Origin of the sequence: Streptomyces sp. NPDC059875, assembly GCF_042731085.1 — a bacterium.
In the GTDB taxonomy this organism is placed as follows: domain Bacteria; phylum Actinomycetota; class Actinomycetes; order Streptomycetales; family Streptomycetaceae; genus Streptomyces.
The window spans coordinates 219440-275226 of the sequence record NZ_JBHWJZ010000008.1; the positions used below are offsets into that span (position 1 = coordinate 219440).

A 55787-nucleotide genomic window follows, 5' to 3' on the forward strand; every position below is an offset into this window, starting at 1 on the left:
GGCGGAACCGGCGGAACCGGCACGGCGCCGCTTCCGCCTGGGCAGCCCCTTCCTGCTGCTGGCGGCGCTGCTCCTGATCGGCGGGGTCGTCTTCGGCTCCCTCATCCCCCTGGCCCTGGGCTGGTTGCTCGCCTACGCGTCCCGTCGCCTCTCCCGCACGGAGTCGCAGTGGGCGGTCATCATCCTCCCGGTCCTGGCGGCCACGGGAGGCGCGGTCTGGCTCTGGGGCCGCATCGAGGGCCGCTGGGGCGCCCCCGTCGCGGCGGGCGGCGAGGCGATGGGCGCGGCGATCTCGGAGACCTGGCCGTGGACCCTGAAGGCCGCGGCGTCGGCGTCGGCCCTCTTCCTCCTCTGGCGAGCCCGCCGCCACTAGGCCCCTCGCGGCCCCAGCCCGGGCCGATGGGCCTCCGCCCCGCCGATGGGCCTCCGCCCCCTCCACCCCCACCCCTCCCGTTGTGGGCATACGTTCCGCTGGGGCTGGGGGTCCCCCCGGACGAAGTCTGGGGGAGGGTGGGCACAACGGACGGCGCCCTTGCAGGCGCCTCTGCCCCCTGGGCCCGGCTCCCCCAGGACCCCGCACAGGTGAACGCCCCCGGGGTGCGGGGGCCCATGAGCGGAACGCGCCCGCAAGGGCGCCGTCCCGTGTGCCCACCCGTCCCGCCCAGCGGGACGATTGCCCACACGGGGGTGGGTGGGGCAGCGGGACGGCTGGCCACACGGGGGTGGGTGGGGCAGCTGGACGGCTGGCCACGCGGGGGTGGGTGGGGTAGCGGGGCGGCTGGCCACGCGGGGGTGGGGTAGCCGGGCGGCTGGCCACGCGGGTGGGGGCACACGGGGGTGGGGTAGCGGGACGATTGCCCACAACGGGGCGGGAGGGGCCCGGGGCTTACGGCCTCGCTTCGGTTACCGCCGCCGCGTGCCACGGCGCGCCCGGGATCACCAGCGGGGAGCCCGTCACCGGGTCCGGGACCACCACCGAGTCCAGGCCGAAGACGTCGCGGACCAGGTCCGCCGTCACGACCTCCGACGGGTGGCCCTCCGCCACGACAACGCCCGCCTTCATCGCGACCAGATGGTCCGCGTACCGCGCCGCCTGGTTCAGGTCGTGGAGGACCACGACGACCGTCCGGCCCCGCGCCACATTCAGGCGGCGCACCAGGTCGAGGACCTCCACCTGGTGGGCGATGTCCAGATATGTCGTCGGTTCGTCGAGCAGCAGCAGATCCGTCTCCTGCGCGAGCGCCATCGCGATCCAGACCCGCTGCCGCTGACCGCCCGACAGCTCGTCCACCGACCGGTCGGCCAGCGCGGCGACGTCCGTGCGCTCCATGGCCTCCACGACCGCCCGCTCGTCCGCCTCGGACCACTGCTTCCACCACGCCTGGTGCGGCTGCCGCCCCCGCGACACCAGATCCGCGACGGTGATCGCCTCGGGGGCGACGGGCGTCTGCGGCAGCAGGCCGATCGACTGCGCTATCCGCTTCGTCGGCAGCTTCGCCAGCGACTCCCCGTCGAGCAGCACCGCCCCGCCCGCCGGCTTGAGCAGCCGCCCGAGCGCCCGCAGCGTCGTCGACTTCCCGCACGCGTTCGGGCCGACGATCACGGTCACCTTGCCGTCCGGAACGGCAAGGTCCAGGTCCTGCACGACCGTACGGTCCTCGTACGCGAGCGTCAGCTCGCGCGCGGTCAGCCGACTCACGACTTTCCTCCCACGCTTCGGCTCCGGACGATGAGCCAGATCAGATACGGGGCGCCGACCGCCGCCGTCAGGACACCCACCGGCAGCTCGGTCGGCGAGAACAGCCGCCTGCCCAGCAGGTCGGCGAGGACCACGATGAACGCCCCCATCAGGGCCGAGCACAGCAGCGGGATCTGTGCCGTACGTGTCATCCGCCGGGCGATCTGCGGCGCCAGCAGCGCCACGAAGTCCACCGGACCGGCCACCCCCGTCGCCACCGACGCGAGGACGACGCCCACGAAGACGAGCCCCAGCCGGACCCGCCCGAGCGAGACGCCCAGCGCCGTCGCCGTGTCGTCGTCCAACGACACGGTCCGCTGCGCGCGCGCCGCCCACAGGATCGCCGGCAGCAGCACGAGCAGCGTCCAGCGGATCGGCGCGGCCTCGTCCCAGCCGCGCCCGTTGAGCGAGCCGGTCATCCAGATCTGGGCCTGCTGGGCGACCAGGTAGTCGCCCTTGGTCATGAACAGGGTGATCAGCGAGCGCAGCGCGATCGCGAAGCCGATGCCGATGAGCACGAACCGCGTCGCGTGCAGCCCGCCGCGCCAGGCGAAGACGTACACGAGCGCGGCGGCCGCGATGCCGCCGACGATCGAGAGGTAGGGCAGGACGGTGTACGAGGTGAGGCCGAAGGTCATCGCGCCGACCGTCAGCGCCCCCGCGCCCTGGCTGATGCCGATGATGTCGGGGCTGGCGAGCGGGTTGCGGGCGACGGTCTGGATGAGGGCGCCCGCGATCCCGAACGCCGCGCCGACCATCAGCCCGACCGCGAGCCGCGGCATCCGCAGCTCCTCGACCACGAACGCGGACCGCGAGTCCTGCCCGAAGACCACCTTCAGCACCTCGGACGGTTCGACGAACTTCTCGCCGACGCAGAGGTACGCGATCGAAACAGCCGCCAGCAGCAGCACCAGGCCCACGGCCACCAGAGCCGAGCGCCGGTGCAGCAGGAACGATCCGCTCCCGGCGCGTACGACCCCGTACCCAGCGGGCCGTACAGCAGTCGCCGCAGACGTCGTCGTCATGCCGGCACCGCCTTCCGGCGCACCAGCGTCACGAGGAACGGCACCCCGATGAGCGCCGTCATCACCCCCGCCGGGACCTCGCCCGGCGGGAAGAGGATCCGGCCGATCACATCCGAGACGAGCAGCATCACGGGGCCCACGAGCGCCGCCATCGGCAGCACCCAGCGGTGGTCGCTGCCCACGATCGCGCGGGCGATGTGCGGGACCGCGAGGCCGACGAACGCGATCGGACCGGCCGCCGCCACCCCCGCGCCCGTCAGCACGGTGGCCCCGACGCCGCCCACGATCCGTACCGTCGCGACCCGCTGGCCGAGCCCCTTCGCCACGTCCTCGCCCAGCGCCAGCGCGTCCAGGCCACGGGCCACGGACACCACGAGGACCGCGCCGATCAGCAGGAAGGGCCAGATCTGGCCCACGACCTCCGCGTCCCGGCCGTCCAGCGAGCCGATCTGCCAGAACCGGAACTCGTCGAGCGCCGACGCCCTGGTCGTGAGGATCCCGGTCGTCACCGAGAGCAGCAGCGCGTTGATCGCGGCGCCGCCGAGCGCGAGCTTCACCGGCGTCGCCCCGCCGCGCCCGCTGGAGGCGATCGCGTACACCGCGACGGAGGCGAGGGCCGCGCCCGCGAAGGCGAACCACACGTACCCCGTCAGCGTGTGCACCCCGGCGAAGGCGATCGCGAAGACCACGCCCACCGAGGCGCCCTGGCTGATGCCGAGGATGCCGGGGTCGGCGATCGGGTTCCGGGTGATGCCCTGCAGGGCCGTACCGGCAAGCGCCAGCGCGGCGCCGACCATCAGCCCGATCAGGGTCCTGGGCAGCCGCATCTCCCGTACGACCTGGGCGTCGTCGCTCGTCCCGCCGTGCAGCAGCGCGTCGAGGACCGTGGACGGGGCGATGGCCCGTGCGCCCACGGCGAGGCTCAGCAGGATCGCGAGGAGAAGGGCGATGACGGCGACGACGGTGGCGAGGACGCGTCTGGAACGGAAAGCGGCTGTCATCGAGGCCCATCGGAAGGTACGGCGGCTGGTTCGGTAAGGCTTGGCTCAGTCTAAGCAGCGGCCTGATTCGAACACCCGGGCACAATGTCACCCATGACTCTCCCGCGACTCCCGCTGACCGTCGGCTTCGACCTCGACATGACGCTGATCGACTCCCGCCCCGGCATCAAGGCCACGTACGAGGCCTTCTCCGCCCGGGTCGGCGTCCCGATCGACGCGGATCTGGCCGTCTCCCGGCTCGGGCCGCCGCTGGAGCACGAGCTCGCGCACTGGTTCCCGGAGGCGGAGATCGAGGAGCGGGTCGCCCAGTACCGCGCGCTCTACCCGACGTACGCGATCGAGCCCTCGCTCGCGCTGCCCGGCGCCAGGGATGCGATTCAAGCCGTTCGCGAGGCGGGCGGCCGGGCGATCGTCGTCACCGCGAAGAACGAGCCGCATGCCAAGCTGCACCTCTCCCACCTCGGCATCGACCCCGACGCCGTGATCGGCGGACTGTGGGCCGAGGGCAAGGCGGAGGCCCTGCGCGAGTACGGCGCGGGGGTGTACGTCGGCGACCACACCGGCGATGTGCGCGGCGCCGCGACCGCGGGCGCCCTGTCGGTGGCCGTGGCGACCGGACCGTGCGACGAGGCGGAGCTGCGGGCGGCCGGCGCGGACGTCGTCCTGCCCGACCTGACGGAGTTCCGTGCCTGGTGGGAGGCGTACCGGGGCTAGTTGCCCCCGGCCGTCGCCGCCCTCGCCTGGCGGCGCTGCGCCGCGATGGAGCGCAGTACGCCGGCGCCCGCGACCAGGAACCCGACGCCCATCAGCATGCACACCGCGTACGCGATCGGCGGGAAGGGATCGGTGCCCAGGAACAGCGGGGCGACCGTGACCAGCGTGGCCACCGCGCCGATGATGAAGACAATCGCACCGGCCCGGACGAGACCGTCACCCGGAGCGGAGTCGTCCGACCGGGCCGAAGGGGTTTCACTACGCATTCGGCCAGGGTAGTTCCCAGGCCGGAGGAACAAACCGGCGACGTCTTGTCACCAGCCCGAAGCCCATTAGCCTTGGCGCCTGGGGGTCCCCCTGCTCGAGCGGGTCGAGAGCTTGGGGGAGGGTCGGGCGCCCGCTGTATTGCCATCCAGAGCCGGAATCCCGGCGCATTCCATCGAGTACGAGGACGAGGACAGACGTGCCTACCGGCAAGGTCAAATGGTTCAACAGTGAGAAGGGCTTCGGCTTTCTCTCCCGGGACGACGGCGGTGACGTGTTCGTCCACTCGTCGGTGCTCCCTGCCGGAGTCGACGCCCTCAAGCCGGGGCAGCGTGTGGAGTTCGGGGTGGTCGCGGGCCAGCGCGGGGACCAGGCGCTGTCCGTGACGGTCCTCGACCCGACGCCGTCCGTCGCCGCGGCGCAGCGCCGTAAGCCCGACGAACTGGCGTCCATCGTGCAGGACCTGACGACGCTCCTGGAGAACATCACGCCGATGCTGGAGCGCGGCCGCTACCCCGACAAGGTGCAGGGCGCGAAGATCGCGGGCCTGCTGCGGGCGGTCGCGGACCAGCTCGACGTGTGAGCCCGCGCTAGGGGAACGCCAGCGCGTCCGGGCCGAGGGGCGGTACGAGCCCCTCGGCCGCGGCGCGCGTGAGCAGCCCGCGGACCGCCGCGTAGCCGGCCTCGCCGAGGTCGGCCGTGAACTCGTTGACGTAGAGACCGATGTGCTGATCGGCCACCTTCGGGTCCATCTCCTGCGCGTGCTCGAGTACGTACGGGCGCGAGACGGCCGGGTCGTCCCAGGCCATCCGTACGGACGTACGGGCCGCGTCGGCGAGCCGCCGCAGCACGTCCGGGCCGAGCGAGCGCCGGGCGATGATCGCGCCCAGCGGGATCGGCAGGCCGGTGGTGTCCTCCCAGTGGGCGCCCATGTCGGCCAGCGCGTGCAGGCCGTAGTTCTGATAGGTGAACCGGGCCTCGTGGATGACGAGCCCCGCGTCGACCTTCCCGTCGCGCACGGCGGGCATGATCTCGTGGAACGGCATCACGACGACGTTCCCGACGCCTCCGGGGACGACGTCCGCCGCCCACAGCCGGAAGAGCAGGTATGCGGTCGAGCGCTCGCTCGGCACCGCGACCGTCTTCCCCGCGAGGTCCACACCCGGCTCCCGGGTCAGCACCAGGGGGCCGCAGCCGCGGCCCAGCGCGCCGCCGCAGGGCAGCAGGGCGTACTCGTCGAGGACCCAGGGCAGCACGGCGTACGAGACCTTGAGGACGTCGTAGTCGGTCGTACCGCTCTGCGCCCAGCCGTTGGTCAGGTCGATGTCGGCGAACGTCACGTCGAGGCGCGGCGCGTCCGGGACGCGGCCGTGGGCCCAGGCGTCGAAGACGAAGGTGTCGTTCGGGCAGGGCGAGTACGCGATCTGCAGTTTTCTCACGTCGGCTCCGCGAAGACGGTGGGGCTGAGCAGCTGGAAGGTGTCCCGCAGCGCGTCCATGGCCTGGCCGATCCGCCAGGCGCCCCGGTCGCGCGGGCCGACCGCGTTGGAGACGGCGCGGATCTCGACCACGGGCACGCCGTACGCGGCGGCCGCCTCGGCCACCCCGAACCCCTCCATCGCCTCGGCGGCGGCGCCCGGGTGACGCCGAGCCAGCTCGGCGGCGCGCTCGGCGGTGCCGGTCACGGTGGAGACGGTCAGCACGGGTGCGACGGTGTGCCGCTGCCCGCCCCCGGCGAGGGCGTCGGAGATCCGCCTGGTCAGTGTGTCGTCCACGGCGTGCGCGGACCGCCCGAAGCCGAGCTCCTCGACGGTCAGATAGCCGTCGGGGGTCTGCGCCCCGAGGTCGGCGGAGACGATGGCGTCGGAGACGACGACGGACCCGAGGGGCGCGAGGGGCTGGAACCCGCCGGCGATCCCGGCGGACACGACGAGGTCGTACGGGCGGTCGTGGCCGGGCATGCGGACGGTCGCGTACGCCAAGGCCGTCGAGGTCGCGGCGGCGGCGGCCGCCGGGCCGACGCCCCCGACGAGGACGTCGGCGATCGCGTACGACGAGGTGTCGCCGGGCGCACCGTGGCGGCGCAGGGCGTACCCGCCCGGGAGCGGGAACGCGTCCGGGCCCGGTCCCGGGCCCGGTTCCGAGACCGGTTCCGAGCCGCCTCCGCCGAACGTGATGCCCCGGGCGACGGAGTCCGCCTCCGCCGCCACGGCCGTCACGATCAGGATCCGGAGGGCCACCGGAGGATCAGGCGTCCTTCTTCAGCTCGAAGTGCCAGATGCCGGTCAGCTTCTTGCCGTCGGTCTCCACGATGGTGACCTGCGTCTTGTCGGTGGTCTCGCCGGTCTGGCTGGCGAAGAAGGCGCTGGCCGGGATGGTCCGGTACGTCTTCTTGTACGGCTCCGGCTCGGCCTGCTGGCCACCGAGGAAGATGGTCCAGCCGTTGTCGGCGATCTCGGGGTCGACGCCGAAGCGGATCTTGTCGTCCGCGGAGACCGTGATGGTCTTCTCGGCCTTCTTGTTGAGGCACTGCTGGATCTGCGACTCCTTGATGGCGTCGCCGTCGTTGTAGCAGGCGGCCTCGGAGTGCACCGAGTCGGTCCCGACCGTCAGGGTCGCGAGCGGAGTCGGCTTGTCGCAGGCGGAGAGTACGAGGAGCCCGGCGGAGACGGCCCCGAGGGCGACGGCGGCCCGGCGGCGCGAGCCGGTGAAGAACGCAACGGTCATGGCCCGAAGGCTATCGGGCGTGTCGAACTCCGCCACGCGGGGGTGCGGCGCGCCGCGTTTTCCCCCCGGTGTGGCGGCGCCACCAGGCCGGGCGGGACGTGTTCAGAGCGGGGCGCGGCCCCGGTGGCTACTCCGGGTGTTGGGACGGGAGTGGCTTGCGGGCTGCCGTCAGGAGGCCGCGGACCGCCAGGAGCGCTCCCAGGCCCAGGATCCCGGCGGCCACGGACATCCCCACCTGGCCGCTCAGCGGGAGCGAGATGCCGATCGCGCCGCCCACCACCCACGACATCTGCAGCAGCGTCTCCGACCGGGCGAACGCCGACGTGCGCACGACTTCCGGCACGTCCCGCTGGATCAGCGCGTCCAGCGACAGCTTCGACAGCGCCTGCGTCAGGCCCGCCACCGCCCCCAGCACCGCCACCATCGCCCCGCTGAAGAACACCGCCGCGAGGATCGCCGCCCCGCACACGGTCGTGATCATCGTGGCGATGATCACTTCCGGCGCGTGGCCGCGATCCTTCAGGAGCGAGCCGACCGCCGTCCCGCACGCGTTCCCGACCCCCGCCGCCACCGCCACCATCGCCAGCGACACTGCCGCGCTCTGCCCCGACAGCGGATGCTCGCGCAGCAGGAACGCCAGGAAGAAGATCAGGAACCCCGACAGCATCCGCTGCGCCGCGTTCGCCTGCAGCCCGTGCAGCACCGCCGGTCCCACCGTCCGCAGGCTCGGCTTCTTCTCGCCGTGCGTCAGCAGGTGCGCGCGCCGCTCACCCTTCGCCGAGTCGACCTTGTGCGGCATCCGGAACGCCCAGTACCCGCCCAGCAGGAACAGCGCACACGCCCCGTACAGCGGGTACTGCGGCCCGATCTGCTGGAGCCCCGCCCCGATCGGCGCGGCGATGCCGGTGGCCAGCAGGCCCGCCAGAGTCACCCGGGAGTTCGCCTTGACCAGCGAGAAGCCGTGCGGCAGCAGCCGTGGCACGACCGCGCTGCGGACCACCCCGTACGCCTTCGACGCCACCAGCACGCCCAGCGCCGCCGGGTACAGCTCCAGGCCGCCCGTGGCCACCGCCCCCGACATGGTGATCGCCAGGACCGCCCGGGTGAGCATCGCCCCGGCCATCGCCGCGCGGCGGCCGTGCGGGATGCGGTCCAGGAGCGGGCCGATCACGGGGGCGAGGAGGGTGAACGGGAGCATCGTGATCGCCAGGTACAGCGCGACCCGGCCGCGCGCCTCGTCCGTCGGTACGGAGAAGAAGACCGTGGACGCGAGCGCGACCGTGATCATGACGTCGCCCGCGCCGTTCACGGCGTGCAGCTCGATCAGCTTCCCCAGGCCCGACTCGCCCGCGCCGTGCGCGTGCGTCGCCTTTCTGATCCCCTTCGCCGTACCGGTGAACGGCAGGTGAAGGGCGCGCCCGACCGCCCGGCCCGCTCGGCTGAGCGGCCCGGCATGATCGTGGGATCGTGCGGACGACCGTGCGGCTGCCACTCCGTCATAGTGCCCCACGCCCGTCCCGTACGAACCGTGGCACGGCGGGCCACCGGTCCACGATCCGGGCCACTTGGGGCGGGCAGGTGGGCGGCGGGCGGCGGAGGGGGTAGCGTGCGTAGCGCGCCACCGGCGGAAGTTCTCGGCCGCGCGCCTCTTCGGCATCCCGCAGAATGGATGACGATAGGTGTGCCCGAGACACGCGAGACATGTCGGGTGCGGACGTCGATGCGGCCCTCTGGTCCGCTCCGCCCGCCGCCCGTAGCTTCGCTCCCGCTCCTCGGCCGGCGCACCCGTGAGACGGCGTAGGAGAGAAGCGAGACCTGTGAGTGCTGCGACGACGCGAAGCCGTACCCCGCGTACCCCGCGTACCCCCGACCGCCTGTGCGCCGAGGCGGTAGACCTGGCGCGGGCGGCCGCCGAGGAGGCGGCCGCGCCCGGGATCGTCGGGGCGCATGTGGAGGCCGTCGCCGAGGGCGACCGGGTGGTCACGCACTTCTTCGAGTGCAAGGAGCTCGGCTACCGCGGCTGGCGCTGGGCCGTGACGGTCACGCGCGCCTCGCGGGCCAAGAACGTCACCCTTGACGAAACCGTCCTGCTGCCGGGCTCCGAGGCGCTCATGGCTCCCGAGTGGGTGCCGTGGAGCGAGCGGCTGCGGCCGGGCGACATGGGGCCGGGGGACCTGCTTCCGACGGAGCAGGACGACCTGCGGCTCGAGCCGGGGTACAGCGGCGAGGACGCGCCGCCGCCGAACTCCGCGGTCTCGGAGGAGATGGCGGACCACCTCGACGCCGAGGACGCCGAGATCGTCTCCCGTACGCCGTCCAGGGGCGCGATCGCCTCGGTCGCCGAGGAGCTCGGCATGCGGCGGGCGCGGGTGCTTTCGCGGTACGGGCTGCATGTGGCGGCGGACCGCTGGGACGAGTCGTTCGGGGCGAAGACGCCGATGGCGCAGGCCGCGCCGGCGTCGTGCGAGTCCTGTGCCTTCCTGGTGCCGCTGGCGGGCTCGCTGAAGCAGGCGTTCGGTGTCTGCGCGAACGAGTTCTCGCCGGCGGACGGGCGGGTCGTCTCGCTCGCGTACGGCTGCGGCGGCCACTCCGAGGCGGCGGTCATGCCGAAGCCTCCGCGTCCGGCGCCGCCGGTGCTCGACTCGATGGGCGCGGACGAGTTCCCGCTGCGGCCGGCGAAGGACTCGGGCTCCACGACGGAACCGGACGGCACATCGGAAGACCTGGGCCACTCATAGCCCCGGGCGCGCGCCGGCCCCCGTGACGCGGGGGGCCGGTTCGTTGGGGCCGTAACGGGTGGAGCGCGGCGCGGGGGAGTCGCAGGTCGCGGTACCTTCGGGCCCCGGAACAATCCCGCCCCGCAGAGTGGAGTCAGACGTGAGCGTCAGCGTCAGGACGTCGACCGACGGAGCCGACCCCTTCGGTACCGCACGGCTGCGGAGAGGCGTGCTCGATGCCTGGGGGGCCGGGCCCGCCCGGTTCCGGGAGGACGCCAACGCCGAGGAGGACCTCGCCCTCGGCGGCTACCGCGACCGCCTCGTCGTCGAGCTCGCCCAGAACGCCGCCGATGCCGCCCGCAGGGCAGGAGTGACCGGACGCCTCCGGCTCACGCTCCACGAGGCCGGCCCCGACGCCCCCGCCGTCCTGGCCGCCGCCAACACCGGCGCGCCGCTGGACGCCACCGGCGTCGAGTCCCTGTCCACCCTCCGCGCCTCCGCCAAGCGCGGCGAGCACGACACCGCCGCCGTCGGCCGCTTCGGCGTCGGCTTCGCCGCCGTCCTCGCCGTCTCCGACGAGCCCGCCGTCCTGGGCCGCCACGGCGGTGTCCGCTGGTCCCTCGCCGAGGCCCGCGAGCTGGCCGCCGACGCCGCCCGGCACAGCCCCGGCCTCGGGGACGAACTGCGCCGCCGCGACGGCCACGTACCGCTGCTGCGCCTCCCGCTGCCCGCCGAGGGCACCGCCCCCGACGGCTACGACACCGTCGTCGTCCTCCCGCTCCGCGACTCCGCCGCCGTCGACCTCGCCGAGCGGCTCCTCGACTCCATCGACGACGCCCTGCTCCTCACCCTCCCCGGCCTCGCCGAGATCGTGGTCGAGACCTCGGACGGCGTACGGACCATGCGCCGCTCCGAGGAGGACGGCTACGTCCACATCGCCGACTCCTCCACCGGCACCCACCGCTGGCGGACCGTCAGCCACGGCGGCCCCCTCGAACCCGCGCTCCTCAAGGACCGGCCGGTCGAGGAGCGGCTGCGCCCGCACTGGTCGGTGACCTGGGCCGTACCGGTCGACGGCGAGGGCGCCCCGCTGTACCCCCGTACCGCGCCCGTCGTCCACGCCCCCACCCCCACCGACGAACCGCTCGGCCTGCCCGCCCTGCTTATCGCCTCCCTCCCGCTGGACACCGCCCGGCGCCACCCCGCGCCCGGACCGCTCACGGACTTCCTGGTCGAGCGGGCGGCCGACGCGTACGCCGAACTCCTCGCGGACTGGCAGCCGGTGACGGTCGCCACGATCGACCTGGTGCCCGGACCGCTCGGCAAGGGCGCCCTGGACGGGGCGCTGCGCGGGGCGATCCTGGAGCGCCTGCCGCGGGTGGCCTTCCTGGCCCCCGAGGCGCCGTCCGAGGACGTGCCGGCGCTGCGGCCCGTGGAGGCGGAGGTCGTGGAGGGCGCGGGCGCCGAGACCGTCGCCGTCCTGGCGGAGGTCTTCCCGACCCTGCTGCCCGCGGGGCTCGAGCGGCGGCCCGAGCTGCGCACGCTGGGGATCGGGCGGGTGCCGCTGACGGAGGCGATCGACCGGCTCGCCGGGGTGGACCGGGCGCCGTCGTGGTGGTGGCGTCTGTATGACTCGCTGGCGGGTGTGGACCCGGACCGGCTGACCGGCCTCCCGGTCCCGCTGGCCGACCCGGGCGCGGGCGCGCGTCCGGACGACACCGGCCCGGACGGAGAGCGCCGCGAGGAGCAGGCCTCCCGGACCCGCACCACCATCGGCCCCCGCCACGTCCTGCTGCCCCAGGACCGCACCCCCGCCGACCTGACCCGGCTCGGCCTCAAGGTCGCCCATCCGGAGGCCGCCCACCCCCTCCTGGAGAAGCTGGGCGCCCTGCCCGCCACGCCCCGTGCCGTGCTGACGACACCCCAGGTCAGGGCGGCGGTCGCCGGCTCCCTCGACGCGGGGGAGATCTGGGACGAGGATGCGGACGCGCTGGACGCCGACGAGCTCGTCGAGACCGTCCTCGCCCTCGTCCGGGACGCGGAGCTGGAGCCCGGCGACGAGCCGTGGCTCGGCGCGCTGGCCCTGCCCGACGAGGACGGGGAGCTCGCACCGGCCGGTGAACTGGTCCTGCCCGGCAGTGCGTTCGCCGCCGTGATGAGCGAGGACGAGCTGGCGCTCTGCGACGCCGACCTCGCCGAGCGGTGGGGCGAGCAGCCGCTCGCCGCCTGCGGGGTGCTCGCCAACTTCGCCCTGGTCCGGGCCACCGACCTCGTACTCGACCCGGACGAACTGGAGCCCCGCGAAGGCGACTTCGCCGAGCCCGACGACGCCGGGCTCCTCGACGCCGTCGACGTGTGGTGCGAGGACGTCCTCGACCGGCTGCCGGAGGCGCCGGTGCCGCCGGTGGCGACCGAGATCGTGGCCGTACGGGACCTGGACCTCGTCGACGACGACGCCTGGCCGCAGGCGCTCGCCCTCCTCGCGCAGCCGCCGCTGCGGGACGCGCTCACCCAGCCCGTACGGGTCCTGATGCCGGACGGCACGACCGAGACCGTACGGTCGTACACCGCCTGGTGGCTCCGGGACCACCCGGTCCTCGACGGCCGCCGCCCGGCCGGTCTGCGGGCCGCCGGCACGGACCCGCTGCTCATCGGCCTGTACGACTCCGCCGACGCGACCGGGTTCGAGGACGAGCAGGTCCTGCGCGCCCTGGGCGTCCGCACCTCGGTCTCCGCGCTCCTCGACGAGCCGGGCGGCGCGGCCGAACTCCTGGCCCGCCTCGCCTCCCCCGAGCGCGAGGTGACCGGCGCCCAGCTGCACGCCCTGTACACCGCGCTCGCCGACCTGGACCCCGAGCAGGTCACGCTCCCCGACGAGCTGCGCGCGGTCGTGGACGGCGAACTCGTCGTGGTCGACGCAGCCGAGGCGCTGGTCGCGGACGCCCCCGACCTCCTCCCGCTGGCCGGCGGACTGCCCCTGCTGCCGGTCGCCCCGTCGCGCGCGGCCGATCTGGCGGAGCTGTTCCAGGTGCGCCGGCTGAGCGAATCCGTCGAGGCCGAGGTCACCACGGTCGGCGAGGAGCACGACGTGCCGCCCTCGGTGCACGCCCTGCTCGGCCCGGCGACCCCGGACTCGTACGTCGAGCACGAGGAGCTCCGCGCCGCCGGCGTCGAACTCGACTGGCGCCGCACCCCCGACGGCACGATCCACGCCGCCACCCTGGAGGGCGTCGCCGCGGGCCTGGCCTGGGCGGCCGGCCAGTGGCCCCGCCGCTTCGAGGTCGCGGCCCTCCTGGAGGACCCGTCCCGGACGGCGGAACTGGCCCGGGACCGGTGGTTCGACTAGGGCGTGTCTTTCGGATCACGCCGCGAGCCCGGCATGATCCGGAAGACAGGCCCTAGGGCGTGTCTTCGAGCGTCAGCCCTCGCCCTGCTCGCGGGGCATGTGCCTGCACAAGGGGGACGAGCGGTGGGGGCAAATGGTTGTCCTCGTGCGGTGCGAGCGGTTCGTTCACGGAGACAGTGGACAAATCGGTCTACATTGCCGATCCATGACGCAGCAGAAGGCCGGCCTTCTGGGCGGCGCTCCTCCCGAGCAGGGCCCTGACCCGGCCACCTCCGACCCGGCCGTCCCCCCTCAGCAGGAAGACCTCGCCGGCGGCCGAGGTGCGGCGGCGCGTGCTCTGGAGAGGGTGGCCCGCCGCGCGGACGCCTGGGCCGCGACCTGGACCACCGGGAGATCGCTCACGGCGATCGGGGCGGTGTGGGGCCTGACCCGGATCGTCATGGTCTACCTGCTGGTCCAGGACGACATCGGCGTCAGCAACGTCTCCTCCGAGGTGGCCTTCCTCTACCCGCGGTGGTCCCAGCAGCTGGCCGACGGCTCCTTCCCGGTTGGCGACGTCACCTGGCAGTACCCTCCGGGCGCCGGGCTGCTGTTCCTCTCCCCGTCGCTGCTGCCCTTCCTCGACTACTTCGCCGCGTTCCTCGTGCTCACGCTCGTCGCCGACGCCGTGGTGACGGCGGCCCTGGCCCGCCCCGGCCGCAGGCTCGCCGGGGCCTGGCTGTGGACCGCCGGGCTGCCCATGCTCCTGAACCTGCCGCACGGGCGGTTCGACATCCAGGTGACGGCCCTCGCCGTCCTCGCGCTGCTCGCCGGCCGTCGCCGCCCGCGCCTCGGCGGGGCGCTCGCCGCGTTCGGCGCCCTGATCAAGGTGTGGCCGCTGCTCACCCTGGTGGGCGTGGAGCGGGGCCGTACCACCAGGGACGCCTGGGTCTCCGCCGCCGCGGCCGCGGCGGCGCTGCTGACCGTCCTCGCCGTCGCCTTCCGGCACAGCTTCGACTTCCTGCAGCAGCAGGGCGCCCGGGGTGTCCAGATCGAGTCGCTGGGCGGCACGGTGCTGTCGCTGATGCGGGCGTCGGGGATGCCGATCTGGGTCGAAACGCGCTACGGAGCCCTGGAGTTCGCCGGTGAGCACGTGGCGACGGTGGCGCAGCTGTCGCTGATGACGACGGCCGCCGCGTTCGGCTGGCTGATGTTCTGGCGGGGCCGGGCCTCGCGGTGGACGGAGGCGACACCGTTCGACGCGGCGCTCACCGCGATCCTGCTGTTCACGGTCACCAGCCGGGTGATCAGCCCGCAGTACATGGTCTGGCTGCTGGGCCTTGCGGCGGTCTGCCTCACCTCCCGGCTCACCACTCAGCGCCCGGTGGCGTGGGTCCTGCTCGCCGCGACCGCCGTGACGGCGTTCGCGTACCCGCTCCACTACCTGGAGGTCATGCACGGCTCGGCCCTGGGCAACACCCTGATGGTCGCCCGCAACGGCCTCCTGCTCACGGCGGCGGTCCTCTCCTGCCGCCGCCTGTGGACGGCGACGGCACGGGACGACTCAGCCCGGGAGGTCTCCGGCTGACGTCGTCACGCCGGGAACCTGTGGTCCACCCACCGCCAGGCGAACTCCAGCAGGGCCGCGCCCGCCGCCGCGATCGCGACCGCCGTCCAGGGCATCGTCACGCCCACCAGCTTCAGCGCGAAGAAGTCCTGGAGCCAGGGGACGACGAGGACGAGGAGGAAGGCGCCGCCCATGGTCGCCACGAGGGCGATGCGCCACCAGGTGTAGGGGCGGGCGACGATCGCCAGGACCCACATGGAGACCAGGAAGAGCGTCAGGGTCGCGGCGCTCGTCTCGGCGTCGAGGGCGCCCGGGCCGCTGTAGTGGGAGCGGGCGACGAGGTACGTGGCGAAGGTGGCCGCCGCCGCGACGATGCCGCCCGGGATCGCGTACCGCATCACCCGTCTCACGAAGTTCGGCTTCGCGCGCTCCTTGTTGGGGGCGAGGGCGAGGAAGAAGGCGGGGACGCCGATCGTGAGGGTGGACAGCAGGGTCAGGTGCCTCGGCAGGAAGGGGTACTCGACCTGGGAGCAGACCACCAGGACGGCGAGCAGCACCGAGTAGACGGTCTTCGTCAGGAAGAGGGTGGCGACCCGGGTGATGTTGCCGATGACCCGGCGGCCCTCGGCGACCACCGACGGCAGGGTGGCGAAGGAGTTGTTCAGGAGGACGATCTGGGCGACGGCCCGGGTCGCCTCGGAGCCCGAGCCCATGGACACGCCGATGTCGGCGTCCTTGAGCGCGAGGACGTCGTTGACGCCGTCGCCGGTCATGGCGACCGTGTGGCCGTGGGACTGGAGCGCGCCGACCATGTCCCGCTTCTGCTGCGGGGTGACGCGGCCGAAGACCGCGTTCCGGTCCAGTTCGTCGGCCATCGCGGCCTGCTCGGTGGGCAGGTGGCGGGCGTCGACGGTGTTCTTGGCGCCGGGCAGACCGAGCTTTCCGGCCACCGCTCCGACGGAGACCGCGTTGTCGCCGGAGATGACCTTGGCGGCCACGTTCTGGTCGGCGAAGTAGGCGAGGGTGTCGGCGGCGTCCGGCCGCAGCCGCTGTTCGAGGACGACGAGGGCGGCGGGGCGGGCCTCGTGCGCGACGTCGGGGGCGTCCAGTTCGCGGGTGGTGCGGGCGAGGAGGAGGACCCGGAGCCCCTGCTCGTTGAGGTGGTCGATCTCGGTGAGCGTCGGGTCCCCGGCCTCCAGGAGGACGTCGGGGGCGCCGAGCAGCCAGGCGGAGTTCTCGCCGTCGCCCTCGCTGAAGGCCGCGCCGCTGTACTTGCGGGCGGAGGAGAAGGGCAGCGACTCGGTGCAGCGCCAGTCCTCCGAGTCGGGGTAGGCGTCGATGATGGCCTGGAGCGAGGCGTTGGGGTGCGGGTCGGACTCGCCGAGGGCGCCCAGGACCCTCCGTACGTACTCCTCCTTCGAGCCGTTCAGGGGCCGCAGCTCCGTGACGTCCATGCCGCCCTCGGTCAGCGTGCCCGTCTTGTCGAGGCAGACCACGTCGACGCGGGCCAGGCCCTCGATGGCCGGCAGCTCCTGCACGAGGCACTGCTTGCGGCCGAGCCGGATCACGCCGATCGCGAAGGCGACGGAGGTGAGGAGGACGAGCCCCTCGGGGATCATCGGGACGATGCCGCCGACGGTCCGGGCGATGGAGTCCTTGAAGTTGGTGTCCTTGACGACGAGCTGGCTGATGATGAGGCCGATCGCGGTCGGCACCATCATCCACGTCACGTACTTGAGGATCGTGGAGATGCCGGAACGCAGCTCGGAGTGGACGAGCGTGAAGCGGGACGCCTCCTCGGCGAGCTGGGCGGCGTACGCCTCGCGCCCGACCTTGGTGGCGGTGAACGCGCCGCCGCCCGCGACCACGAACGAGCCCGACATCATCCTGTCGCCGGGCTTCTTCACCACCGGGTCGGCCTCGCCGGTCAGCAGGGACTCGTCGATCTCCAGGTTGTCGGCCTCCGCGACCTCGCCGTCGACGACGACCTTGTCGCCGGGGCCGAGTTCGATGAGGTCGCCGAGGACGATCTCGGAGGTGGAGACCTCGGCGGAGACCCCGTCGCGCCGGACGGTCGGTTTCGCCTCGCCGATGACGGCCAGACTGTCGAGGGTCTTCTTGGCGCGCAGCTCCTGGATGATGCCGATGCCGGTGTTGGCGACGATCACGAAGCCGAAGAGGCTGTCCTGGATCGGCGCGACGAAGAGCATGATCACCCAGAGCACGCCGATGATCGCGTTGAAGCGGGTGAAGACGTTGCCGCGGACGATGTCGACGGTGGAGCGCGAGCTGCGGACGGGGACGTCGTTGACCTCGCCGCGGGCGACACGTTCGGCGACCTCGGCGGAGGTCAGTCCGGCGATGTGGTGGACGACGGGGGGTTCGTCCGCCGCGGTCCCACTGCCGCCCGTGTCGATCTTCGCCCGCTGAGTCATGTTTTCGACGGTACGGCCGGAAGGGCGCGTTCACCCGCCGAGAAGGCCGAAGATCAGACCGCGGGAGGAGGGAAATGGTCCCGGGGTACTACGGGGTGGGGGAGGCGTCCTTCGCGGCGTCGTCCTCGGCGGCCTCGTGCCGCTTGATCGCGGCGTCCCGCTTCCGTACGTACCAGATGCCGATCAGCCCCAGGCCGGCTCCGGCCAGGCAGGTCCACACCCACCAGGTCAGGTCCCGGTCGTCGAACCAGCCGTAGAAGGGGACCTGGACGAGGAAGAGTACGAACCAGAGGATCGTGCCGCCGGTGATGGTGGCGACGACGGGCCCCTCCAGGGGCTCGGGTGCCTCGTGCTTGGGGGTCCACTTCGCCATGCGGTCAGTCTAGGCGGCGGGAAAAGGGGTCTACGCGCGGAGATGGACTCCCCTTCGTTCATGTGTTCATACTGAAACGGTTTGCCTCTGGCGGGTTTCTCTCGTATGAACCGCCAAATTGGACGCCCCGAAGAGGAACCCCCATGAGCACCACGGCCCCCGCCAAGGCCATATCCCCTGAGCCGAAGTCCCCCCAGGGGCCGGCCGCCTCCGGCCTCGACCGCTTCTTCAAGATCTCCGAGCGCGGTTCCACCGTCGCCCGCGAGGTCCGCGGCGGCTTCGCCACCTTCTTCGCGATGGCCTACATCATCGTGCTGAACCCGATCATCCTCGGCAGCGCCAAGGACATGTACGGGCACCAGCTCGACAGCGGCCAGCTGGTCACCGCGACCGTGCTCACCGCGGCCTTCACGACGCTCCTCATGGGTGTCATCGGCAACGTCCCGATCGCCCTCGCGGCCGGACTCGGCGTCAACACCGTCGTCGCCCTCCAGCTCGCGCCGAGGATGTCCTGGCCGGACGCCATGGGCATGGTCGTCCTCGCCGGCATCGTCGTGATGCTGCTCGTGGCGACGGGTCTGCGCGAGCGCGTGATGAACGCGGTCCCGGTCGGCCTGCGCAAGGGCATCGCGATCGGCATCGGCCTGTTCATCATGCTCATCGGCCTCGTCGACTCGGGCTTCGTCTCCCGCATCCCCGACGCCGCGCACACCACCGTCCCGCTCCAGCTCGGCGGCGACGGTCACCTCACCGGCTGGCCGGTCCTGGTCTTCATCCTGGGCACGCTGCTCACGCTCGCGCTGATCATCCGCAAGGTGCCGGGCGCCATCCTGATCTCCATCGTCGTGATGACGATCGTCGCGATGGTGATCAACGCGGTCGCCACGGTCCCGTCCTGGGGTCTGACCACCCCGACCTGGCCCGGGAACCCGGTGGCCTCGCCCGACTTCGGTCTGGTCGGCGAGGTGAGCCTGTTCGGCGGCTTCGAGAAGGTCGGGATGCTGACCGGCGTCCTCTTCGTCTTCACCGTGCTGCTGTCCTGCTTCTTCGACGCGATGGGCACCATCCTCGGCGTCGGCGACGAGGCGAAGCTGATCGACAAGGACGGCAACTTCCCCGGCATCAACAAGGTGCTGCTCGTGGACGGCCTCGCCGTCGCCTCCGGCGGCGCGACCTCCTCCTCGGCCACCACCTGCTTCGTGGAGTCCACGGCGGGCGTCGGCGAGGGAGCCCGTACGGGTCTCGCGTCGGTGGTGACCGGCGGTCTGTTCTCGGTGGCGCTGTTCCTCACGCCGCTCGCCACGATGGTCCCGTCCCAGGCGGCCACGCCCGCGCTGCTCGCGGTCGGCTTCCTGATCCTGGCCGGTTCGATCAAGGAGATCGACTGGAGCGACTTCACCATCGCGGTGCCGGCGTTCCTGGCGATGGTGATGATGCCGTTCACGTACTCGATCACGAACGGCATCGGCATCGGCTTCATCGCCTTCAGCGTGCTGCGGCTCGCGACGGGCCGGGGCCGCGAGGTCCCGGTGGCCATGTACGTCGTGTCGGCGGTGTTCGTCTTCTACTACGCGATGCCGGCGCTCGGCCTCACGTGATCCTGGGGTCCGGGTGACCCGTAGAACTTCTCCGTCTCGTCGACGGCGGTCTTGAACCGCTCGTCGAAGTCCTCGCGAATGAGCGTCCGGGCCACATAGTCCTGGACGCTCATTCCGCGTTTGGCGGCGTGGCTCCTGAGCCGGTCGAGCAGCTCACCGTCGATGCGCAGGCTGAGCACTGTCGATCCCATGCCCGTCAGGGTCGCGGCAGGAACGGGCCTCGTGCGTCACTTTCCGGATCCATCTCACTCGTTTGGGTGACAGATTCGGTCATGGGCATTCCGGGTGGTACTTAGACTGGGTAATGAGTTATGCTAAAGAACATGCCTGACCTGTCCCACGGCACCGCCGACGACGCCGCCGCCGTGAACGCGCTCCGCTCCGCCGTCATGCGACTGAGTCGACGCCTCAAGCACCAGCGCGTCGACGAATCGCTGAGCCCGACCGAGATGTCGGTGCTCGGCACCCTGGCGCTCTGCGGCTCCGCCACCCCCGGCGAGCTGGCCCGCAAGGAGCACGTCCAGCCGCCGTCGATGACCCGCATCGTCGCGCTGCTCGAAGCCAAGGGACTGGTCCGGCTGGAGCCGCACCCCGACGACCGCCGGCAGAAGGTCGTCAGCCAGACCGAGCGGGCCGAGGCCATGCTCGAGAAGTCCCGCCGCAAGCGGAACGCCTGGCTGGCCACCCTCGCCGAGGGCCTGGACGAGGACGAATGGGCCAAGCTGCGCGCGGCCGCCCCCGTCCTGGAGAAGCTCGCACACCTGTAGGCCCTGGACGCCGAGGAGGCGACGCACTTTGAGTACGGGACCCGGAGCAGACTCCGCACCCGTCCATAAACCCGATACCCACACCCGCGGGCGGGGGGAAACCTTCTCCTCACTCCGCATACGCAACTACCGGCTGTTCTTCACCGGTGCCATCGTCTCCAACACCGGCACCTGGATGGCCCGCATCACGCAGGACTGGCTGGTCCTGAGCCTCACCGGCTCCGCCACCGCCGTCGGCATCACGACGGCGCTCCAGTTCCTCCCGATGCTGCTCTTCGGCCTCTACGGCGGTGTCCTCGCCGACCGCTACCCGAAGCGGCAGATCCTCCTGATCAGCCAGGCCGCCCTCGGCCTCTGCGGACTCGCGCTCGCCGTCCTGACCCTCTCGGGCCACGTCCAGGTCTGGCACGTATACCTGATCGCCTTCCTGCTCGGCATGGTCACCGTCGTCGACAACCCGACCCGCCAGTCCTTCGTCTCCGAGATGGTCGGCCCCGAGCACCTGCGCAACGCCGTCTCGCTGAACTCCGCGAACTTCCAGTCCGCCCGGCTCGTCGGCCCGGCGGTCGCCGGCCTGCTGATCGCCACCATCGGCAGCGGCTGGTCGTTCCTGCTCAACGGCCTGTTCTTCCTCGCCCCGCTGGCCGGGCTGCTGCTGATGCGCCCCGCAGAGTTCCACAAGGTGGAGCGCGCGCCGCGGGGCAAGGGGCAGCTGCGGGAGGGCCTGCGGTACGTGGCGGGGCGGCCGGACCTGATCTGGCCGATCGTCCTCGTGGGCTTCGTCGGCACCTTCGGGTTCAACTTCCCGATCTGGCTCACGGCGTTCTCCGAGGAGATCTTCCACGTGGGCCCGGGGACGTACGGCTTCCTGAACACGCTCATGGCGGCCGGCTCGCTCGCGGGCGCCCTCTTCGCCGCCCGGCGCGGCAGCACGCGGCTGCGGATGCTGGTCGTCGCGGCGGTGGTCTTCGGCCTCCTGGAGATCGCGGCGGCGCTCTCCCCGTCGTTCTGGCTCTTCGCCCTGCTGCTCGTCCCGATCGGCATGTTCGGCCTCACGGTCAACATCACCGCCAACTCGGCCGTCCAGCTGGCGACGGACCCGGTCATGCGGGGCCGCGTCATGAGCCTCTACATGATGGTCTTCGCCGGTGGCACCCCGATCGGGGCGCCGCTGCTCGGCTGGATCACCGACACGTACGGGCCGAGGATCGGCTTCGCGACGGGCGGCCTCGTCTCGCTGGTGGCGGCGGGCGTCGTCGGCCTGGTGCTCGCGCGGGTCGGCGGCCTGCGGATGTCCCTGGGCTGGCACCACGGCCACCCGCGGGTGCGGTTCGTACCGCGGGAGCGGTTGGTGACGGCGGCGTAGCCGGTGAGCGGGCGGCGGGGCTCCACCCCGCCGCCCCCGTCACACCCGGCGTTCCAGGACCTGGCCCGGCCAGTCGCCGACCGTGAACGGTTCCGTCCTCGTGAAGCCCTGGCGTTCGTAGTACGCCACCAGGCGGCCCTCGCTGCCCGCGAAGCAGTCGACCCGCAGGAGCGAGATGCCCTGGCGGCGGGTCTCCTCCACCGCGTGCGCGAGCAGCGCCGCGCCCACGCCCCGCCCGTGGAAGCGCGTGTCCGTCGCCAGGATGTGGACGTACACCTCCGGCTCGTCCGCCGGGGCCACGTACGGCGCCGGATGAGGGGTCAGCGTGACCGTGCCGGCCGGGACGCCGTCGATCTCCGCGATCCACGGGGTGCCCTCGGCCACGATCTCCTCGACCCGACTCACCGACTTCTCGCTGGCGGACCACGGCCTCGTGCCCCACTGATCGGTGATCCCCTTGCCGTTCAGCCAGACGACGGCACTGTCGAGCATCGCCAGTATCGCGGGGACGTCGTCCGCCCCGCCCTTCCTGATCGTGATCTCCATCCGCCACAGGTTAGCCACTGCCAGACTCTCCTCATGAGGCTTTTCGCTGCCGTAGTGCCGCCCCCGGAGCAGCTGACCGAGCTCGCCCACGTCGTCGACCGGCTCGCCCACCTGCCCGGCGCCGAGCGGTTGCGCTGGACCTCCCGGCCCGGCTGGCACTTCACGCTCGCGTTCATGGGCGAGGTCGACGACGAGCTGCTTCCCGAACTCCACGAGCGGCTCGCCCGCGCCGCCCACCGCACGCCGCCGTTCGGGCTGCGGCTGCACGGCGGCGGGCACTTCGGCCGGGCGGTGCTGTGGACGGGGGCCGCCGGGGACCTCGACGAGATGCGCCTGCTCGCCGAGCGCGCCGACGCGGCCGCCCGCCGCGCAGGGGTGCCGATGGACGAGCACCGGCGCTATCAGGCGCACCTGACGGTCGCCCGCTCGCGCGACGGTCTCGACCTGCGGCCGTTCGTCGACGCGATGGCGTCCTTCGAGGGCAGCCGCTGGCAGGTCCCCGAGCTGGCGCTCGTCCGCAGCAACCTCCCGACCGGCGGTCCGCCGGGGGAGCAGCCGCGGTACGAGACGGTCGGCGCATGGCCGCTCGGCGGGGCGGGTTAACCTCGAAGGGTGGACCCGAAAACCCGTAACCGGATCATGGCCGGTGTGCTTGTCCTGATGTTCGCGATGATCGCCGTGGCCTCCGTGGTCGGCCAGTAGCTATGCGTCGAGCAGGTTCGTGAGAACCCGCTCGGCGATGCCGTTGCGGATCGCCCCCGCCGCGGAACTCGTCGGCTTGCGCTCCGCCTGGTCGCGGAAGCAGCCGAGGAACTCCTCCGCGATCCCGAGACGCGGGTGGCGCTCCAGCACCTCCGCCTTGAAGGCGGCGGAGAAGTCGTCCATGTACCGGCCGGAGATGTCCAGGCTGGTCGAGCGCTCCAGCAGGTAGCCCTCGGGGTCCGTGCGCACGTCGACCTCGTCCGCCATGTGCGCGATGATCACGTCCGCCAGCCGCTGCCGTCGGGCGGCCGGCCACCCCGCGCCCGCGGCGAACACCCACGCCACATGGCCGCCGGCGCGCTCGAAGTCCACCGTGTGGCTGTCGAACTCCGGAGTCAGCCCGAGGTCGTGGAGCAGCGCGCCGACGTACAGCAGCTCGGGATCGAAGTCGATGCCCTGCGCCGTGCCGTACGCGGCGGCCCACACATGGGACCGGACCGAGTGGTTCAGCAGCGCCGGCGAGCAGTAGGCGGTGGCCACCTCCAGGGCGGTGGTGCACGCCGGGGTGTCGGGCGTCTTGATCATGTCGAGTGTCATGTCGGCGAGTATCACCCGCGGGCGGGCGTCGGCCGAGGCCGCGTGCCGCTTACGGGCGGGGGCCGCCTCGGGGCGCGTACTCCCCTTCCCGCCCCCGCGGGTGAAGCGCACCCCGGCCGGGTGTCCCGGCCCGGGTGCGCTTCGACCGTTCGTTCACCAGGCGAAGGCCTCCGGGGACGGGCCCGGGCCCGGGAAGATCTCGTCGAGCGAGGTCAACAGCTCCTCGCCCAGCTCCAGTTCCAGCGCGCGCAGGGCGCTGTCCAGCTGCTCGGCCGTGCGCGGGCCGACGATCGGGCCCGTGACGCCGGGGCGGGTGAGCAGCCAGGCCAGGGCCGTCTCGCCGGGTTCCAGGCCGTGCTTGTCGAGGAGGTCCTCGTACGCCTGGACCTGTGCCCGCACCGCGGTGTCGGTCAGTGCCTCGGCGGTCCGGCCCGAGGTGCGCCGCCCGGCCGTGGCCTCCTTCCGGATGACCCCGCCGAGCAGGCCGCCGTGCAGCGGGGACCAGGGGATGACCCCGAGTCCGTACTCCTGGGCCGCCGGGATGACCTCCATCTCGGCGCGGCGCTCGAAGAGGTTGTAGAGGCACTGCTCGCTGACCAGCCCGTACGTGGAGCCGCGCCGGGTGGCGATCTCGTTGGCCTGGGCGATCTTGTAGCCGGGGAAGTTGGAGGAGCCCGCGTAGAGGATCTTCCCCTGCTGGATCAGGACGTCGATCGCCTGCCAGATCTCCTCGAAGGGGGTGAGCCGGTCGATGTGGTGGAACTGGTAGATGTCGATGTAGTCGGTGCCGAGCCGCTTCAGGGAGTCCTCGACGGCGCGGCGGATGTTCAGCGCCGAGAGCTTGTCGTGGTTGGGCCAGACGGCCTCGCCGTCGGCGGTCATGTTGCCGTAGACCTTGGTGGCCAGGACGGTCCTGTCCCGCCGGCCGCCGCCCTGGGCGAACCAGCTGCCGATGATCTCCTCGGTGCGGCCCTTGTTCTCGCCCCACCCGTAGACGTTGGCCGTGTCGAAGTAGTTGATGCCCGCGTCGAGGGCGGAGTCCATGATCGCGTGGCTGTCGGCCTCGTCGGTCTGAGGTCCGAAGTTCATCGTGCCGAGGACGAGTCGGCTGACCTTGAGTCCGGTGCGTCCGAGCTGCGTGTACTTCATGGGGACCAAGCCAACGCCTTGGAGTGCGCTTCAGGCAAGAGGGGTCCGGCGTACGGCTGTTGGAAGCGGGCGATCAGCTGCCGCCGAGCCAGCTGGTGGCGTCGAGGCGGAAGGCGGTCTCGGCCGGTACGACGGTCCGCAGCGCGGTCTCCATGTCCCGTACGCGATCGGCTCCGAGGGTCGCGACCCACTCGGCGTGCAGCTCGTCGAAGATCGCGGCCGATTGGGTCAGGGCGTCGATGCCGCGGGGGGTGAGGCGGACGAGTTTGCGGCGGGCGTCGGCCGGGTCGTCGGCGCGTTCGGCGTAGCCGACGGCGAGGAGGCGGTCGACGGTCTTGCCCGCGGCCTGCTTGGAGACGCCGAGGCGGCGTCCGATGTCGCTTGCGGTGGCGCCCTGGGGGCCGCCGGCGGCGATGGCCTGCATGGCGAAGCCGTGGGCGGGGCGGAGCTCGGGGTGGCCCTGGCGGGCGAGTTCGGCGTGGAGCCGGTCGATGAGGGTGCGGAAGCCGGCGAAGAGGAGCAGGGGCAGCTCGTAACCCGCCACGGATTCCCCCTTGCCAGGATCGACAACCTGGTTTACGTTTCTCGCATCGACATGGTCAACCATGTTGTCGATTCTACCTCTCTTTCCCAGGAGCCGCCTTGTTCACCGACCACACCGTAGACACCGCCCCCGCTGCCTCCCGCCGCTCCATGGAGAGCGTGAGCGCCGCCTGGGGTCACCTCCCGCAGGCCGTCGCCCGCATGGCCGAGTCCCCGCACGCGCTGGACGGCTTCCTGAAGATGAGCGCGCTGTTCGAGTCCACGACGCTCGACCCGCACTCCCGCGAGACCGTCATCCTGACGGTCGCCGAACGGAACCAGTGCCATCTGTGCATCGGCATCCACGAGGCGAAGCTGGCCAAGCTGGGTCCGGCGGAGCAGCCGGAACGGCTGGAGGCCGTACGGCAGTTCACGCACCAGGTCCTCGCCGCTTCGGGGGCCGTGAGCGACGAGGAGCTGAAGCGGTTCCTGGACTTCGGGTACACCCGCCAGAACGCTTTGGAGGTGGTGCTGGGCATCGGCGCGTACACCCTGTCGACGCTGGCGAACCGGCTGACGCGCTCGGCGTGAGTGCCCGCGGCGCTCGGGTGACGGTCACAGCTGGACGGCGAGGAGTGCCAGGGCGGAGCCGCCGAAGACGATGGCGTGGCGGATGTTCTGCTGGATCCGGACCCAGCCCGGGAAGGCGTTCTCGGCGGCCTTGAGGAAGGCGGGGACGTCGACGCGCGCCAGCTCGGGGTCGCCCTTGCGCTGGAAGGCGGCGCGGACGGAGGAGACGGCCGTGAGGTTGCTGTAGAGGATGAGGCCGTTCATGACGATGACGAGCGACTGGAAGATCCAGGTCAGTGTCTGCCCCCAGTCGTTGCCGGCGAAGTTGAGCGCGGCCAGGGCGGTCATGATCACGGCGACGGAGACCGGGGCCCAGGTCTCGTGGCCGCCGGCGTCGAACCTGAGGTTGTTCTCCTCCAGGACGCCCGGCCGTATGCCCTGGCGGGAGAGCTCGTCCTCCGCGGCCGTCGTGGCGGCCGGGCCGAAGCGGTGGCGGACGATCGGGATGCTGACGAAGGCGAGGGCGATGAGCAGCTGCATGAGGGCGGCGAGGTTCGCGTTCACGGTGGGTCCTTCTTCTGATCGGTGTCGTCGTTCCTGACAAGGAAGACGATGCCGACCCGGGCTGACAGCCCGCGGGCCGCGCGCTGACAGCGGTCGTCAACGGCCGTCAGCGGTGGCGAGTTGCTGTCAGCGGGCCCTGTACGGGGAACCGAGTCCCCACGCCTGGTGCATGGCCGCCGCGAAGGCGCCCGCCAGTCTGTGCTCGCCCGACGGGCCCGGGTGGGTGCCGTCGTAGGTGTCCGCGTGGATGTCGTACGACTCCGGAACCGTCGCGAGAAGCAGGGGCGAGGCGGCGGTGTCCAGGTCGGCGACGGCCTTCGCGAGCAGCTCGTTGAAGCGCTCGCACTCGGCGGCGAACGGCGCGTCGTACTCGGCCCGTACGTTGGGGATGACGGGCATGACCACGGCCCTGATGTGCGGGTTCGCCTCGCGGGCCGCGGCGACGAAGGCGCGCGTGTTCTCCACGGTCTGGTCGCTGTTGGTGTAGAAGCCGAGGTCGATCAGGCCGAGGGAGACCAGCAGGACGTCCGCCCCGGTCGCGCGGACCGCCTCGCCGATCAGCGGCGCCATGTGCAGCCAGCCCTCGCCCCAGCCGGCGAGATGGCGCCGGGCGGGTGCGGGGAAGGCGGGGTCGGCGTAGTCGTGCGAGAGGGGAGCGTCGGCGCCGCTGTCGTACAGCTCGGTGCGCGGCCCGACGATCTCGTACCCCCCGGGCAGCACGGTCTCCAGGTGCTGCCACATGCGGTAGCGCCAGGTGAAGTCGCCGGCGCGTCCGATGGTCATGCTGTCGCCGACGAACATAAAACGCATGGTCACATCATCCCGGAGCCCGCCGGGGCCCTGCGACGTGATCCCGGCCACCTCGGCGGCCGTCCACCGGCTCGGTGTCAGTCGTCGATGGCCTGGTGGAGCGTGGCCCAGAAGTCGTGGATGAGCCGCGGCGAATCCGCGGTGGACATCCCGACCTGGGTCAGCAGGATGCCGGTGAGCTGGTTGTCCGGGTCGGCGTAGGCCGTCGTGCCGGTGCCGCCGTCCCCGACGTCCCGCGTCAGTGACGGCCGCCTCACCCCGCCCCGGTCCGACCGGGGGCGTCCCTCCCCCCGACCCCCATGGCACGCTGGAGGGCATGCGATCACTGTGGGGCGTCTTCGGTGCCGCCGTTCTCGTCCTTCTCTCCGGGCCCGTCGCCCTCGCCGCCGAGGGGGACCAGGACTTCACGATCAAGGATCCCCGGATCACCGAGTCCAGCGGGCTCGCCGCCAGTCACGCCCACCCAGGGGTCTACTGGACGCACAACGACCAGGACGCGCCGCTGATCTACGGCATCGACTCCCGTACCGGCGAGACCGTCGCGACGCTCACCATGAAGGGCGTCGGCACGCCCCGTGACATGGAGGCGATCTCCGTCGGGCCGGACGGCGACATCTACGTCGGCGACATCGGCGACAACCGCGACGGCTCCTGGGACCACGTCTGGATCTACCGCTTCCCCGAGCCGAAGCAGCTGAAGGACCAGACGGTCACGGCGAAGCAGTACGACGTGAAGTACGCCGACGGGCCGCGCAACGCCGAGGCCCTGATGGTCCATCCGAAGACCGGGCGGGTCTACATCGCCAGCAAGAACGAGAACACCGGCGGACTGTACGCCGGCCCGGAACGGCTCTCGTCCGGCGGGACGAACGTCTTCCGGCGCATCGACGACGTGCCGTGGGTGACGGACGGGGCCTTCTCGCCGGACGGCGGCCGGCTCGTGCTGCGCGGCTACTTCAGCGCGAAGGAGTACGTGTGGGAGGACGGCCGCCTCGGTGACGCGGGCACCGGCGTCGGGGCGCCCTTCCAGGGGCAGGCGGAGTCGGCGACGTACACGAAGGACGGCGCGGCGCTGATGTTCGGCTCGGAGGGTACGAACAGCAAGGTCGTCCGGGTGGACCGGCTCCCGGCCGATCGGCCCTCGACGGACGCCCCCGGCCCCTCGCCGAAGAACCCGGGCGCGAACCCGGACACGTCCGCCACCGGCGAGGGGGACAAGGGGAACTTCACCCTCGGCGTCGTCGTCCTCGCCACCGCGACCGCCCTCGTCATCGGCGTGAAGCGCCTCCTCCGCCGCGGCTGACGCGGCCGGCCGCCGAGTTCGACGCGGTGGTCGACCACTTGGAGGCGCAGGTGGGGTGAGCGGAGAACGTACGAGGGCCCGGCATCGACCATGTGCGATGCCGGGCCCTCGTACGTGAGAGGCGTGGAAAGGTGTTACAGCTTCTCGATCACGTAGTCGATGCAGGCCGTCAGCGCCCGCACGTCCGCCGGGTCGATCGCCGGGAACATCGCGATCCGCAGCTGGTTGCGGCCCAGCTTGCGGTACGGCTCGGTGTCCACGATGCCGTTGGCGCGCAGCACCTTGGCGACCGCCGCCGCGTCGACGTCCTCGGAGAAGTCGATCGTGCCGATGACCTGCGAACGCTTCGCCGCGTCCGTCACGAACGGCGTCGCGTACTTGGACTCCTCGGCCCAGCCGTACAGCGCCTGGGAGGACTCCTTCGTCCGGGCCACGGCCCAGTCCAGACCACCCTGGCCGTTGATCCACTTCAGCTGCTCGTTGAGCAGGAAGAGGGTCGACAGCGCCGGGGTGTTGTACGTCTGGTTCTTCAGCGAGTTGTCGATCGCCGTCGGGAGGGAGAAGAACTCCGGGATGTGCCGGCCCGACGCGTGGATCTTCTGAGCGCGCTCCAGGGCGGCCGGGGAGAAGGCCGCGAGCCACAGGCCGCCGTCCGCGGCGAAGGACTTCTGCGGGGCGAAGTAGTAGACGTCCGACTCGGTGATGTCGACCGGCAGGCCGCCCGCGCCGGAGGTCGCGTCGACCAGGACCAGCGCGCCCTCGTCGGCGCCCGCGACCCGCTTGACCGGCGCGGCGACACCCGTGGAGGTCTCGTTGTGGGTGAACGCGTAGACGTCGACGCCCGCCTCGGCCTGCGGCTCCGGGTGGGTGCCCGGGTCGGAGGAGATCACGGTCGGCTCGGCCAGCCAGGGGGCCAGCTTCGCGGCCTTCGCGAACTTGGAGGAGAACTCGCCGAAGTTCAGGTGCTGCGACTTCGACTCGATGAGCCCGTGGGTCGCGATGTCCCAGAAGGCGGTGGAGCCGCCGTTGCCCAGGATCACCTCGTAACCCTCGGGCAGCGAGAAGAGGTCACGCACTCCGGCACGTACCTCGCCGACCAGGTTCTTGACCGGGGCCTGGCGGTGGGACGTGCCGAGGAGGGAGGTGCCGGTGGCGGCCAGGGCGTCCAGCGCCTCCGTACGCACCTTGGAGGGGCCCGCGCCGAAACGGCCGTCGGCGGGCTTGATGTCAGCGGGAATCTGGATCTCAGCCACGAGGCGGAGCGTATCCGGTCGCAACGGTCGCGGCGGCCGATGTCCGCCGGATGAGACGACAGGTGAGACATCCTGACCTCGTGCGAAAACACCACGAGCTGTCCGAGCTGGAGGCGGCGCTGCGCGCGGCCGTGGCCGGAGACGTCGACTTCGGCGCCACGGCAAGGGCCCTGATGACGATGGACGCCTCCAACTACCGCCGGGTGCCGCTGGGCGTGGTCGCCCCGCGGGACGCCGCGGACGTGGCGGCGGCCCTGGAGGTGTGCCGCTCGTTCGCGGTGCCGGTCGTCGCGCGCGGCGGGGGCACGTCGATCGCCGGCCAGGCCACCGGTACAGGTGTCGTGCTCGACTTCACCCGCCATATGCGCGCGATCGTGTCCGTCGACCACGAGGCCCGGACGGCCGTCGTCCAGCCGGGGGCGGTGCTCGACCGTCTGCGGGATGCCGTACGCCCGTACGGGCTGACCTTCGGCCCCGATCCGTCCACGCACAGCCGCTGCACCCTCGGCGGCATGATCGGGAACAACGCGTGCGGGGCGCACTCCGTGGCCTGGGGCACGACCGCCGACAACGTGACCTCGCTCGACGTCCTGACGTACGGCGGGTCGTCGCTCCGCCTCGGGCGGGACTGGCAGGGCGCGCCGGCGGGGCTGCGGGAGCCGGTGGACCAGAACCTGGCGCTCCTGCGGACGGGCTACCCGGCCGGGCTGCCCCGCCGGATCTCCGGCTACGCGCTCGACGCGCTGCTGCCGGAGCGGGGCGCGGACGTGGCCCGGTCGTTCTGCGGGAGCGAGGGGACGCTGGGGGTGCTGACGGAGGCGACCGTACGGCTGGTGGAGCTGCCCGCCTCGCCCGTCCTCGCGGTCCTCGGGTACGCGGACGAGAGCGCGGCGGCCGACGCGGCGGCGGGGCTGCTGCCGTACCGGCCGCTGACGGTGGAGGGGATGGCCGCCGATCTGGTGCGGGGGGCGTCCGGGCTGCCGAGGGGCGGGGCGTGGCTGTTCGTGGAGGTGGACGGGCATGCGGCGGCGCAGGAGCTGGTCCGGGCGGCGGACGCGCTGGACTCCGTACTGGTCACGGACCCGGCCGGGCAGCGGGCGCTGTGGCGGATCCGGGAGGACGCGGCGGGCACGGCCACCCGGACGCCCGAGGGGGGCGAGGCCTGGCCGGGGTGGGAGGACTGCGCGGTGCCGCCGGCGCGGCTGGGGGCGTATCTGCGGGAGTTCCGCGCGCTGCTTGCGGAGTACGGGCTGCGGGGGACTCCGTACGGTCATTTCGGCGACGGCTGCATCCATGTCCGTATCGACTTCGATCTGTACACGGGGGCGGGGATCGGTCGCTTCCGGGAGTTCTCGGAGGCGGTGGCGGACCTGGTGGTCGCGCACGGGGGCTCGCTGTCGGGGGAGCACGGGGACGGGCAGGCGCGGGCGGAGCTGCTGCCGAAGATGTACGGGCCGGAGCTGGTCGGACTCTTCGGTCGGGTCAAGGACGTGTGGGATCCGGACGGCGGTCTGAATCCGGGGATGCTGGTGCGGCCGGCCCCACTGGACGAGAACCTGCGGTTCCAGGGGCTCCCCCTGCTCGCGCCGGACGTCGCCCGCTGCGTCGGTGTCGCGAAGTGCCGGGTGGAGGCGCCGAGTTCGGGTGCGGAGGTGATGTGCCCTTCGTACCGTGCGACGGGGGAGGAGCAGCACTCCACGCGTGGCAGGGCGCGGCTGCTGCACGAGATGGCGCTCGGCGAGGTGATCACGGACGGCTGGCGCTCGGAGGAGGTCAAGGAGGCGCTCGACCTGTGCCTGTCGTGCAAGGGGTGCCGGAGCGACTGCCCGGTGGGTGTGGACATGGCCACGTACAAGGCGGAGTTCCTCGACCGTCATTACGCGGGCCGGCGGCGGCCGTGGTCACACACGACGATGGGCCGGCTGCCGGAGTGGCTGCGGCTGTTCGGTCCGGCGCTGAACATCGGCCGGGTGCTGCCCTCCCGGTTCCTGGGCGTCACGCCGGAGCGGGAGCTTCCGCGGGTGGCGTCGCGGACGTTCGTCTCCTGGTTCGGCACGCGGCTCGAGACGGCCTCCGACGTCCTGCTGTGGCCGGACACCCTCACCAACCATCTGGCCCCGCAGGTGGGCCGGTCGGCGGTACGGGTCCTGGAGGCGGCCGGGGTACGGGTGGGGCTGCCGCCGGGCCGGGTGTGCTGCGGGCTGACGTACGTCTCGACGGGGCAGCTGGACCGGGCGCGGCAGGTGATGCGCAGGACGCTGGACGTGCTGGACGCGGTGCCGGGGCATCCGGTGGTCGTCCTGGAGCCCTCGTGCGCGGCGGCGCTGCGCACGGACCTGCCGGAGCTGCTCGCCGACGATCCGAGGGCGGGGCGCCTGGCCGCGTCGGTCCGCACCTTCGCCGAAGCCCTGGAGGAGTTCGCCCCCGGCTGGGACCCGCCGCGCCTGGACCATCCGGTGGCCGGCCAGACCCACTGCCACCAGCACGCGGTCCTGGGCGATGGGGCCGAACGTCGCCTGCGTGAACGGGCCGGTCTGGAAGGCGAGTTGAGTGGTGGCTGCTGCGGTCTTGCGGGCAACTTCGGTTTCGAACCGGGGCACTACGAGGTCTCGGTGGCCTGCGCGGAGGACCAACTCCTGCCGGCGGTCCGGGCGGCGGAGGAGAACGCGGTGCTCCTGGCGGACGGCTTCTCCTGCCGCACCCAGCTCGACCATCTGACGGGCCGCCGGGCCCGCCACCTGGCGGAGGTGCTCGCGGAGGCGCTGGTGGCTAGGGGGACGAGCGACTGAAGGTGCGGCGGTAGGTCCGGGGCGGGACGCCCCGGCGGCGCACGAACTGCTCGCGCAGGACGGCGGCGCTGCCGTAGCCGACGAGGCGGGCGATCTCCTCGACCGGGAGGTCGGTCGTCTCCAGGAGCTCCTCCGCCCGGCCGAGCCGCAGGCCGAGGACCCAGGCGTGCGGAGTGGTGCCGGTCGCGGCGGTGAAACGGCGGGCGAAGGAGCGGCGGCTCATCAGCGCGCGGCGCGCCAGCTCGGCGACGGGCAGCGGCTCGTGGAGGTGCTCGCGGGCCCAGGCGAGGACGCCGGAGAGCCGTTCGTCCTCGCCGTCCTCGGGGACGGGGGCGGTGACGTACTGGGCCTGGCCGCCGTCGCGGTGCGGCGGCAGGACGAGGTCGCGGGCGACCGCGTTCGCGGCGGCCGCCCCGTACTCGCGGCGCAGCAGGTGCAGACAGAGGTCGAATCCGGCGGCGGCGCCCGCGCCCGTGAGGATCCGGCCCTCGTCGACGTACAGGGCGTCCGGCTCGACGGTCACGGACGGGTGGCGGCGCGCGAGCAGGTCGGCGAACCGCCAGTGGGTGGTGGCCCGCAGCCCGTCGAGCAGCCCGGCGGCGGCGAGCGCGAACGCACCGACGCAGTGCGCCCCGACCAGCGCGCCGCGCGCGTGGGCGGTGCGGAGCGCGTCGAGGACGGGGGCGGGCGGCGGGGTGCGGAAGTCGGCCCAGGGGAGGACGAGTACGAGATCGGCGGCGGCGAGCCGGTCGAGTCCGTGGGCGACGGTGAGCGGGACGCCGAGGTCGGTGGGGACCGGCCCGGGCCGGTCGGCGCAGAGCGCGAAGTCGAAGCGGGGGAGGCCCTTGGGGGGAGCGCCGAAGACCTCGGAGACGAGTCCGACGGCGAGCATGCCGACGCGGGGCGGGGCGTAGGCGGCGACGCTCAGGAAGGGCGGCATGCGGGGAGTGTGGCAGGCGACGGGTCTGGCACAAAACCCGCGATGGGTGGCAGTGCGGCCACTCGTCGGCGGGCCTCTCTCCGGCGAGGCTGGGGGACATGACAGACCAGCCGCGCGGCAACACCGCCACGTACACCGTCCTGACCACCGGCTACACGCTCTCCACGGGCCCGGGGGTCGCCGCCACCGTCTCGTACGTCTCCGACGGCGACCGGCATGTGATCGTCGACCCCGGCATGGTGGCGAGCCGCGACCGCATCCTCGGCCCGCTCGCCGAACTGGGCCTGGGCCCGGACGACATCACCGACGTCGTGCTCAGCCACCACCACCCGGACAACACCATGAACGTCGGCCTGTTCGGCAATGCGCGCGTCCACGACCACAAGGCGGAGTACCTCCACGACCAGTGGGAGGACCGGGACGCCGAGGGCCATGAACTCACCCCGTCCCTGCGCCTGATCCGCACGCCGGGCCACAGCCCGGAGGACATCACGCTCCTCGCCGGCACGGCGGACGGCGTGATCGCCTTCGTCGGCGACCTCTGGTGGCGCCCGGACGGCCCGGCCGAGGACCCGGTGGCCCCCGACCGCGACACGCACCGCACCTCCCGCCTCCGCGTCCTGAAGGCGTCCGACGTGATCGTCCCGGGCCACGGGAGGCCGTTCCCGGCGGGGGACGAGGCGCCGCTGTAGGCCGGGGCGCGGGCGCGGTGCCCGGCTGACCTCACTCGCCCCGGGCGATCTCCCTGGCCAGGGCCACCAGCAGCGCCGTCGCCGGGTGGGGGGACGTGTCGCGCCAGGCGAGGAGCACGTGGATCGGTGGGGCGTCCGGGAGGGGGCGGTAGGCGACGCCCGGGTGGGGGTGCATCGCGGCCGTCGAGGCCGAGGAGACGCCGACGCCGCGGCCCGCCGCGATCGCTGTCAGCCAGTCGTCGGTGTTGGCGACCGTCAGCGTGGTCGCCGGGCGGTGCGACAGGGGCCAGAGGTCGAGCGTCGTCGTGCCGGAGACGGTGTTGAGGACGACCGTTCCGTCCGCGAGGTCCGCCAGCGTCAGTGACGTACGGGACGCCAGCTCGCCGTCCGTCGGTACCGCCGCCACCCGGCGCTCCGTCGCCAGTTCCTCCGTCGCCAGGCCCGGCGCCTCCACCGGCCCCCGCAAGAGCGCCGCGTCCACCTCGCCCCGTACGAGCCCGGCCGTGCGGTCGTCGATGCGCAGGAGCTCCAGCGGGGTCTCGGGGTGTTCGCGCTGCCAGCGCCGGAGCAGGGGAGTGGTGTACGGGCCGAACGCCGACCACGCGTGCCCGAGCCGCAGGGGCCGCCGGCGCAGGCGGTCCGGGTCCAGGGCCGCGTCGAAGGCCGCGACGGCCGCCGCCGCCCGGTCGTGGAAGGCGCGGCCCTCGGCGGTCAGCGCCACATGGTGGGTCGAGCGGTCGACGAGCCGGGTGCCGAGGTGTTTCTCGAGGGCGGCGAGCGTGCGGGAGACGGCGGGCTGGGTGAGGTGGAGCCGGGCTGCGGCCCTCGTCACGTTGCCTTCCTCGGCGATGGCGAGGAAGCAGCGGAGATGGCGCAGCTCGATGCTCGTGCGACTCATGCGCCCGGAGCATAACCGCAGCCCAATCGGCATTTCACGCGCCGCGCGGGGGCTCGTAACGTGAGAGTCGGAGCCCGTTTGACTGGTGCAGTATTCTGGACTGAGGGTCCAATCTGATGAACTGAGTAGGGGAGTGAGCCGGTGGACAGCCCGGTCAAGGACATCGCCGCCGGCGCACCGGTGAGCGCCGGGAATCCCGCGAGCGCCGGGACGCCCGTCGCCGCCGTCTCGGCCCCGAGCCGCGCCACCCGTCTCGGCCCCGTCGCGCTCGTCGTCGCCGGCGGGCTGTCCGTGCAGTTCGGGTCCGCGATCGCCGTTCTGCTCATGCCCCGCGCCGGCGCCCTTGGCGTCGTCACCCTGCGCCTCGTCCTCGCCGCCGTCGTCCTGCTGATCGTCTGCCGCCCGAAGGTCCGCGGCTACGGCCGTGCCGACTGGGGCACCGTCCTCGCCTTCGGCACCGCCATGGCGGGCATGAACATCCTCTTCTACCAGGCCGCGGACCGGATCCCGCTCGGCGCCGCCGTGACCCTGGAGGTCCTCGGCCCGCTGATCCTCTCGGTGATCGCCTCGCGCCGGCTGATGAACTTGCTGTGGGCGGGGCTGGCCCTCGGCGGTGTCGTCCTGCTCAGCGGTGGCGGCTTCGACCGGCTGGACCCGGTGGGCGCCGCGTTCGCGCTCGCCGCCGGCGCGATGTGGGCGACGTACATCGTCTTCAGCGCCCGCACCGGCCGACGCTTCCCGCAGGCGGACGGGCTCGCGCTCGCGATGGCGTTCGGCGCCGTGCTCAGCCTGCCGTTCGGCATCGTCGAGGCGGGCGACAAGCTGCTCGTCCCCTCCACGATCGGCCTCGGCCTCGCCGTCGCGCTGATGTCCTCCGTCCTCCCGTACACCCTCGAACTCCTCGCCCTGCGCCGCCTTCCCGCCCCCACCTTCGCGATCCTCATGAGCCTGGAACCGGCCATCGCCGCGACCGCCGGCTTCCTCGTCCTGAGCCAGGCCCTGTCCCTGATGGACGCGGCCGCGATCGCGCTGGTCATCGCGGCGAGCATGGGCGCGGTCCGCACCCAGATGAAGCGCACGCCCGCCCTGCCGCCGCAGGCCTGAGCGGTACGAAGCCCTCCGCCGCGCTGGAGGGCCACGGGTGCCCGCGCCCGTGCCGGCTGTCTACGCGCGATCCGAACGTGGCGCGGCACTGTCGCCCGAGGTCGTTTCGGATCTCGTGACGAGGATTTCGCGGGCCTGCTCCGTGGCGCGGGTGATGCTCTCGCCGACGAAGTCGACGAAGCGGGCGATGCGCTCGAGGCGTTCGGCGGCCGGGGTGTGGGGGCCGAGGACGGAGATGCCCTGCCGTGCGGTCTCGGCGAGTGTGGCGTTGGCCCGGGCGCTGGCGACCATCGCCTGGTACCAGAGCTCGTCGTCGACGATGTAGCGCTCGCGACGGCGGTCGTCGCGTTCCCGACGGATGAGGTCTCGGCTTTCGAGGAACGTGATCGCTTTGGAGACGGACGCCGGGCTGACCTGGAGGCGCTCGGCGAGTTCGGACGCGGTGAGGCTGCCTTCGTCGGTGGTGTAGAGGCAGGTCAGCACCCGCGACATCATCTTGGGCAGGCCTTGCTGCATGAGGAGGGTCGTGAACGTCTCCTCGTACTCGCGTACCGCCTCGGCGTCGCGGCCGTAGGCCTGCTGGGGCGCCTGCGGCCCCCGGGGCGCGGGCTGCCTGCGCCGGTGGGCGCGGCGTTCGGTGGCGCGGTGGGCCAGGTCGGCGCGGTAGGCGGTGGGGCCGCCGTTCCGCATCACCTCGCGCGTGATCGTCGAGGTGGGGCGGTCGAGACGCCTGGCGATCTCCGCGTAGGCGAGGCCGTCGGCCACGCCCAGCGCGATCTGCTGGCGTTCCTGCTGGGTGAGTCTGCCTCCCGGCATCGCGATCTCCTTATGTGTTCCTTGGTGGCTCGAGCATAGCGTTCACTCCCTATCTGTTGCAACGCGTAGGTGGCCGCGTGTTGCATTGAAGCCATCGACATTGCAATGATTTTCCTGCCTTCACCTGCATCAATGCCGATTCTTCGCAACGAACGTGTTGCCGACTTCATGAACGCAACGTAGCTTTTCCCATGTCGGAAACACACGAACGAACCGAAGGACGAAGACAATGCAGAAGTTCGCCACCCCCTCCCCGATCTCCGCCGTCCTCGACATCCCGGCCGGGATCGTCCGGTTCATCGGCGCCGACCGCGCCGACACCACGGTCGAGGTCCTCCCCGCGAACGCCTCGAAGAGCCGCGACGTGAAGGCGGCGGAGCAGACCACGGTCGAGTACGGCGACGGCGTCCTGCGGATCAAGGCCCCGGAGGCGAAGAACCAGATCCTCGGCGCTTCCGGATTCGTCGAGGTGACCGTCCAGCTGCCCGCCGGCTCCCGCGCCGAGGTGAAGTCGGCCGACGTCGAGCTCCGGGGCGTCGGACGGCTCGGCGACGTCGAGTTCGAGGGCCAGCAGGCGACGGTCAAGCTCGACGAGACCGCGAGCGCCCGCCTCTCCCTCCTCGCCGGTGACATCGCGGTCGGCCGCCTGGGCGGCCCCGCGGAGATCACCACCGCGAAGGGCGACATCCGGATCAGCGAGGCCGTGCGCGGCACGGTCGCGCTGCGCACCGAGCACGGCGAGATCGCGGTCGGCGCCGCCCGCGGAGTCTCCGCCTCCCTGGACGCCGGCACCACCTACGGCCGGATCCACAACTCGCTCAAGAACGCCGACGGCGCCACCGCCGGCCTGAACATCCACGCGACCACCGCCTACGGCGACATCACCGCCCGCAGCATCTGAAGGAACCCCTCATGACCGACCCGGCCATCGCGGTGAACGGGCTGCCCACGTCCTGCGGCGACACGTCCCGCGGCGACACGGCCGTGGGCAGCCGCCGGGGCCGCCGTCGCGCTCTCGAGCTGTGCCACACCTGCCACACACGTCCTCTCGCGAGATCAAGGAATGACCATGACCAGGGGTGAATCGCTCCACACCGTCAACGACACCAGGGCCCGGACGCGGCCGTTCTCCCGCCGCGTGGTCGTCACGGCGGTGGCGGCCGCGCTGCTGGCCGGCGTGGCCGGATCCGGGGTGGCGACCGCGGACAGCAGGTCCGTACCGAAGGCCGCGGCCGGACAGCAGCGCCCGGAGCTGCAGAAGGCCACCCAGGCGTGGGTGGACGCCGGGTTCTCCGGGATGCAGATGCACGTGCACGACGAGCGGGGCGAGTGGGTCGGCAGCGCCGGGGTGCGCACGCTGGGCGGGACCGCCAAGCCGCCGACGAACGGGCGGTTCTGGATCGGCAGCAGCACCAAGACCTTCACCGCGACCCTGGTGCTGCAACTGGTGGCCGAGGGCAGGATCGGGCTGGACGTCCCGGTGGCCGACCACCTGCCCGAGCTCGGACTGGACCGACGGATCACCGCGCGGATGCTGCTGCAGCACACCAGCGGGTTGTTCAACTACACCGGCGACTTCGACGACGACGGGAAGGCCGTGCCGGGGATCCCCGCCACGGGCAAGGGATGGGTCGACAACCGCTTCCGCAGCTACCAGCCCGAGGAGCTGGTGCGGCTGGCACTGTCCAAGCCGCCGCGGTTCGAACCGGGGACGAACTGGCGCTACTCCAACACCAACTACACGCTGGCCCAGCTGCTGATCGAGAAGGTCACCGGCCGCTCGTACGCCGAGGAGATGAAGCGGCGGATCCTGCGACCGCTCGGGCTGCGCGACACGGTGGTGCCGGGCGACCGGACGGGGCTCCCCGGGCCGCACGCCCACGGCTACTACCGCTACCAGGACGCCGGCGAGTGGAAGGTGGTCGACGTCACCCGCCAGAACCTCTCCCTCCTGTCCGCCGCCGGAGACATGATCTCGACCACCGAGGATCTCCACACGTTCTTCTCCGCGCTGATGGGCGGCAAGCTCCTGCCGGCCCCGCTGTTGGACGAGATGCGCACGCCGCACCCCAAGAGCGGCGATTTCCGCTACGGCCTCGGGCTGTTCGTGCAGGACCTGGGCCCGGAGTGCGGCGGCGGCACCATCTATCACCACAACGGCAGCCCGCCGGGGGGGTATGGGGCGCTGATGATCGGCTCGTCCGACGGCAGCAAGACCCTGACCGCCTCGGTGACCACCGGGGACGCCGCGATCAACCCGGCGACGGAGTACCCGAAGGCCTTGGGCAAGGCCATCAAGGCGGTGTTCTGCGACGGGAAGGCCGCGGGCTGAAGGCGCCGGGCCGGGTACGTCCCGGCCGTCGCCGAGCCGCACCACGGGCGGCCGACAGGTGTGCCGACTTTCCAAGCAAGCACGCTTGATTGTTTCTCGCTCCACTGCCATGCTCCTCGACACACGCCCGTGTCCCGAGGGGAGCGCACCGTGTCCGACCCTGCCGTCGTCCTCGACGACCTGCGCAGCGAGAGCGAGGAAGTCGACCTCCTCGTACGGGAGTTGAGCGACGACGGGTGGGCCACGCCCACTCCGGCCGCCGGCTGGACGATCGCCCACCAGATCGCCCACCTGGCCTGGACCGACCGGGCGGCCCTGCTCGCCGTCACCGACCCCGAGGCCTTCGCCGCCGAGGCCGAGAAGGCCCTCGCCGCAGCCGAGACCTTCGTCGACGAGGGGGCGGAGGAAGGCGCCGCGCTCCCGCCCGCCGAGTTGCTCGCACGGTGGCGCGTGGGCCGCGAGCGGCTCCAGTCGGCGCTGCGCGCCGCCCCCTCCGGCGCCCGATTCCCCTGGTACGGACCGCCCATGAGCGCCACGTCCATGGGCACCGCCCGGCTCATGGAGACCTGGGCGCACGGGCAGGACGTCGCCGACGCACTCGGGGTCGTCCGCGAGCCGACCGCCCGGCTGCGGCACGTGGCGTGGATCGGAATCCGAGCCCGCGACTACGCCTATCTCGTACGGGGAGTCACCCCGCCCGCGGAGCCCTTCCGTGTCGAACTGACCGCTCCCGACGGCGAGGAGTGGGTGTACGGACCCCAGGACGCCGCCCAGAAGATCACCGGGCCCGCGCTCGACTTCTGTCTCCTCGTGACCCAGCGCGTCCATCGCGACGACACCGCGCTCACGGCGGAGGGTGCGGACGCCGCGCGCTGGCTCACCATCGCCCAGGCCTTCGCCGGACCCGCCGGCGGCGGACGCCCCATCAAGGGGCAGGCGTGATCCTCCGTATCGGCAACGCCTCCGGCTTCTACGGCGACCGCTTCGACGCCGTGCGCGAGATGCTCACCGGAGGTGAACTCGACGTCCTCACCGGCGACTACCTCGCCGAACTGACCATGCTCATCCTCGGCCGGGACCTCCTGAAGGACCCGGACGCCGGCTACGCCAAGACCTTCCTGCGCCAGATGGAGGAAGGCCTCGGCCTCGCCCACGAGCGCGGCGTCCGCATCGTCACCAACGCCGGCGGCCTCAACCCCGCCGGGCTCGCCGACGCCCTTCGGGACCTGGCGCACGGGCTCGGGATCCCCGCGCGGATCGCCCATGTCGAGGGCGATCGACTCCCCGCCGCCGACGGGGTCCTCACCGCCAACGCCTACCTCGGCGGCACCGGGATCGCCGCCTGCCTCGCCGCCGGCGCCGACATCGTCGTCACCGGCCGCGTCACCGATGCCGCGCTCGTCACCGGGCCGGCGCAGTGGCGGTTCGGCTGGGGCGCGGAGGAGTACGACAAGCTGGCGGGCGCGGTCGTCGCCGGGCACGTCCTGGAGTGCGGCACCCAGGCCACCGGCGGCAACTACGCCTTCTTCCACGGCCACGACGTCCGCCGCCCCGGCTTCCCGCTCGCCGAGATCCACCCCGACGGCACCTCCGTCATCACCAAGCACCCCGGCACGGGCGGCGTCGTCGACCTCGGCACGGTCACCGCGCAGCTCCTGTACGAGACGGCCGGCGCGCGGTACGCGGGGCCCGACGTGACCGCCCGGCTCGACACCGTACGGCTCACCCGGGAGGGACCCGACCGGGTACGGATCGACGGCGTACGGGGCGAGGCCCCGCCGCCCACCCTCAAGGCCGGGCTCAACAGGATCGGCGGTTTCCGCAACGAGGTCGTCTTCGTCCTCACCGGCCTCGACATCGAGGCCAAGGCCCAGCTCGTCAAAGAGCAGATCGAGGACTCCTTCGAACGCTCCACGTCCCGCCCGGCCGAAGTCCGTTGGGAACTGGCCCGCACCGACCACCCGGACGCCGCGACCGAGGAGACCGCGAGCGCGCTGCTCCGTCTCGTCGTCCGCGACCCCGCCCCCGAGCCGGTCGGCCGCGCCCTCAGCGGCGCCGCGATCGAGCTCGCCCTGGCGAGCTACCCCGGTTTCCACGTCACCGCCCCGCCCGGAAAGGGCGCGCCGTACGGGGTCTTCGAGACGGCGTACGTCCCCGCCGCCGACGTCCCCCACACGGCCGTGCTGCCCGACGGGAGCCGCGTCGCCCTTCCCGTACCCGCACACACCCGGGAACTGGAGCCGGTCGACACGCCCCCGCTGCCCGAACCCCTGTCCGCCGGGCCGACGAGGCGCGCACCCCTCGGCCTCGTCGCCGGCGCCCGCAGCGGCGACAAGGGCGGCGACGCGAACATCGGCGTCTGGGTCCGCACGGACGAGGCGTGGCGCTGGCTCGTCCACACCCTCACCGTCGACAAGCTCACGCAACTCCTGCCGGAGACCGCCGACGTGAGCGTCGTGCGCCACGTCCTGCCGAACCTGCGGGCGGTGAACTTCGTCGTCACCGGCCTCCTCGGCCAGGGCGTCGCGTCCCAGGCCCGCTTCGACCCCCAGGCCAAGGCCCTCGGCGAGTGGCTCCGCGCCCGCGAACTCGACGTACCGGAGGAACTGCTGTGACCGTCCTCGCCTCCGCCCTCGACACGGGCGGACCCGACTACGCGGCCCACCGCGCCGCCATGCTCGACAAGCTCGCCGCCCTCGACACCGAGCACGCCAAGGCGCTCGCGGGCGGCGGCGAGAAGTACACCGAACGGCACCGCAAGCGCGGCAAGCTGCTCGCCCGCGAGCGCATCGAGCTGCTCGTCGACCCGGACACGCCGTTCCTGGAGCTGTCCCCGCTCGCCGCCTGGGGCAGCGACTACCCGGTGGGCGCGTCGATCGTCACCGGCATCGGCTTCGTCGAGGGCGTCGAGTGCCTGATCACCGCCAACGACCCGACCGTGCGGGGCGGAGCCTCCAACCCCTGGACGCTGAAGAAGGCCCTGCGGGCGAATGAGATCGCGTACGCCAACCGCCTCCCGGTCATCTCGCTCGTCGAGTCCGGCGGCGCCGATCTGCCGTCCCAGAAGGAGATCTTCATCCCCGGCGGGGCGCTCTTCCGCGACCTGACCCGGCTGTCGGCGGCGGGCATCCCGACCGTCGCGGTGGTCTTCGGCAACTCGACGGCCGGCGGGGCGTACGTCCCCGGCATGTCCGACCACACCGTGATGATCAAGGAGCGGTCGAAGGTCTTCCTCGGCGGTCCGCCGCTGGTGAAGATGGCGACGGGCGAGGAGAGCGACGACGAGTCGCTCGGCGGCGCCGAGATGCACGCCCGCGTCTCCGGCCTCGCCGATCACTACGCCGTGGACGAGGCCGACGCGCTGCGCCAGGCGCGTCGCATCGTCGCCCGCCTCAACCACCGCAAGGCGCACGCCGATCCGGCCTTCGCGGAGCCACCGAAGTACGACGAGGACGAGCTGCTCGGGATCGTGCCGGGGGACCTGAAGACCCCCTTCGACCCGCGCGAGGTGATCGCCCGGATCGTCGACGGCTCGGACTTCGACGAGTTCAAGCCGCTGTACGGGCCGAGCCTGGTGACCGGCTGGGCGGAGCTGCACGGCTATCCGGTCGGCATCCTCGCCAACGCCCAGGGCGTGCTGTTCAGCGCGGAGTCGCAGAAGGCGGCGCAGTTCATCCAGTTGGCGAACCAGCGCGACATCCCCCTGGTCTTCCTGCACAACACCACCGGCTACATGGTCGGCAAGGAGTACGAGCAGGGCGGCATCATCAAACACGGCGCGATGATGATCAACGCGGTGTCGAACAGCCGGGTGCCGCATCTGAGCGTGCTGATGGGGGCGTCGTACGGCGCCGGGCACTACGGCATGTGCGGCCGGGCCTACGACCCGCGGTTCCTCTTCGCCTGGCCGAGCGCCAAGTCGGCCGTCATGGGGCCGCAGCAGCTCGCGGGCGTGCTCTCCATCGTGGCGCGGGCGAGCGCGGCGGCGAAGGGGCAGCCGTACGACGACGAGGCGGACGCGGGGCTGCGCGCGATGGTCGAGGCGCAGATCGAGTCGGAGTCGCTGCCGATGTTCCTGTCCGGGCGGCTGTACGACGACGGCGTCATCGACCCCCGCGACACGCGCACGGTCCTCGGGCTGTGCCTGTCCGCGATCCACACGGCACCGGTCGAGGGCGCGCGCGGCGGCTTCGGCGTCTTCCGAATGTGAGGCGAGTGATGATCTCCAGGCTGTTGGTCGCCAACCGGGGCGAGATCGCCTGCCGGGTGTTCCGAACGTGCCGGGAGCTGGGCATCGGGACGGTCGCCGTGTACTCGGACGCGGACGCGACCGCCCTGCACGTACGGGAGGCGGACGCGGCGGTACGGCTGCCGGGGGCGACGCCCGCGGAGACGTATCTGCGCGGCGACCTGGTGGTGAAGGCGGCGCTCGCGGCGGGCGCGGACGCGGTGCACCCGGGGTACGGCTTCCTGTCCGAGAACGCGGAGTTCGCGCGGGCGGTGGAGGCGGCGGGATTGGTGTGGATCGGCCCTCCGCCTTCCGCCATCGAGGCGATGGCCTCGAAGACGCGGGCGAAGGAGCTGCTGGGCATCGCGCCCCTGACCTCGGTGACCGAGGCCGACCTGCCGGTCCTGGTGAAGGCGGCGGCCGGCGGGGGCGGGCGTGGCATGCGGATCGTCCGCGAGCTGGGCGCCCTGGAGGGGGAGCTGGCGGCGGCCTCGGCCGAGGCGGCGAGCGCGTTCGGGGACGGCGAGGTGTTCGTCGAGCCGTACGTGGAGAACGGCCGCCATGTGGAGGTCCAGGTCCTGGCGGACGGGCACGGTACGGTCTGGGCGCTCGGCACCCGCGACTGCTCGCTCCAGCGCCGCCACCAGAAGGTGATCGAGGAGGCTCCGGCGCCGGGGCTGGCGCCCGGGCTCGTCTCCGAGCTGTACGAGAGGTCCGTGGGCGCGGCGAAGGCGGTCGGGTACGTGGGCGCGGGGACGGTCGAGTTCCTGGTCGCGGACGGACGGGCGCACTTCCTGGAGATGAACACGCGGCTTCAGGTGGAGCATCCGGTGACGGAGGAGGTCTGGGGGGTCGACCTGGTGGCCCTCCAGTTGTCGGTGGCCGAGGGCACCCCGCTCCCCCCGGAGCCCCCGACCCCGAGCGGTCACGCGATCGAGGCCCGGCTCTACGCGGAGGACCCGGCCTCGGGCTGGACGCCGCAGGCGGGCGTGCTGCACGCGCTGGAATTCGGTGCGGGGCCCTTGGAGCGGACGCGCCCGCCAGGGCGCCGTCCCGTTGTGCCCACCCTCCCCCAGACTTCGTCCGGGGGGACCCCCACCGCCCCAGCGGGACGAATGCCCACAACGCGCGTGGATGCCGGTTACACCTCCGGGGACGTCATCGGCGTTCACTACGACGCCATGCTCGCCAAAGTCGTCGTCCATGCCCCCACCCGTGCCGAAGCCGTGCGCAAGCTCGTGCATGTCCTGGAGTCCGCCCGGATCCACGGGCCCGTCACCAACCGGGACCTGCTCGTCGCCTCCCTGCGGCACCCCGACTTCCACGACACCGCACGCCTCGACACCGGGTTCTACGAGCGGAACCTCGACGCGCTGACGCAAGCGCCGGCCGGGGAGGTGTACGCCGCTGTCGCCGCTGCGCTTGCGGAGGCCGTCGGCAATCAGGGGCGGTTCGGGGGCGGGTGGCGGAACCTTGCCTCGCAGGACCAGGTCAAGGCGTACGGGGACCACGAGGTCCGATATCGAGTGACCCGGGCCGGGTACACCGTCACCGCACCCGAGGGCGTCCGTGTCGTGAGTGCCGCACCCGACCGCGTGCGGCTCGAAGTCGACGGGGTCGTACGGGACTTCGACGTCGCCCGACACGGGGACACCGTGCATGTCGGCCCGCACCGGCTCACCCCCCGCCCCCGCTTCCCCGACCCCCGCGAGCAGACCGCCCCCGGCTCCCTGCTCGCGCCCATGCCCGGCACCGTCGTCCGCGTCGCGGACGGCCTCGCGGTCGGCGCGCGGGTCACCGCCGGGCAGCCGCTCCTCTGGCTGGAGGCCATGAAGATGGAGCACCGCGTCATCGCCCCCGCCTCCGGCACGCTCACCGCGCTCCACGCCGCCCCCGGCCGCCAGGTCGAGGTCGGTGCCCTGCTCGCCGTCGTACAGACCGAAGCCCAGGAGGATCAATGAGCAGCACCGTCGTCGAATCCGCCGAGCACACCGCCCTCCGCTCCGCCGTCTCCGCCCTGGGCCGCCGCCACGGCGGTACCGGCGCCGTCGACCACGACGCCCTCTGGGCCGAGGCCGGCAAGCTCGGCTACCTCGGTGTGAACCTCCCCGAGTCCCACGGCGGCGGAGGCGGCGGCATGGCCGAACTCTCCATCGTTCTGGAGGAGTTGGGCGCCGCCGGTGCTCCCCTCCTCATGATGGTCGTCTCGCCCGCCATCTGCGGCACCGTCATCGCCCGCTTCGGCACCGACGAGCAGAAGGGGGCCTGGCTGCCCGGCCTCGCCGACGGCTCCCGCACCATGGCCTTCGGCATCACCGAGCCCGACGCCGGATCCAACTCCCACCGCATCACCACCACGGCCACGAGGACCGAGGAAGGCTGGGTCCTCAACGGGCGCAAGGTCTTCGTCTCCGGCGTCGACATCGCCGACGCCACCCTCATCGTCGGCCGCGCGTCGGACGCCCGTACGGGCAACCTGAAGCCCTGCCTCTTCGTCGTACCCCGCGACACCCCCGGCTTCGGCCGTCGCAAGATCGACATGGAACTGGACGCCCACGAGAAGCAGTTCGAGCTCACTCTCGACGACGTGCACCTGCCCGCCGACGCCCTCGTCGGCGACGAGGACGCGGGTCTGCTCCAGCTCTTCGCGGGCCTCAACCCCGAGCGGATCATGACGGCCGCGTTCGCGATCGGCATGGGCCGCTACGCCCTCGACAAGGCGGTCGCCTACGCGAAGGAGCGCCAGGTCTGGAAGTCCCCGATCGGCGCCCACCAGGCCATCGCCCACCCGCTGGCCCAGGCCCACATCGAACTGGAGCTGGCCCGCCTGATGATGCAGAAGGCGGCCCACCTCTACGACGCCGGTGACGACATCGGCGCCGGCGAGGCCGCCAACATGGCGAAGTACGCGGCCGGCGAGGCCTGTGTGAAGGCCGTGGACCAGTCCGTCCACACCCTCGGCGGCAACGGCCTCACCCGCGAATTCGGCCTGGCCCGCCTGATCACCGCCTCCCGCGTGGCCCGCATCGCCCCGGTCAGCCGCGAGATGATCCTCAACTACGTGTCCCACCAGTCCCTGGGCCTCCCCAAGTCGTACTGACGGGGCGTGGGACCATCCCGTCATGGAGATGAGCGAGCCCCTCGTGTGCCGGTACTGCGACTGGGACCGGTTCGAGGTGTCCGGGGGCGAGTGGTGGTGCGAGGGCTGCTGCCTGCCGCTCGGTGTACGGGACGGGGACATGAATCCCGACGACGCGGTGGTGCGCTCTCAGCCGGTGTGAAGGAGCCGGAAGCGGTCGGGTGCCGCCGGGTCCCGGTCCACGACCTGGACCGGCGGCCAGGCCCATTGCCACACGCCGATCCCCGGCGCGCGGGAGAACCGGACCTTGCCGCGCGTGCCTTCGACGGCGACGCGCGGCCAGGACTCGGGCGCGTCGCCCTTGGCACGCAGCACCTCGGCGAGGACGGCGATCGTGTCGTACCCCTCGAAGGCGACGAAGGAGGGCGCGGCGGCCAGCCGTTGACGGAGGGCCGACTCGACGCGGGCGCCGAGGGGGCCGAGGCTCTCGGGCAGGTAGCGCAGGAACGGGATCCCGGTGGCGTCGGCGCCCAGGAGCGTCGCCCATTCGGCGAACTCCGGCTGCCCGGCGGGAGCGCCGATCAGGACGTCGGCGAGGCGCCGGTCGCGGCGGACGGACCGGACGATCGACACGGCGGGGTCCGGGAAGCCGGTCAGCAGGAGGAGGGCTGTCGCGCGGTGGGCGACGAGTTCCTCGCACACGGCCTCGGGGGAGAGGGCGCGGGCGTCGAGTTCGGTGACCGTACCGCCGTGTGGAGCCAGGTGGTCCCGGAGGATGCGGGTCCCCGATGCCCAGTAGACGCTCGGCTCGGCCGCCACGGCGACGCGTCGGTGGCCCGCGCCGAGGAGGAAGTCGGCGTAGATCCGCCAGCTGTGGGACTGCGCGGGGGCGAGCCGCGCGACCCGGTCCGTCGGCCCTTCGGTGAGCGTGTCGAGCACCGCCGAGGAGCAGAGGAACGGCAGACCGAGCGCGTCCGCCCGCGCGGCGGCGGCGCGGGCGACGACGCTGTGGTACTCGCCCACCACGGCGGCCACGCCCAGGCCTGCCAGTTCCTCCACGGCCGCCGCGGCCTTCTCCGGGTCGGCCGCGGTGTCGCGGACCACCAGCTCAAGGGGGCTTCCGTCGATCCCGCCGGCCTCGTTGACCTCACGGACGCCCAGTTCGAGCCCGGCGAGCAGGTGGCGGCCCGCCTCGACCCATCCGGGCCGCGTCAGCGGGACAAGAGCGCCGATCTGGAGGGATGGTGGCGTGTTCATGCGGGGAGTCTCCCATCGGTCCGCTGCCCCGGCCACCAAATCATGCAGGCGTGCTTGATTGTTTCCCGGGGTGCTGACAGGGTCTCCCCAAGTCGTACTGAGCGGGTCCATGCTGACGCCACCGTCCGACACGAAGGGGCACGCATGGTGTTTCACAGTGAGTACGCGGATGTTCCGGCCGTCTCCCTCCCCATCCACGAGGCCGTCCTCGGCCGTGCCGCCGAGTTCGGCGACACCCCGGCCCTGATCGACGGGGCGGGCGAGCTGAGTCTCACGTACGCCCAGGTCGACGCGTTCCACCGGCGGGTCGCCGCCGGTCTCGCCGAGGCGGGTGTCCGCAAGGGCGACGTCCTCGCCCTGCACAGCCCCAACACCGTGCTGTTCCCGATCGCGTTCTTCGCCGCCACCCGCGCCGGCGCGTCCGTCACCACCGTCCATCCGCTGTCCACGCCCGAGGAGTTCGCCAAGCAGCTGCGCGACTCCTCCGCGCGCTGGATCGTCACCGTCTCCCCGCTCCTCGCGGCGGCCCGCCGGGCCGCCGAACTCGCGGGCGGGATCGAGGAGATCTTCGTCTGCGACCAGGCCCCAGAGGGCGAGGGGATCCGCTCCCTGCAGTCGATGCTCGCCACCACCGCCCCCGAGCCCGCCCTCACGATCGACCCGGACGAGGACGTCGCCGCCCTGCCGTACTCCTCCGGCACCACCGGCGTCCCCAAGGGCGTGATGCTCACCCACACCTCGATCGCCACCAACCTCGCCCAGCTCCACCCGCTCGTCCCCATGGGCCCGGGCGACCGCATCCTCGCCGTCCTGCCCTTCTTCCACATCTACGGCCTCACGGCCCTGATGAACGCGCCGCTGCGGCAGGGCGCGACCGTCGTCGTCCTGCCCCGCTTCGACCTCGACCAGTTCCTCGCGGCGATCGAGAAGCACCGCATCAACGGTCTGTACGTGGCTCCGCCGATCGTCCTCGCGCTCGCCAAGCACCCGGCCGTCGCCGACTACGACCTGTCCTCCCTGGAGTACATCGTCAGCGCCGCCGCCCCGCTCGACGCCTCCCTCGCCGAGGCGTGCTCGGCCCGGCTGAAGCTGCCGCCGGTCCGCCAGGCGTACGGGATGACGGAGCTGTCCCCGGGCACCCACGCCGTCCCCCTGGACGCCGTGAGTCCTCCGCCCGGCGCCGTCGGCAAGCTGCTCCCCTCCACCCAGATGCGGATCCTGTCCCTCGACGACCCGTCGAAGGACGCCGAGCCGGGCGCGGAGGGCGAGGTCGCCATCCGGGGCCCGCAGGTCATGAAGGGCTACCTGGGCCGCCCCGACGCCACCGCCGACATGATCGACGCGGACGGCTGGGTGCACACCGGCGACATCGGCCGGGTCGACCAGAACGGCTGGCTGTTCGTCGTCGACCGGGTCAAGGAACTCATCAAGTACAAGGGCTTCCAGGTCGCCCCGGCCGAGCTCGAAGCCCTCCTGCTCACCCACGAGGGGATCGCCGACGCGGCCGTGATCGGTGTGAACGACGAGGAAGGCGCCGAGATACCCAAGGCGTTCGTCGTCCGGCAGCCGAGCGCGGCGGGCCTGAGCGGCGAGGACGTCATGGCGTACGTGGCCGGGCAGGTCGCCCCGTACAAGAAGATCAGGCGCGTGGAGTTCGTCGACGGGGTGCCGCGCGCCGCGTCGGGGAAGATCCTGCGCCGCGAACTGAGGGACCGCGAATGAAGGTGGACCGTTGAAGCTGGACCGTGGCATCGCCACGCTGACCCTGGACTCCCCGGAGAACCGCAACGCCCTCTCGGCGGCCCTGGTCGCCGAGCTGGCGGAGGCGCTGACCGAGTGCGGACAGGACCCGGCCGTACGGGCGGTGGTCCTCACCCACACCGGCTCGACGTTCAGCGCCGGCGCCGACCTGAAGGCCCCGCCGAGCCCGTACGCCTTCGTGGACCTGCTCCGGCGGCTCGTGGAGCTGCCGAAGCCGGTGGTGGGGGTCGTGCGCGGCCATGTGCGGGCGGGCGGACTGGGGTTGCTGGGGGCCTGCGACATCGTGGTGGCCTCGGAAGGGTCGGACTTCGCACTGACGGAGGTACGGATCGGGGTCGCGCCCGCCGTCATCTCGCTGACGCTGCTGCCGAAGCTGGAGCAGCGGGCGGCGGAGCGGTACTACCTCACGGGGGAGCGGTTCGGGACGGCGGAGGCCGTACGGATGGGTCTGGTGACGGCCCCCGAGGACGATCTGGACGCGATCCTGGACGGGCTGCGCAAGGGGTCCCCGCAGGGGCTGGCCGAGTCGAAGCGCCTGGTCACGGCTAAAGTCCTGGAGACCTTCGAGCGCGACGCGGAGGACCTGGTCCAGAGGTCGGCCTCGCTCTTCGCCTCCGCAGAGGCGCGCGAAGGGATGACGGCCTTCCTCGAACGACGGGACCCTGAATGGCGGCTCTGACCGGCCCGAAGCAGGACAGGAGCCGCGCCACCCGGCAGCGGCTCCTGGAGGCGGCGGTGTCCTGCCTGGCCGAACACGGCTGGGCGGGATCCACCGTTGCGGTGGTGGCCGAGCGCGCCGGGGTCTCGCGAGGCGCCGCGCAGCACCACTTCCCGACCCGGGAGGACCTGTTCACGGCGGCGGTCGAGTACGTCGCCGAGGAACGCTCCCAGGCCCTGCGCACCCTCCCGGCCCGCGACCGCCGCGAGGCCGTCGCGGCGCTGGTCGACCTCTTCACGGGCCCTCTCTTCCGCGCCGCCCTCCACCTCTGGGTGGCGGCGGCCCACGAGCCGCAGCTCCACGCCCGGGTCACTGAACTGGAGGCCCGCGTGGGCCGGGAGTCCCACCGCATGGCGGTGACCCTCCTCGGCGCGGACGAGTCGGTCCCCGGGGTACGGGAGACGGTCCAGGGCTTCCTGGACATGGCCCGCGGCCTGGGCCTGGCGACCCTCCTGACCGACGACAAGGCGCGCCGCGAAGGGATCGTCGCCCAGTGGTCGAAGCTCCTGGACGAGGCCCTGGGCTGAGCGCCGCCCGATCCCTGCCCGGCCCGCGGTTCGACCGCGGTGCGCGGTCCCGTCGCCTGACGGGACCGGTCGGTCGCCGGACCCGTCGCCGTGCTCAGGCCGGTACGGACAGCGCGGCGAGGTAGCCGGTCAGCGCCGCCGCGGTGCCGGCGAGGGGGAAGCGGGCGCCGAGCTGCCCGTCCGGGCGGACGAGGAAGCCGGTCGGACCGTCGGGGCGGTAGATCCGGGCGAACTCGCCCGCCGCGTCGAGGTACCCGGGGACGCTCCCGGTGCCGAAGTCGGCGGCGGAGGCCGCCTCGCGGGCGAGCACCGCGACGGTCTGCAGGCTGCTCTCGGGGCCCTGCCCGTCGCTTTCGGAGAGTCCCGGTCCGGGGCGCCCCGCGAAGGCCGGCGGCTCCGTGCCGGGCGCCTTCCGCCCGCCGACCGCGGTGGCGACCACGGCGCCGGCCTCGGCGGCCCTGGCCAGGTCGGCGGGGTCGGTCGCGTACAGCAGCAGCACGTGCCCGGTGCGGCCGCGCAGGACGTCGAGCAGGCGCAGCGGGTACGCGGCGACGGGGACGGTCAGGCCGGCGCAGTCCGGGGCCCGGTCGCCGGGCTGGGGCGCGTCGTCCGGGCCGTACGGGCGGCCGGCGAGCGGACCGTTCCGATAGGCGACCAGCAGTTGGGCCTCCCGGAGCATCAGGGTTCGCGGGTTCTCGGGGTCGGTCTCCATGCCCTGGGTGGCGTGCCGGACGGTCCGTCCCACGACCTCCTCGCCGACCGGGCGGCGTTCGGCGTCGTAGCTGTCGAGCAGGGCGGGTCCGGCCTCTCCGCGCACGACGAGGGCGAGTTTCCAGGCCAGGTTGCAGGCGTCCTGGATGCCGGTGTTCATGCCCTGGGCGCCGGTGGGCGGGTGGATGTGGGCGGCGTCGCCCGCGACGAAGACCCGGCCGTCGCCGTAGCGGTCGACGATCCGGTGGCTGATGCGGAACACGGAGGACCAGCGCAGCGTGGAGACGCGGGTGGGGGTGGGGGCGAGGCGGTCGACCACGGCCTGGATGTGGGACAGCTCCGGCGCACGGCTGCCCTCCAGACCGTGTGCCACGCCGTCGCCCTGAGCGGCACCCTGGGAGGAGAGCTCGGGCGGGACCGTCATCGACATCCGGTAGCGACTCGTCCCGGGCAGCGGGATGCAGACCAGCACGTCGTCCGTCGCGCCGTCGTCGGTGCGGTGCATGGACCGCAGGCCGTAGCCGGGCGGCAGGTCCCAGTCCGCCTCGACGTCGCCCAGCATGTACTCCTCCGGGAACGCCCCGCCCTCGTAGCTGAGGCCGAGGCCCTTGCGGACTGTGCTGTGCGCGCCGTCGCAGCCGACGAGGTATCCGGTGCGGATCTCCTCCTCCGCGCCGGAGGCGGTCCGCAGCCGGGCGGTGACCCCGTCCGCGTCCTGGGCGAACGACAGCAGTTCGGTGCCGCGTTCGACGGTCGTGCCCAGGCCCGTGACGTACTCCTCCAGGAGGCGCTCGGTCTCGTACTGGGGCAGCGCGGCGAATCCGTACGGCACCTCGGGCGGCAGCGTGAGCTCGATGCGCCCCTGCTCCCGGCCGTTGACGTGGATCAGCTGGCCGCGCAGCGGAACAGCGGCCTCCAGGACGGCGGGGGCAAGACCCATCCGGTCCCAGATCTCCAGGGTGCGCGGCTGGATGCCGACCGCCTTGGCGTAGGGGAGGCGGGCCGGCAGCCGGTCGACGAGCCGGCAGCGGACCCCGCGGCGGCGGAGTTCGGCGGCCGCGCTCAGCCCGACGGGGCCGGCGCCCACGATCAGTACGTCGGTTGTACGGGTGTGTGCCACGGGTGCCTCCCTGAACACCAGGCCCCCGGACCGTCCCGTGGACCATGGTCACCCGGTGGCGTGACCCGCGCCACATACGTCCCGCGCGCCTCGCAGTACGCTGGTCCCATGCTTTCGCTCGTACGCCGCCGCCACGTGGACTTCCTCCGCGTCACGAGCATGGGCTGTCGGCGCTCCGCCTGACCTCGAAGCCCCCTCTCCACTTCAGGCACCCGCGCCCCCGCCCCACCCCTGGCGGCGCGCCCGGGCCCCGTACACCCCGCGGACGCACACCATGACGTACAGCTCCCAGCTCCCCATCGTCGACCTCTCCGCCGCCGACCGCGGCCCCCAGGCCCGGCGCCTCCTCCACGCGCAGCTCCACAGCGCGGCCCACGACGTCGGCTTCTTCCAGCTCATCGGGCACGGCATCACCGAGGCCGAGACGACGGCCCTCACCGCCGCCATGAAGGCCTTCTTCGCCCTCCCCGAGGCCGACCGGCTCGCGCTCGACACCACCAACTCGCCGCACTTCCGCGGCTACACCCGCATCGGCGACGAACGCACCGGCGGCTCCCGCGACTGGCGCGACCAGCTCGACATCGGCGCCGAGCGCCCCGCGCACGTCCCCGGCCCCGGCGAGGCCCCGTACTGGTGGCTCCAGGGACCGAACCAGTGGCCCGCGGCCCTTCCCGAGCTGCGCGTGGCCGCCCTGAACTGGGTCGAGCGCCTCAGCGGGGTCGCCGAGCGGCTGCTGCACGAGCTGCTCGCCTCGATCGGCGCGCCCGCCGGCTTCTACGACGACGTCTTCGGCGACCGGGCCCACCCGCACCTCAAGCTGGTGCGCTACCCGGGCAGCGCCGGCGACGGCGCCGACCAGGGCGTCGGCGCCCACAAGGACTACGGATTCCTGACCCTGCTGCTCCAGGACCACGTCGGAGGACTGCAGGTGGAGCGCGAGGACGGTCTCTTCCACGACGTACCGCCGCTGCCGGGCGCCTTCGTCGTCAACCTCGGCGAGCTCCTCGAAGTGGCCACGAACGGCTATCTGCTCGCCACCAACCACCGGGTGGTCTCCCCGCCCGGGGCGACGGAGCGCTACTCCGTCCCGTTCTTCTACAACCCGCGGCTCGACGCCCGGATCGCCCCGCTGCCCTTCCCGTACGCCTCCACGGCGCCCGGGATCACGACCGACCCGGCGAACCCGCTGTTCGCCGAGTACGGCCGCAACGAACTCAAGGGCAAGCTGCGCGCCCACCCGCTGGCCGCGGCCCGCCACCACGCGGATCTGCTGCTCGCGGAGGAGCGCCCGCTCGCGACCGCCTGACCTCACCACCGCCCGCGCCCCGGGCCCGGCCCGGGGCGCCTGACATGGCTCGGCCCGGCCCGCGGTCGCGGTGCCGGGCCCGGCCGGGGCGGGCTGTGCGGGCTCGCCCCGGTACGCCTGTGCGGGCTGAGTCAGCCCGCGAACGCCGCCAGGTCGGCGTAGCCCGCGATCTCCCGCGGGTTGCGCTGCCCCGGACCGGTGTACCGGGCCGAGGGCCGGACGAGGCGGCCGGTGCGCTTCTGCTCCAGGATGTGCGCCGACCATCCCGCCGTACGGGCGCAGCTGAACATCGACGTGAACATGTGCGCCGGCACCTCGGCGAAGTCCAGCACGATCGCCGCCCAGAACTCCACGTTCGTCGCCAGGATCCGGTCCGGGCGGCGGTTGTGCAGCTCCTCCAGGGCGGCCTTCTCCAGCGCCTCCGCGACCTCGAAGCGCGGCGCGGCCAGCTCCTTCGCCGTACGGCGGAGCACGCGGGCGCGCGGGTCCTCGGCGCGGTAGACGCGGTGGCCGAAGCCCATCAGCCGCTCGCCCTTGTCGAGGGCCTGCCTGACGTACGCGGTGGCGTCGCCGGTCCGCTCGATCTCCTCGATCATGCCGAGGACGCGGGACGGGGCGCCGCCGTGCAGCGGGCCGGACATGGCGCCCACGGCGCCGGACAGCGCCGCGGCCACGTCCGCACCGGTGGAGGCGATGACGCGCGCGGTGAACGTGGAGGCGTTCATGCCGTGCTCGGCGGCCGAGGTCCAGTACGCGTCGACGGCCTTGACGTGCTTCGGGTCGGGCTCGCCGCGCCAGCGGATCATGAACCGCTCGACGACCGACTCGGCCTTGTCGATCTCGCTCTGCGGGACCATCGGCAGACCCTGGCCGCGCGCGGACTGGGCGACGTACGACAGGGCCATGACGGCGGCCCGGGCGAGGTCGTCGCGGGCCTGCTCGGCATCGATGTCGAGGAGCGGTTTGAGGCCCCACACCGGGGCGAGCATGGCGAGCGCGGACTGGACGTCGACGCGGATGTCACCGGAGTGCACGGGGATCGGGAAGGGCTCGGCCGGCGGCAGACCGGGGTCGAACGCTCCGTCGACGAGCAGACCCCAGACGTTCCCGAACGAGACGTGACCGACCAGATCCTCGATGTCGACGCCGCGGTACCGAAGAGCGCCGCCCTCCTTGTCCGGTTCGGCGATCTCCGTTTCGAACGCGACGACTCCCTCGAGTCCGGGTACGAAGTCGGACATCAGGCGGCTCCTCTTATCGATGATCAATCATCCGTCGGTTGGCGGGACCTGTTGGGGGACCTGTTGGTCGGGAAGTAACAGTCATCCAGCCGAAGAGTCTGTACGGTTCCGATGATGCGGGGAAGCGTGACATCCGGCACACTCCGCCGATCCGGCAAGGAAGGGTTAGCGGCCTGCTGTACCGGGCAGACTGCGTCTCTGCGGCAGGATGGCCCCTGTGACTGACGCTCTCGATCCCGCCGACATGCGCGAGCAGTACCGCACCACGGAGCTGACTGTGGCCGACCTCGCCCCCGAACCGATCGAACAGTTCACGCGCTGGTTCAAGGAGACCGCCACGAATCCGGCGATCCACGAGCCGAACGCGATGGTCGTCTCGACCGCGACCCCCGACGGCCGGCCGTCCTCCCGCACGGTGCTGCTGAAGCACTACGACGAGGACGGCTTCGTCTTCTACACCAACTACGGCTCCCGCAAGGGCGGCGAGCTGGCGGCCAATCCGTACATCTCGCTGCTCTTCCCCTGGCACCCGCTGGCCCGCCAGGTCATCGTCACGGGCCGGGCGGTCCGCACCGGCCGGGACGAGACGGTCGCCTACTTCCGCACCCGCCCGCACGGCTCCCAGCTGGGCGCCTG

53 protein-coding genes (2 of these 53 running past the window's edge) are annotated in these 55787 nt (G+C 72.5%); 28 read left to right on the plus strand and 25 right to left on the minus strand.

Going from position 1 to position 55787, the window contains the following annotated elements; genetic code table 11:
* Nucleotides 1-373, plus strand: partial view of a hypothetical protein gene (locus ACFV9D_RS13115; RefSeq protein ID WP_385144749.1) — the end only. It extends 599 nt beyond the left edge of the window; the window shows 373 of its 972 coding nt (coding positions 600-972); its start codon lies beyond the left edge, outside the window; its stop codon occupies nucleotides 371-373.
* A 513-nt stretch (nucleotides 374-886) separates the two neighbouring features.
* On the opposite strand, the gene ACFV9D_RS13120 is transcribed toward ACFV9D_RS13115, so the two are convergent.
* From ACFV9D_RS13120 to ACFV9D_RS13130, 3 genes are read right to left on the minus strand one after another with little or no spacing between them, the layout of a single operon-like run.
* Nucleotides 887-1699: an ABC transporter ATP-binding protein gene (locus ACFV9D_RS13120; protein WP_385144751.1), complete on the minus strand. Its 813-nt coding sequence runs from the start codon at nucleotides 1697-1699 to the stop codon at nucleotides 887-889.
* Nucleotides 1696-2763 carry a FecCD family ABC transporter permease gene (locus tag ACFV9D_RS13125; protein WP_385144753.1) on the minus strand — a complete coding sequence of 356 codons (1068 nt, stop codon included), beginning with the start codon at nucleotides 2761-2763 and terminating at the stop codon, nucleotides 1696-1698. Before ACFV9D_RS13125 ends, ACFV9D_RS13120 begins: the two co-directional genes overlap by 4 nt.
* On the minus strand, nucleotides 2760-3764 hold the full coding sequence (locus ACFV9D_RS13130; protein WP_385144755.1) for a FecCD family ABC transporter permease: 1005 nt from the start codon (nucleotides 3762-3764) through the stop codon (nucleotides 2760-2762). The genes ACFV9D_RS13125 and ACFV9D_RS13130 overlap by 4 nt, the downstream gene beginning before the upstream one ends.
* A gap of 84 nt (nucleotides 3765-3848) precedes the next feature.
* On the opposite strand from ACFV9D_RS13130, the gene ACFV9D_RS13135 reads away from it, so the two are divergent.
* Nucleotides 3849-4478: an HAD family hydrolase gene (locus ACFV9D_RS13135; RefSeq protein ID WP_385144757.1), complete on the plus strand. Its 630-nt coding sequence runs from the start codon at nucleotides 3849-3851 to the stop codon at nucleotides 4476-4478.
* Here ACFV9D_RS13135 and ACFV9D_RS13140 read toward each other — a convergent pair.
* The gene (locus ACFV9D_RS13140; RefSeq protein ID WP_385144759.1) at nucleotides 4475-4744 is read right to left on the minus strand and encodes a hypothetical protein; all 270 of its coding nucleotides are present in this window, start codon (nucleotides 4742-4744) and stop codon (nucleotides 4475-4477) included. The genes ACFV9D_RS13135 and ACFV9D_RS13140 overlap by 4 nt on opposite strands.
* Nucleotides 4745-4941: 197 nt before the next feature.
* On the opposite strand from ACFV9D_RS13140, the gene ACFV9D_RS13145 reads away from it, so the two are divergent.
* On the plus strand, nucleotides 4942-5325 hold the full coding sequence (locus ACFV9D_RS13145; RefSeq protein ID WP_385144761.1) for a cold-shock protein: 384 nt from the start codon (nucleotides 4942-4944) through the stop codon (nucleotides 5323-5325).
* 7 nt (nucleotides 5326-5332) lie between these two features.
* Here ACFV9D_RS13145 and ACFV9D_RS13150 read toward each other — a convergent pair whose 3' ends face one another.
* The 4 genes from ACFV9D_RS13150 to ACFV9D_RS13165 form a co-directional block, all read right to left on the minus strand.
* A complete protein-coding gene (locus ACFV9D_RS13150; protein ID WP_385144763.1) occupies nucleotides 5333-6181 on the minus strand; it encodes a 1,4-dihydroxy-6-naphthoate synthase in 849 nt (282 codons plus the stop codon).
* Nucleotides 6178-6981, minus strand: a complete 804-nt coding sequence (locus ACFV9D_RS13155) for a futalosine hydrolase (protein ID WP_385144765.1) — start codon at nucleotides 6979-6981, stop codon at nucleotides 6178-6180. Before ACFV9D_RS13155 ends, ACFV9D_RS13150 begins: the two co-directional genes overlap by 4 nt.
* Nucleotides 6982-6988: 7 nt before the next feature.
* A complete protein-coding gene (locus tag ACFV9D_RS13160; RefSeq protein ID WP_385144767.1) occupies nucleotides 6989-7468 on the minus strand; it encodes a DUF2771 domain-containing protein in 480 nt (159 codons plus the stop codon).
* Nucleotides 7469-7595: 127 nt separating this feature from the next.
* A complete protein-coding gene (locus ACFV9D_RS13165) occupies nucleotides 7596-8960 on the minus strand; it encodes an MFS transporter (RefSeq protein ID WP_385144769.1) in 1365 nt (454 codons plus the stop codon).
* 325 nt (nucleotides 8961-9285) lie between these two features.
* Between ACFV9D_RS13165 and ACFV9D_RS13170 the strand changes: the two genes are divergently transcribed.
* From ACFV9D_RS13170 to ACFV9D_RS13180, 3 genes are all read left to right on the plus strand, one after another.
* Entirely contained in the window at nucleotides 9286-10206 is a 921-nt protein-coding gene (locus ACFV9D_RS13170) for a DUF3027 domain-containing protein (RefSeq protein WP_385144771.1), read from the plus strand.
* Nucleotides 10207-10333: 127 nt separating this feature from the next.
* Nucleotides 10334-13531, plus strand: a complete 3198-nt coding sequence (locus ACFV9D_RS13175; protein ID WP_385144772.1) for a sacsin N-terminal ATP-binding-like domain-containing protein — start codon at nucleotides 10334-10336, stop codon at nucleotides 13529-13531.
* Nucleotides 13532-13736: 205 nt separating this feature from the next.
* Nucleotides 13737-15098, plus strand: coding sequence for a glycosyltransferase 87 family protein (locus ACFV9D_RS13180; protein ID WP_385144774.1), 1362 nt, complete (start codon nucleotides 13737-13739; stop codon nucleotides 15096-15098).
* Between the two features lie 5 nt (nucleotides 15099-15103).
* Here ACFV9D_RS13180 and ACFV9D_RS13185 read toward each other — a convergent pair whose 3' ends face one another.
* Nucleotides 15104-17512: an HAD-IC family P-type ATPase gene (locus ACFV9D_RS13185; protein WP_385144776.1), complete on the minus strand. Its 2409-nt coding sequence runs from the start codon at nucleotides 17510-17512 to the stop codon at nucleotides 15104-15106.
* An 88-nt stretch (nucleotides 17513-17600) separates the two neighbouring features.
* Nucleotides 17601-17885 (minus strand): DUF2530 domain-containing protein, encoded by a 285-nt coding sequence (locus ACFV9D_RS13190; RefSeq protein WP_385144778.1) that lies wholly within the window; start codon nucleotides 17883-17885, stop codon nucleotides 17601-17603.
* A 143-nt stretch (nucleotides 17886-18028) separates the two neighbouring features.
* Between ACFV9D_RS13190 and ACFV9D_RS13195 the strand changes: the two genes are divergently transcribed.
* Nucleotides 18029-19483, plus strand: coding sequence for an NCS2 family permease (locus tag ACFV9D_RS13195; protein WP_385144780.1), 1455 nt, complete (start codon nucleotides 18029-18031; stop codon nucleotides 19481-19483).
* Here ACFV9D_RS13195 and ACFV9D_RS13200 read toward each other — a convergent pair.
* Nucleotides 19453-19674: a hypothetical protein gene (locus tag ACFV9D_RS13200; protein WP_361861230.1), complete on the minus strand. Its 222-nt coding sequence runs from the start codon at nucleotides 19672-19674 to the stop codon at nucleotides 19453-19455. The genes ACFV9D_RS13195 and ACFV9D_RS13200 overlap by 31 nt on opposite strands.
* Before the next feature lie 132 nt (nucleotides 19675-19806).
* On the opposite strand from ACFV9D_RS13200, the gene ACFV9D_RS13205 reads away from it, so the two are divergent.
* Nucleotides 19807-20250, plus strand: coding sequence for a MarR family winged helix-turn-helix transcriptional regulator (locus tag ACFV9D_RS13205; RefSeq protein WP_385144783.1), 444 nt, complete (start codon nucleotides 19807-19809; stop codon nucleotides 20248-20250).
* A gap of 28 nt (nucleotides 20251-20278) precedes the next feature.
* On the plus strand, nucleotides 20279-21616 hold the full coding sequence (locus tag ACFV9D_RS13210; RefSeq protein WP_385144785.1) for an MFS transporter: 1338 nt from the start codon (nucleotides 20279-20281) through the stop codon (nucleotides 21614-21616).
* Between the two features lie 39 nt (nucleotides 21617-21655).
* Here the strand turns inward: ACFV9D_RS13210 and ACFV9D_RS13215 are convergent, their stop codons facing one another.
* Complete coding sequence (locus tag ACFV9D_RS13215) at nucleotides 21656-22162, minus strand: GNAT family N-acetyltransferase (RefSeq protein ID WP_385144787.1); 507 nt, start codon at nucleotides 22160-22162, stop codon at nucleotides 21656-21658.
* Between the two features lie 33 nt (nucleotides 22163-22195).
* Between ACFV9D_RS13215 and thpR the strand changes: the two genes are divergently transcribed.
* Nucleotides 22196-22765, plus strand: coding sequence for an RNA 2',3'-cyclic phosphodiesterase (thpR, locus tag ACFV9D_RS13220; RefSeq protein WP_385144789.1), 570 nt, complete (start codon nucleotides 22196-22198; stop codon nucleotides 22763-22765).
* A gap of 99 nt (nucleotides 22766-22864) precedes the next feature.
* Here thpR and ACFV9D_RS13225 read toward each other — a convergent pair whose 3' ends face one another.
* From ACFV9D_RS13225 to ACFV9D_RS13235, 3 genes are all read right to left on the minus strand, one after another.
* On the minus strand, nucleotides 22865-23461 hold the full coding sequence (locus ACFV9D_RS13225) for an HD domain-containing protein (protein WP_385144791.1): 597 nt from the start codon (nucleotides 23459-23461) through the stop codon (nucleotides 22865-22867).
* Between the two features lie 153 nt (nucleotides 23462-23614).
* On the minus strand, nucleotides 23615-24610 hold the full coding sequence (locus ACFV9D_RS13230) for an aldo/keto reductase (RefSeq protein WP_385144792.1): 996 nt from the start codon (nucleotides 24608-24610) through the stop codon (nucleotides 23615-23617).
* A 73-nt stretch (nucleotides 24611-24683) separates the two neighbouring features.
* Nucleotides 24684-25217 (minus strand): MarR family winged helix-turn-helix transcriptional regulator, encoded by a 534-nt coding sequence (locus tag ACFV9D_RS13235; protein ID WP_385144794.1) that lies wholly within the window; start codon nucleotides 25215-25217, stop codon nucleotides 24684-24686.
* 35 nt (nucleotides 25218-25252) lie between these two features.
* Here ACFV9D_RS13235 and ACFV9D_RS13240 point away from each other — a divergent pair, with 35 nt between their 5' ends.
* On the plus strand, nucleotides 25253-25723 hold the full coding sequence (locus ACFV9D_RS13240) for a carboxymuconolactone decarboxylase family protein (protein WP_385144796.1): 471 nt from the start codon (nucleotides 25253-25255) through the stop codon (nucleotides 25721-25723).
* Nucleotides 25724-25747: 24 nt separating this feature from the next.
* Here ACFV9D_RS13240 and ACFV9D_RS13245 read toward each other — a convergent pair whose 3' ends face one another.
* The 3 genes from ACFV9D_RS13245 to ACFV9D_RS13255 form a co-directional block, all read right to left on the minus strand.
* Nucleotides 25748-26266: a hypothetical protein gene (locus ACFV9D_RS13245; protein WP_385144798.1), complete on the minus strand. Its 519-nt coding sequence runs from the start codon at nucleotides 26264-26266 to the stop codon at nucleotides 25748-25750.
* A gap of 126 nt (nucleotides 26267-26392) precedes the next feature.
* Nucleotides 26393-27076: a GDSL-type esterase/lipase family protein gene (locus ACFV9D_RS13250; protein ID WP_385144800.1), complete on the minus strand. Its 684-nt coding sequence runs from the start codon at nucleotides 27074-27076 to the stop codon at nucleotides 26393-26395.
* Between the two features lie 77 nt (nucleotides 27077-27153).
* Nucleotides 27154-27333 carry a hypothetical protein gene (locus tag ACFV9D_RS13255; protein WP_385144802.1) on the minus strand — a complete coding sequence of 60 codons (180 nt, stop codon included), beginning with the start codon at nucleotides 27331-27333 and terminating at the stop codon, nucleotides 27154-27156.
* Between the two features lie 59 nt (nucleotides 27334-27392).
* Here ACFV9D_RS13255 and ACFV9D_RS13260 point away from each other — a divergent pair, with 59 nt between their 5' ends.
* Entirely contained in the window at nucleotides 27393-28379 is a 987-nt protein-coding gene (locus ACFV9D_RS13260) for a WD40 repeat domain-containing protein (protein WP_385144804.1), read from the plus strand.
* Between the two features lie 134 nt (nucleotides 28380-28513).
* Here the strand turns inward: ACFV9D_RS13260 and serC are convergent, their stop codons facing one another.
* A complete protein-coding gene (serC, locus tag ACFV9D_RS13265) occupies nucleotides 28514-29632 on the minus strand; it encodes a phosphoserine transaminase (protein ID WP_385144806.1) in 1119 nt (372 codons plus the stop codon).
* 50 nt (nucleotides 29633-29682) lie between these two features.
* Between serC and ACFV9D_RS13270 the strand changes: the two genes are divergently transcribed.
* On the plus strand, nucleotides 29683-32421 hold the full coding sequence (locus tag ACFV9D_RS13270) for an FAD-binding and (Fe-S)-binding domain-containing protein (protein WP_385144808.1): 2739 nt from the start codon (nucleotides 29683-29685) through the stop codon (nucleotides 32419-32421).
* Here the strand turns inward: ACFV9D_RS13270 and ACFV9D_RS13275 are convergent.
* Nucleotides 32402-33361, minus strand: a complete 960-nt coding sequence (locus ACFV9D_RS13275; protein WP_385144810.1) for a GlxA family transcriptional regulator — start codon at nucleotides 33359-33361, stop codon at nucleotides 32402-32404. The genes ACFV9D_RS13270 and ACFV9D_RS13275 overlap by 20 nt on opposite strands.
* A gap of 98 nt (nucleotides 33362-33459) precedes the next feature.
* Between ACFV9D_RS13275 and ACFV9D_RS13280 the strand changes: the two genes are divergently transcribed.
* A complete protein-coding gene (locus ACFV9D_RS13280; RefSeq protein ID WP_385144812.1) occupies nucleotides 33460-34053 on the plus strand; it encodes an MBL fold metallo-hydrolase in 594 nt (197 codons plus the stop codon).
* Nucleotides 34054-34084: 31 nt separating this feature from the next.
* On the opposite strand, the gene ACFV9D_RS13285 is transcribed toward ACFV9D_RS13280, so the two are convergent.
* The gene (locus tag ACFV9D_RS13285; protein ID WP_385144814.1) at nucleotides 34085-34984 is read right to left on the minus strand and encodes a LysR family transcriptional regulator; all 900 of its coding nucleotides are present in this window, start codon (nucleotides 34982-34984) and stop codon (nucleotides 34085-34087) included.
* A gap of 147 nt (nucleotides 34985-35131) precedes the next feature.
* Here ACFV9D_RS13285 and ACFV9D_RS13290 point away from each other — a divergent pair, with 147 nt between their 5' ends.
* A complete protein-coding gene (locus ACFV9D_RS13290) occupies nucleotides 35132-36055 on the plus strand; it encodes a DMT family transporter (RefSeq protein WP_385144931.1) in 924 nt (307 codons plus the stop codon).
* Between the two features lie 60 nt (nucleotides 36056-36115).
* Here the strand turns inward: ACFV9D_RS13290 and ACFV9D_RS13295 are convergent, their stop codons facing one another.
* The gene (locus tag ACFV9D_RS13295) at nucleotides 36116-36871 is read right to left on the minus strand and encodes a helix-turn-helix domain-containing protein (protein ID WP_385144816.1); all 756 of its coding nucleotides are present in this window, start codon (nucleotides 36869-36871) and stop codon (nucleotides 36116-36118) included.
* Nucleotides 36872-37100: 229 nt separating this feature from the next.
* Here ACFV9D_RS13295 and ACFV9D_RS13300 point away from each other — a divergent pair, with 229 nt between their 5' ends.
* From ACFV9D_RS13300 to ACFV9D_RS13335, 8 genes are all read left to right on the plus strand, one after another.
* Nucleotides 37101-37772 carry a DUF4097 family beta strand repeat-containing protein gene (locus ACFV9D_RS13300; RefSeq protein WP_385144818.1) on the plus strand — a complete coding sequence of 224 codons (672 nt, stop codon included), beginning with the start codon at nucleotides 37101-37103 and terminating at the stop codon, nucleotides 37770-37772.
* A 168-nt stretch (nucleotides 37773-37940) separates the two neighbouring features.
* Nucleotides 37941-39203, plus strand: coding sequence for a serine hydrolase domain-containing protein (locus tag ACFV9D_RS13305; protein WP_385144820.1), 1263 nt, complete (start codon nucleotides 37941-37943; stop codon nucleotides 39201-39203).
* Nucleotides 39204-39353: 150 nt separating this feature from the next.
* Entirely contained in the window at nucleotides 39354-40145 is a 792-nt protein-coding gene (locus tag ACFV9D_RS13310) for a TIGR03084 family metal-binding protein (RefSeq protein WP_385144822.1), read from the plus strand.
* Nucleotides 40142-41818, plus strand: coding sequence for an acyclic terpene utilization AtuA family protein (locus ACFV9D_RS13315; RefSeq protein WP_385144824.1), 1677 nt, complete (start codon nucleotides 40142-40144; stop codon nucleotides 41816-41818). Before ACFV9D_RS13310 ends, ACFV9D_RS13315 begins: the two co-directional genes overlap by 4 nt.
* Complete coding sequence (locus ACFV9D_RS13320) at nucleotides 41815-43413, plus strand: acyl-CoA carboxylase subunit beta (RefSeq protein ID WP_385144826.1); 1599 nt, start codon at nucleotides 41815-41817, stop codon at nucleotides 43411-43413. Before ACFV9D_RS13315 ends, ACFV9D_RS13320 begins: the two co-directional genes overlap by 4 nt.
* An 8-nt stretch (nucleotides 43414-43421) precedes the next feature.
* Complete coding sequence (locus ACFV9D_RS13325) at nucleotides 43422-45392, plus strand: biotin carboxylase N-terminal domain-containing protein (RefSeq protein WP_385144828.1); 1971 nt, start codon at nucleotides 43422-43424, stop codon at nucleotides 45390-45392.
* Complete coding sequence (locus ACFV9D_RS13330) at nucleotides 45389-46531, plus strand: acyl-CoA dehydrogenase family protein (RefSeq protein WP_385144830.1); 1143 nt, start codon at nucleotides 45389-45391, stop codon at nucleotides 46529-46531. Before ACFV9D_RS13325 ends, ACFV9D_RS13330 begins: the two co-directional genes overlap by 4 nt.
* 28 nt (nucleotides 46532-46559) lie before the next feature.
* Nucleotides 46560-46712, plus strand: coding sequence for a hypothetical protein (locus ACFV9D_RS13335; RefSeq protein ID WP_385144832.1), 153 nt, complete (start codon nucleotides 46560-46562; stop codon nucleotides 46710-46712).
* Here the strand turns inward: ACFV9D_RS13335 and ACFV9D_RS13340 are convergent.
* Nucleotides 46700-47767, minus strand: a complete 1068-nt coding sequence (locus tag ACFV9D_RS13340) for an ABC transporter substrate-binding protein (RefSeq protein ID WP_385144834.1) — start codon at nucleotides 47765-47767, stop codon at nucleotides 46700-46702. The genes ACFV9D_RS13335 and ACFV9D_RS13340 overlap by 13 nt on opposite strands.
* A gap of 144 nt (nucleotides 47768-47911) precedes the next feature.
* Between ACFV9D_RS13340 and ACFV9D_RS13345 the strand changes: the two genes are divergently transcribed.
* The 3 genes from ACFV9D_RS13345 to ACFV9D_RS13355 are packed head-to-tail and all read left to right on the plus strand — an operon-like array spanning nucleotide 47912 to nucleotide 50773.
* On the plus strand, nucleotides 47912-49489 hold the full coding sequence (locus ACFV9D_RS13345) for a 4-coumarate--CoA ligase family protein (RefSeq protein WP_385144836.1): 1578 nt from the start codon (nucleotides 47912-47914) through the stop codon (nucleotides 49487-49489).
* Nucleotides 49490-49499: 10 nt separating this feature from the next.
* The gene (locus ACFV9D_RS13350; RefSeq protein WP_385144838.1) at nucleotides 49500-50207 is read left to right on the plus strand and encodes an enoyl-CoA hydratase family protein; all 708 of its coding nucleotides are present in this window, start codon (nucleotides 49500-49502) and stop codon (nucleotides 50205-50207) included.
* Nucleotides 50195-50773 (plus strand): TetR/AcrR family transcriptional regulator, encoded by a 579-nt coding sequence (locus ACFV9D_RS13355; protein ID WP_385144840.1) that lies wholly within the window; start codon nucleotides 50195-50197, stop codon nucleotides 50771-50773. Before ACFV9D_RS13350 ends, ACFV9D_RS13355 begins: the two co-directional genes overlap by 13 nt.
* A gap of 94 nt (nucleotides 50774-50867) precedes the next feature.
* Here ACFV9D_RS13355 and ACFV9D_RS13360 read toward each other — a convergent pair whose 3' ends face one another.
* Entirely contained in the window at nucleotides 50868-52604 is a 1737-nt protein-coding gene (locus ACFV9D_RS13360) for an FAD-dependent monooxygenase (RefSeq protein ID WP_385144842.1), read from the minus strand.
* A 274-nt stretch (nucleotides 52605-52878) separates the two neighbouring features.
* Between ACFV9D_RS13360 and ACFV9D_RS13365 the strand changes: the two genes are divergently transcribed.
* Nucleotides 52879-53910 (plus strand): isopenicillin N synthase family dioxygenase, encoded by a 1032-nt coding sequence (locus ACFV9D_RS13365; RefSeq protein ID WP_385144844.1) that lies wholly within the window; start codon nucleotides 52879-52881, stop codon nucleotides 53908-53910.
* Between the two features lie 131 nt (nucleotides 53911-54041).
* Here the strand turns inward: ACFV9D_RS13365 and ACFV9D_RS13370 are convergent, their stop codons facing one another.
* A complete protein-coding gene (locus ACFV9D_RS13370; protein ID WP_385144846.1) occupies nucleotides 54042-55151 on the minus strand; it encodes a citrate synthase 2 in 1110 nt (369 codons plus the stop codon).
* Nucleotides 55152-55395: 244 nt separating this feature from the next.
* Here ACFV9D_RS13370 and pdxH point away from each other — a divergent pair, with 244 nt between their 5' ends.
* Nucleotides 55396-55787 carry the 5' portion of a pyridoxamine 5'-phosphate oxidase gene (pdxH, locus tag ACFV9D_RS13375; RefSeq protein ID WP_385144933.1) on the plus strand. The gene runs 241 nt beyond the window's last position, so 392 of the gene's 633 nt are visible here — the first part of the coding sequence; the start codon lies at nucleotides 55396-55398; the stop codon falls past the right edge of the window.

Bases quoted from the DNA above. Each gene is read 5' to 3' on its own strand.
- ACFV9D_RS13125 (WP_385144753.1), bottom strand. From the start codon at position 2,763: ATGACGACGACGTCTGCGGCGACTGCTGTACGGCCCGCTGGGTACGGG.
- ACFV9D_RS13130 (WP_385144755.1), bottom strand. From the start codon at position 3,764: ATGACAGCCGCTTTCCGTTCCAGACGCGTCCTCGCCACCGTCGTCGCC.
- ACFV9D_RS13135 (WP_385144757.1), top strand. From the start codon at position 3,849: ATGTCACCCATGACTCTCCCGCGACTCCCGCTGACCGTCGGCTTCGAC.
- ACFV9D_RS13140 (WP_385144759.1), bottom strand. From the start codon at position 4,744: ATGCGTAGTGAAACCCCTTCGGCCCGGTCGGACGACTCCGCTCCGGGT.
- ACFV9D_RS13160 (WP_385144767.1), bottom strand. From the start codon at position 7,468: ATGACCGTTGCGTTCTTCACCGGCTCGCGCCGCCGGGCCGCCGTCGCC.
- ACFV9D_RS13180 (WP_385144774.1), top strand. From the start codon at position 13,737: ATGACGCAGCAGAAGGCCGGCCTTCTGGGCGGCGCTCCTCCCGAGCAG.
- ACFV9D_RS13185 (WP_385144776.1), bottom strand. From the start codon at position 17,512: ATGACTCAGCGGGCGAAGATCGACACGGGCGGCAGTGGGACCGCGGCG.
- ACFV9D_RS13190 (WP_385144778.1), bottom strand. From the start codon at position 17,885: ATGGCGAAGTGGACCCCCAAGCACGAGGCACCCGAGCCCCTGGAGGGG.
- ACFV9D_RS13195 (WP_385144780.1), top strand. From the start codon at position 18,029: ATGAGCACCACGGCCCCCGCCAAGGCCATATCCCCTGAGCCGAAGTCC.
- ACFV9D_RS13200 (WP_361861230.1), bottom strand. From the start codon at position 19,674: ATGGGATCGACAGTGCTCAGCCTGCGCATCGACGGTGAGCTGCTCGAC.
- ACFV9D_RS13205 (WP_385144783.1), top strand. From the start codon at position 19,807: ATGCCTGACCTGTCCCACGGCACCGCCGACGACGCCGCCGCCGTGAAC.
- ACFV9D_RS13215 (WP_385144787.1), bottom strand. From the start codon at position 22,162: ATGGAGATCACGATCAGGAAGGGCGGGGCGGACGACGTCCCCGCGATA.
- thpR (WP_385144789.1), top strand. From the start codon at position 22,196: ATGAGGCTTTTCGCTGCCGTAGTGCCGCCCCCGGAGCAGCTGACCGAG.
- ACFV9D_RS13225 (WP_385144791.1), bottom strand. From the start codon at position 23,461: ATGACACTCGACATGATCAAGACGCCCGACACCCCGGCGTGCACCACC.
- ACFV9D_RS13230 (WP_385144792.1), bottom strand. From the start codon at position 24,610: ATGAAGTACACGCAGCTCGGACGCACCGGACTCAAGGTCAGCCGACTC.
- ACFV9D_RS13235 (WP_385144794.1), bottom strand. From the start codon at position 25,217: ATGGTTGACCATGTCGATGCGAGAAACGTAAACCAGGTTGTCGATCCT.
- ACFV9D_RS13250 (WP_385144800.1), bottom strand. From the start codon at position 27,076: ATGCGTTTTATGTTCGTCGGCGACAGCATGACCATCGGACGCGCCGGC.
- ACFV9D_RS13260 (WP_385144804.1), top strand. From the start codon at position 27,393: ATGCGATCACTGTGGGGCGTCTTCGGTGCCGCCGTTCTCGTCCTTCTC.
- ACFV9D_RS13270 (WP_385144808.1), top strand. From the start codon at position 29,683: ATGAGACGACAGGTGAGACATCCTGACCTCGTGCGAAAACACCACGAG.
- ACFV9D_RS13275 (WP_385144810.1), bottom strand. From the start codon at position 33,361: ATGCCGCCCTTCCTGAGCGTCGCCGCCTACGCCCCGCCCCGCGTCGGC.
- ACFV9D_RS13280 (WP_385144812.1), top strand. From the start codon at position 33,460: ATGACAGACCAGCCGCGCGGCAACACCGCCACGTACACCGTCCTGACC.
- ACFV9D_RS13285 (WP_385144814.1), bottom strand. From the start codon at position 34,984: ATGCCGATTGGGCTGCGGTTATGCTCCGGGCGCATGAGTCGCACGAGC.
- ACFV9D_RS13295 (WP_385144816.1), bottom strand. From the start codon at position 36,871: ATGCCGGGAGGCAGACTCACCCAGCAGGAACGCCAGCAGATCGCGCTG.
- ACFV9D_RS13300 (WP_385144818.1), top strand. From the start codon at position 37,101: ATGCAGAAGTTCGCCACCCCCTCCCCGATCTCCGCCGTCCTCGACATC.
- ACFV9D_RS13305 (WP_385144820.1), top strand. From the start codon at position 37,941: ATGACCAGGGGTGAATCGCTCCACACCGTCAACGACACCAGGGCCCGG.
- ACFV9D_RS13325 (WP_385144828.1), top strand. From the start codon at position 43,422: ATGATCTCCAGGCTGTTGGTCGCCAACCGGGGCGAGATCGCCTGCCGG.
- ACFV9D_RS13330 (WP_385144830.1), top strand. From the start codon at position 45,389: ATGAGCAGCACCGTCGTCGAATCCGCCGAGCACACCGCCCTCCGCTCC.
- ACFV9D_RS13335 (WP_385144832.1), top strand. From the start codon at position 46,560: ATGAGCGAGCCCCTCGTGTGCCGGTACTGCGACTGGGACCGGTTCGAG.
- ACFV9D_RS13340 (WP_385144834.1), bottom strand. From the start codon at position 47,767: ATGAACACGCCACCATCCCTCCAGATCGGCGCTCTTGTCCCGCTGACG.
- ACFV9D_RS13345 (WP_385144836.1), top strand. From the start codon at position 47,912: ATGGTGTTTCACAGTGAGTACGCGGATGTTCCGGCCGTCTCCCTCCCC.
- ACFV9D_RS13355 (WP_385144840.1), top strand. From the start codon at position 50,195: ATGGCGGCTCTGACCGGCCCGAAGCAGGACAGGAGCCGCGCCACCCGG.
- ACFV9D_RS13365 (WP_385144844.1), top strand. From the start codon at position 52,879: ATGACGTACAGCTCCCAGCTCCCCATCGTCGACCTCTCCGCCGCCGAC.
- ACFV9D_RS13370 (WP_385144846.1), bottom strand. From the start codon at position 55,151: ATGTCCGACTTCGTACCCGGACTCGAGGGAGTCGTCGCGTTCGAAACG.